At 40.1% G+C, this 55,566-nt stretch carries 48 protein-coding genes and 4 pseudogenes (1 of these 52 running past the window's edge); 24 read left to right on the forward strand and 28 right to left on the reverse strand.

Annotated features, from left to right (window positions below; genetic code table 11):
* Positions 1–248, reverse strand: the 5' end (the start) of a protein-coding gene (gene tviB / locus B9T23_RS09640) for a Vi polysaccharide biosynthesis UDP-N-acetylglucosamine C-6 dehydrogenase TviB (RefSeq protein WP_067725749.1). It extends 1,051 nt beyond the left edge of the window; the window shows 248 of its 1,299 coding nt (coding positions 1–248); it begins with the start codon at positions 246–248; its stop codon lies beyond the left edge, outside the window.
* A gap of 303 nt (positions 249–551) precedes the next feature.
* Here tviB and B9T23_RS09645 point away from each other — a divergent pair, with 303 nt between their 5' ends.
* The 3 genes from B9T23_RS09645 to B9T23_RS09655 are packed head-to-tail and all read left to right on the forward strand — an operon-like array spanning position 552 to position 4,299.
* A complete protein-coding gene (locus tag B9T23_RS09645; protein WP_067725747.1) occupies positions 552–1,655 on the forward strand; it encodes a polysaccharide biosynthesis/export family protein in 1,104 nt (367 codons plus the stop codon).
* A 1-nt stretch (position 1,656) separates the two neighbouring features.
* A complete protein-coding gene (locus B9T23_RS09650; protein WP_067725745.1) occupies positions 1,657–2,085 on the forward strand; it encodes a low molecular weight protein-tyrosine-phosphatase in 429 nt (142 codons plus the stop codon).
* A gap of 18 nt (positions 2,086–2,103) precedes the next feature.
* Positions 2,104–4,299, forward strand: coding sequence for a polysaccharide biosynthesis tyrosine autokinase (locus tag B9T23_RS09655; RefSeq protein WP_086193959.1), 2,196 nt, complete (start codon positions 2,104–2,106; stop codon positions 4,297–4,299).
* Between the two features lie 284 nt (positions 4,300–4,583).
* On the opposite strand, the pseudogene B9T23_RS09660 reads toward B9T23_RS09655, so the two are convergent.
* The 14 genes and pseudogenes from B9T23_RS09660 to B9T23_RS09725 all read right to left on the reverse strand — a co-directional run.
* A pseudogene (locus B9T23_RS09660) lies at positions 4,584–4,792 on the reverse strand (NAD-dependent epimerase/dehydratase family protein); the annotation flags it as partial.
* Between the two features lie 223 nt (positions 4,793–5,015).
* Positions 5,016–5,679: pseudogene (locus B9T23_RS09665) on the reverse strand (UTP--glucose-1-phosphate uridylyltransferase).
* 51 nt (positions 5,680–5,730) lie between these two features.
* Entirely contained in the window at positions 5,731–6,351 is a 621-nt protein-coding gene (locus B9T23_RS09670; protein ID WP_067725742.1) for a sugar transferase, read from the reverse strand.
* An 87-nt stretch (positions 6,352–6,438) separates the two neighbouring features.
* Positions 6,439–7,581: a glycosyltransferase family 4 protein gene (locus tag B9T23_RS09675; RefSeq protein WP_067725740.1), complete on the reverse strand. Its 1,143-nt coding sequence runs from the start codon at positions 7,579–7,581 to the stop codon at positions 6,439–6,441.
* A gap of 16 nt (positions 7,582–7,597) precedes the next feature.
* Positions 7,598–8,665 (reverse strand): EpsG family protein, encoded by a 1,068-nt coding sequence (locus B9T23_RS09680; protein ID WP_067725738.1) that lies wholly within the window; start codon positions 8,663–8,665, stop codon positions 7,598–7,600.
* Between the two features lie 17 nt (positions 8,666–8,682).
* A complete protein-coding gene (locus B9T23_RS09685) occupies positions 8,683–9,834 on the reverse strand; it encodes a glycosyltransferase (protein WP_067725736.1) in 1,152 nt (383 codons plus the stop codon).
* Positions 9,831–11,087 (reverse strand): O-antigen translocase, encoded by a 1,257-nt coding sequence (locus B9T23_RS09690; protein ID WP_067725952.1) that lies wholly within the window; start codon positions 11,085–11,087, stop codon positions 9,831–9,833. Before B9T23_RS09690 ends, B9T23_RS09685 begins: the two co-directional genes overlap by 4 nt.
* Before the next feature lies 1 nt (position 11,088).
* Entirely contained in the window at positions 11,089–12,204 is a 1,116-nt protein-coding gene (locus tag B9T23_RS09695) for a DegT/DnrJ/EryC1/StrS family aminotransferase (RefSeq protein ID WP_067725734.1), read from the reverse strand.
* A gap of 408 nt (positions 12,205–12,612) precedes the next feature.
* The gene (locus tag B9T23_RS09700) at positions 12,613–13,335 is read right to left on the reverse strand and encodes an N-acetyltransferase (RefSeq protein WP_067725732.1); all 723 of its coding nucleotides are present in this window, start codon (positions 13,333–13,335) and stop codon (positions 12,613–12,615) included.
* Positions 13,332–13,733, reverse strand: a complete 402-nt coding sequence (locus B9T23_RS09705; protein ID WP_067725730.1) for a sugar 3,4-ketoisomerase — start codon at positions 13,731–13,733, stop codon at positions 13,332–13,334. The genes B9T23_RS09700 and B9T23_RS09705 overlap by 4 nt, the downstream gene beginning before the upstream one ends.
* A complete protein-coding gene (rfbA, locus tag B9T23_RS09710; RefSeq protein WP_067725728.1) occupies positions 13,730–14,608 on the reverse strand; it encodes a glucose-1-phosphate thymidylyltransferase RfbA in 879 nt (292 codons plus the stop codon). The genes B9T23_RS09705 and rfbA overlap by 4 nt, the downstream gene beginning before the upstream one ends.
* On the reverse strand, positions 14,608–15,666 hold the full coding sequence (gene rfbB / locus B9T23_RS09715; RefSeq protein ID WP_067725727.1) for a dTDP-glucose 4,6-dehydratase: 1,059 nt from the start codon (positions 15,664–15,666) through the stop codon (positions 14,608–14,610). Before rfbB ends, rfbA begins: the two co-directional genes overlap by 1 nt.
* Positions 15,667–15,793: 127 nt before the next feature.
* Positions 15,794–17,662: a polysaccharide biosynthesis protein gene (locus B9T23_RS09720; protein ID WP_086193960.1), complete on the reverse strand. Its 1,869-nt coding sequence runs from the start codon at positions 17,660–17,662 to the stop codon at positions 15,794–15,796.
* Positions 17,663–17,719: 57 nt separating this feature from the next.
* Positions 17,720–18,530 (reverse strand): annotated as a pseudogene (locus tag B9T23_RS09725) (DegT/DnrJ/EryC1/StrS family aminotransferase); the annotation flags it as partial.
* Positions 18,531–18,828: 298 nt separating this feature from the next.
* Here B9T23_RS09725 and B9T23_RS09730 point away from each other — a divergent pair.
* From B9T23_RS09730 to ahr, 12 genes are all read left to right on the forward strand, one after another.
* The gene (locus B9T23_RS09730) at positions 18,829–19,896 is read left to right on the forward strand and encodes a polysaccharide biosynthesis/export family protein (RefSeq protein ID WP_213033038.1); all 1,068 of its coding nucleotides are present in this window, start codon (positions 18,829–18,831) and stop codon (positions 19,894–19,896) included.
* A 1-nt stretch (position 19,897) separates the two neighbouring features.
* The gene (locus tag B9T23_RS09735; protein WP_067725723.1) at positions 19,898–20,326 is read left to right on the forward strand and encodes a low molecular weight protein-tyrosine-phosphatase; all 429 of its coding nucleotides are present in this window, start codon (positions 19,898–19,900) and stop codon (positions 20,324–20,326) included.
* A gap of 17 nt (positions 20,327–20,343) precedes the next feature.
* Positions 20,344–22,554 (forward strand): polysaccharide biosynthesis tyrosine autokinase, encoded by a 2,211-nt coding sequence (locus B9T23_RS09740; RefSeq protein WP_086193961.1) that lies wholly within the window; start codon positions 20,344–20,346, stop codon positions 22,552–22,554.
* Positions 22,555–22,866: 312 nt separating this feature from the next.
* Positions 22,867–23,571: an FKBP-type peptidyl-prolyl cis-trans isomerase gene (locus B9T23_RS09745; RefSeq protein WP_067725948.1), complete on the forward strand. Its 705-nt coding sequence runs from the start codon at positions 22,867–22,869 to the stop codon at positions 23,569–23,571.
* Positions 23,572–23,620: 49 nt separating this feature from the next.
* Positions 23,621–24,322, forward strand: a complete 702-nt coding sequence (locus tag B9T23_RS09750; RefSeq protein WP_086193962.1) for an FKBP-type peptidyl-prolyl cis-trans isomerase — start codon at positions 23,621–23,623, stop codon at positions 24,320–24,322.
* 360 nt (positions 24,323–24,682) lie between these two features.
* Positions 24,683–25,423, forward strand: coding sequence for a dienelactone hydrolase family protein (locus B9T23_RS09755; protein WP_086193963.1), 741 nt, complete (start codon positions 24,683–24,685; stop codon positions 25,421–25,423).
* An 86-nt stretch (positions 25,424–25,509) separates the two neighbouring features.
* Positions 25,510–25,872, forward strand: a complete 363-nt coding sequence (locus B9T23_RS09760) for an HIT family protein (RefSeq protein WP_067725715.1) — start codon at positions 25,510–25,512, stop codon at positions 25,870–25,872.
* Between the two features lie 117 nt (positions 25,873–25,989).
* Positions 25,990–27,024, forward strand: a complete 1,035-nt coding sequence (gene mutY / locus B9T23_RS09765; protein WP_086193964.1) for an A/G-specific adenine glycosylase — start codon at positions 25,990–25,992, stop codon at positions 27,022–27,024.
* 62 nt (positions 27,025–27,086) lie between these two features.
* On the forward strand, positions 27,087–27,629 hold the full coding sequence (locus tag B9T23_RS09770; protein WP_086193965.1) for a M23 family metallopeptidase: 543 nt from the start codon (positions 27,087–27,089) through the stop codon (positions 27,627–27,629).
* A 17-nt stretch (positions 27,630–27,646) separates the two neighbouring features.
* Positions 27,647–27,892: a hypothetical protein gene (locus B9T23_RS09775; protein ID WP_067725709.1), complete on the forward strand. Its 246-nt coding sequence runs from the start codon at positions 27,647–27,649 to the stop codon at positions 27,890–27,892.
* A 21-nt stretch (positions 27,893–27,913) separates the two neighbouring features.
* On the forward strand, positions 27,914–28,486 hold the full coding sequence (locus tag B9T23_RS09780) for a DNA-3-methyladenine glycosylase I (RefSeq protein ID WP_086193966.1): 573 nt from the start codon (positions 27,914–27,916) through the stop codon (positions 28,484–28,486).
* Positions 28,487–28,517: 31 nt separating this feature from the next.
* Entirely contained in the window at positions 28,518–29,540 is a 1,023-nt protein-coding gene (gene ahr / locus B9T23_RS09785; RefSeq protein WP_067725705.1) for an NADPH-dependent aldehyde reductase Ahr, read from the forward strand.
* A 100-nt stretch (positions 29,541–29,640) separates the two neighbouring features.
* Here the strand turns inward: ahr and B9T23_RS09790 are convergent, their stop codons facing one another.
* From B9T23_RS09790 to dapB, 3 genes are all read right to left on the reverse strand, one after another.
* Entirely contained in the window at positions 29,641–30,531 is an 891-nt protein-coding gene (locus tag B9T23_RS09790) for a LysR family transcriptional regulator (RefSeq protein WP_067725703.1), read from the reverse strand.
* 369 nt (positions 30,532–30,900) lie between these two features.
* The gene (locus tag B9T23_RS09795; RefSeq protein ID WP_086193967.1) at positions 30,901–31,545 is read right to left on the reverse strand and encodes an START domain-containing protein; all 645 of its coding nucleotides are present in this window, start codon (positions 31,543–31,545) and stop codon (positions 30,901–30,903) included.
* Between the two features lie 58 nt (positions 31,546–31,603).
* Positions 31,604–32,425, reverse strand: a complete 822-nt coding sequence (gene dapB, locus B9T23_RS09800; RefSeq protein ID WP_086193968.1) for a 4-hydroxy-tetrahydrodipicolinate reductase — start codon at positions 32,423–32,425, stop codon at positions 31,604–31,606.
* A 105-nt stretch (positions 32,426–32,530) separates the two neighbouring features.
* Between dapB and B9T23_RS16795 the strand changes: the two genes are divergently transcribed.
* Positions 32,531–32,677 (forward strand): hypothetical protein, encoded by a 147-nt coding sequence (locus B9T23_RS16795; protein ID WP_171263082.1) that lies wholly within the window; start codon positions 32,531–32,533, stop codon positions 32,675–32,677.
* A 28-nt stretch (positions 32,678–32,705) separates the two neighbouring features.
* Positions 32,706–32,954, forward strand: coding sequence for a hypothetical protein (locus B9T23_RS09805; protein ID WP_086193969.1), 249 nt, complete (start codon positions 32,706–32,708; stop codon positions 32,952–32,954).
* A 69-nt stretch (positions 32,955–33,023) separates the two neighbouring features.
* On the opposite strand, the gene dnaJ is transcribed toward B9T23_RS09805, so the two are convergent.
* The 4 genes from dnaJ to B9T23_RS09825 form a co-directional block, all read right to left on the reverse strand.
* Positions 33,024–34,136: a molecular chaperone DnaJ gene (gene dnaJ / locus B9T23_RS09810; RefSeq protein ID WP_067725695.1), complete on the reverse strand. Its 1,113-nt coding sequence runs from the start codon at positions 34,134–34,136 to the stop codon at positions 33,024–33,026.
* Between the two features lie 107 nt (positions 34,137–34,243).
* On the reverse strand, positions 34,244–34,621 hold the full coding sequence (locus B9T23_RS09815) for a hypothetical protein (protein ID WP_067725693.1): 378 nt from the start codon (positions 34,619–34,621) through the stop codon (positions 34,244–34,246).
* A 133-nt stretch (positions 34,622–34,754) separates the two neighbouring features.
* On the reverse strand, positions 34,755–37,901 hold the full coding sequence (locus tag B9T23_RS09820) for an efflux RND transporter permease subunit (protein WP_086193982.1): 3,147 nt from the start codon (positions 37,899–37,901) through the stop codon (positions 34,755–34,757).
* A gap of 8 nt (positions 37,902–37,909) precedes the next feature.
* Positions 37,910–39,016, reverse strand: coding sequence for an efflux RND transporter periplasmic adaptor subunit (locus B9T23_RS09825; RefSeq protein WP_086193970.1), 1,107 nt, complete (start codon positions 39,014–39,016; stop codon positions 37,910–37,912).
* A gap of 146 nt (positions 39,017–39,162) precedes the next feature.
* Between B9T23_RS09825 and B9T23_RS09830 the strand changes: the two genes are divergently transcribed.
* The 4 genes from B9T23_RS09830 (at position 39,163) to B9T23_RS09845 (ending at position 45,242) form a co-directional block, all read left to right on the forward strand.
* Complete coding sequence (locus B9T23_RS09830) at positions 39,163–39,786, forward strand: TetR/AcrR family transcriptional regulator (protein ID WP_086193983.1); 624 nt, start codon at positions 39,163–39,165, stop codon at positions 39,784–39,786.
* Positions 39,787–39,947: 161 nt separating this feature from the next.
* Positions 39,948–42,632, forward strand: a complete 2,685-nt coding sequence (gene ppc / locus B9T23_RS09835) for a phosphoenolpyruvate carboxylase (protein WP_086193984.1) — start codon at positions 39,948–39,950, stop codon at positions 42,630–42,632.
* Positions 42,633–42,933: 301 nt separating this feature from the next.
* Positions 42,934–44,235 (forward strand): solute carrier family 23 protein, encoded by a 1,302-nt coding sequence (locus tag B9T23_RS09840; protein ID WP_086193971.1) that lies wholly within the window; start codon positions 42,934–42,936, stop codon positions 44,233–44,235.
* Between the two features lie 104 nt (positions 44,236–44,339).
* On the forward strand, positions 44,340–45,242 hold the full coding sequence (locus B9T23_RS09845) for a LysR family transcriptional regulator (protein WP_086193972.1): 903 nt from the start codon (positions 44,340–44,342) through the stop codon (positions 45,240–45,242).
* A gap of 35 nt (positions 45,243–45,277) precedes the next feature.
* Here the strand turns inward: B9T23_RS09845 and B9T23_RS09850 are convergent, their stop codons facing one another.
* On the reverse strand, positions 45,278–46,015 hold the full coding sequence (locus B9T23_RS09850) for a sulfite exporter TauE/SafE family protein (RefSeq protein WP_086193973.1): 738 nt from the start codon (positions 46,013–46,015) through the stop codon (positions 45,278–45,280).
* 501 nt (positions 46,016–46,516) lie between these two features.
* On the opposite strand from B9T23_RS09850, the gene B9T23_RS09855 reads away from it, so the two are divergent.
* Positions 46,517–47,008, forward strand: coding sequence for a peptidoglycan amidohydrolase family protein (locus B9T23_RS09855; RefSeq protein ID WP_086193974.1), 492 nt, complete (start codon positions 46,517–46,519; stop codon positions 47,006–47,008).
* Positions 47,009–47,086: 78 nt separating this feature from the next.
* Here the strand turns inward: B9T23_RS09855 and B9T23_RS09860 are convergent, their stop codons facing one another.
* The 4 genes from B9T23_RS09860 to ilvD (B9T23_RS09875) all read right to left on the reverse strand — a co-directional run bounded on the left by B9T23_RS09860 (position 47,087) and on the right by ilvD (B9T23_RS09875) (position 52,639).
* A complete protein-coding gene (locus tag B9T23_RS09860; RefSeq protein ID WP_067725683.1) occupies positions 47,087–47,374 on the reverse strand; it encodes a chorismate mutase in 288 nt (95 codons plus the stop codon).
* Complete coding sequence (locus tag B9T23_RS09865; RefSeq protein WP_086193975.1) at positions 47,355–48,665, reverse strand: hypothetical protein; 1,311 nt, start codon at positions 48,663–48,665, stop codon at positions 47,355–47,357. Before B9T23_RS09865 ends, B9T23_RS09860 begins: the two co-directional genes overlap by 20 nt.
* Before the next feature lie 70 nt (positions 48,666–48,735).
* Positions 48,736–50,421, reverse strand: a complete 1,686-nt coding sequence (gene ilvD / locus B9T23_RS09870) for a dihydroxy-acid dehydratase (protein ID WP_086193976.1) — start codon at positions 50,419–50,421, stop codon at positions 48,736–48,738.
* Positions 50,422–50,809: 388 nt separating this feature from the next.
* A complete protein-coding gene (gene ilvD / locus B9T23_RS09875; RefSeq protein WP_086193977.1) occupies positions 50,810–52,639 on the reverse strand; it encodes a dihydroxy-acid dehydratase in 1,830 nt (609 codons plus the stop codon).
* 428 nt (positions 52,640–53,067) lie between these two features.
* Here ilvD (B9T23_RS09875) and fmt point away from each other — a divergent pair, with 428 nt between their 5' ends.
* Positions 53,068–54,027, forward strand: a complete 960-nt coding sequence (gene fmt, locus B9T23_RS09880) for a methionyl-tRNA formyltransferase (protein WP_086193985.1) — start codon at positions 53,068–53,070, stop codon at positions 54,025–54,027.
* On the forward strand, positions 54,027–55,334 hold the full coding sequence (gene rsmB / locus B9T23_RS09885; RefSeq protein WP_086193978.1) for a 16S rRNA (cytosine(967)-C(5))-methyltransferase RsmB: 1,308 nt from the start codon (positions 54,027–54,029) through the stop codon (positions 55,332–55,334). The genes fmt and rsmB overlap by 1 nt, the downstream gene beginning before the upstream one ends.
* 51 nt (positions 55,335–55,385) lie before the next feature.
* On the opposite strand, the pseudogene B9T23_RS09890 reads toward rsmB, so the two are convergent.
* Positions 55,386–55,566, reverse strand: a pseudogene (locus B9T23_RS09890) (IS4 family transposase); the annotation flags it as partial.

Here is a 55,566-nt window from a genome sequence, read left to right on the forward strand (position 1 = left end):
GTCACAATAAAAAAATTACAGTCTTTTAAGTCTTCTAAATTAGCTGAATAGGTTAAATGAGCTGATTGTGCTAATTCTTCTGGTGAAACTTCTAAAGTATGGTCTTGACCACTCTTTAGTTCATCAATGCGTTTTTGATAAATATCAAAACCCACGACTGGTACTTTTTTCCCAAATTCAACCGCCAAAGGTAAACCGACATATCCTAAACCAATCACGGCAATCTTGAGTTCTGACAAAGTGAGCATTTTTGAGCCTTGCTTATTTATATAATCTAAGAAGTAAATAAAAACGAGTGAAATCATAACAGAAAATCAAGTATTTTCTGTTGCTAATTTATATAAAAATCAATTAAAAACCGGACTAAATATTCTTTAAAAGCTGAGATTTTATTGTATTTAAAATAGATTTTTCTTTTTTACTCCAACACCTTTCATCTTTTTACCACCTATAAACAACTTACAATTTGCTATATTTTTTTCGTAATTAGGAAGGTAGAATAGTTTAAGTTTAAGTTTAAGTTTTTAATAATTTTTACAACAGGATTTAGAGTGAGAAAAATTCAATATACTGCTTTATTGGTTTTAAGTTGTTCCATGACGGGTTGCGCAGTCACTTCTGGCTTACAAACTTATGATTTACCGAATGAAGGAGTTTACCAAACGGATTTAGGCACTCAGGTGAATGTAATTAAACTCACTCAAGAATCTTTATTTGCGGTACAACCTGCCGAAATTAATCTTCGTCAAGATTATGTTCATTTATTTAATACTTCCCATAAAAATTATAAACTCAGTGCGGGTGATGTTCTTTCTATTTATTTATGGGCATATCCAGATATAACACCTCCAACCACAACTATTAATAATGAACAATCAGTACAAGCCAACGGTTATCAAATTGACCAAAATGGCTATATCCAGTTTCCCATGATTGGTCGTTATAAAGCTGCAGGAAAGCCATTAACTCAGGTCAATCAGGAATTACGTGGCCAGCTTTCCCGTTATTTAAAAACACCCGATGTGATTGCACGGGTGTTGTCTTATCAAGGACAACGTTTTTCTGTGCAAGGCAATGTAATGAAAGGTGGACAATTTGCTCTGAGTGATCAGCCTGTCAGTGTGTATACTGCTTTAGGTATGGCAGGTGGTGTCAACTCTCAACAGGGCGATAACGCCTCTATTACTCTAATCAGACAAGGCCGTACTTATCAACTCAATACGATTGAGCTAGAAAAAGCCGGACTTTCTTTACATAACTTATTAATACAACCCAATGATACGCTGTATGTCAATTCACGTGAAAACCAGAAAATTTATGTGATGGGTGAATCAGGTAAAAATCAGTCCTTGCCTATGCGTGACCAAGGCATGAGTTTAAGTGATGTGTTAGGTGAAAGTTTAGGCTTAAATCCGCTATCTGCCAGTCGAAGTAAAATTTATGTAGTGCGTAGCAATACTGTTGATACCTCTACAGAAGTTTATCAATTAGATTTAACCAGCATTGCAGATTTTGGTTTAGCCAATAAATTTAAAATGCGCAGTAATGATATTGTCTATGTCGATGCTTCAGGCTTGGCTCGTTGGCAACGTGTGATTAATCAAATGGTTCCTTTTTCTAGTCTTGTTAATACAGCCAATAATTTGGGCAATTAACATGAATATTCGCAATATTCTTGTGGTGTGCGTGGGCAATATCTGCCGTAGCCCGATGGCGGAATACTTTTTAAAACAGCAGTATCCGCAAGTTCATATTGAGTCGGCCGGTATTTCCGGCTTAATCGGCCATGCTGCAGATGAAAAAGCACAATTATGTATGCAGCATTTAGGCATCGATATGCAGCCACATATTGCCAAGAAACTGAATAGCGACTTGATTAAAAAGGCGGACTTGATTTTGGTCATGAGCCAAAATCAGCAAAAACATTTAGAGCAGACTTGGCCTTTTGCGAAAGGAAAAACGTTCCGATTAGGACATTGGCGAGGCAGAAATGTTCCTGATCCCTACCAGCATGAGCAATTGGTCTTCAATGAAACCTGTCAATTAATACAAGAGTGTATTAGCGACTGGACACAACATATTTAACTTTTTGATAGCAAAATTATGAGCCAAAACACCAATACTGAAGATACAATTGATTTAAAAGAGCTGTTTTTTTCCCTCATTGCCCAATGGAAACTCATCGCACTGTGTGTGATTTTAAGCTTGGTCTGTGCATTATTGTATTTAAGAGCCACACCCGATACTTATTCGGTCGATGCCTTGGTACAGGTTGAAGAAAGTAAAGGTACCTCTGCCGCCTTATTGGGTGATCTGTCCAGCATGATTGAGCAAAAACAGCCGGCTCAAGCTGAAATAGAACTGCTGAAATCACGGTTAGTGCTGGGTTCGGTGATTAAAAACCTAAACCTGGATGTAAAAATTTCCGGAACAGAAAACCGCTTTTTTGACCGTTTACTCAACCCGCATGATTATCAAACCAACTATCAGGCCAAATCCGTTATATTCCAGGATGATGCCAAGTCTTTTGAGGTTCGAAAATTTGAAGTTCCAGCGTATTACCTGGACAAGGATCTGCTGCTGAATTTTAATGCCAGTAAATTCACCTTAACCGATAAAAAAACCAAGCAAATCCTGTTTAGTGCCCCGACCAACCAGGAAAGCCAGCATGCTTCAGCCCATGGCACCTGGAAAGTGGCGATCTATACGCAAGATCAATTCAAAGATACCTATAATATTCAAAAAATGTCTTTGCCTGCAGCCATGGGTTCAATTACAAAGAATTATTCTGTGGCTGAAAAAGGCAAATTGACCGGTATTTTAGGTCTGAATTATCAAGGTCAGGATAAAGAACATATCACCAAAGTCTTAAATTCCATTCTGGTGGCGTATAGCCAACAAAATATTGAACGCCGTTCTGCTGAAACCGCTCAAACGCTTAAATTCCTCGATGAACAGTTACCTGAATTAAAACAGCAGCTGGATCTTGCAGAACGTGAATTTAATACATTCCGTCAGCAATATAATACCGTGGATGTGACCAAAGAATCTGAACTGTATTTAACCCAAAGTATTACCCTAGAGACGCAAAAATCGCAACTCCAACAGCAACAGGCTGAAATGGCGGCCAAATATACCAACGAACATCCAATGATGCAGCAAATGAATGCCCAGCTGGGAGCAATTAATAAAAAAATTGGTGAGTTGAATGACACCTTAAAACAACTGCCTGATTTACAACGTCGCTATTTACAGTTGTACCGTGAGGTTGAGGTTAAAACCCAGCTCTATACCGCATTGCTCAATTCTTACCAGCAACTCCGTATTGCCAAAGCAGGGGAAATTGGTAATGTCCGTGTTGTCGATACCGCGGTTGAGCCAATTAAACCAATTGCGCCGAAGAAATTACAGATTCTGATTTTATCCATCTTCCTTGGTGGTTTCCTCGGAACCTTACTGGCTCTACTGCGCAATATGATGCGTTTGGGCATTAAGGATTCCAGCCAGATTGAAAATGAGCTGGATTTACCGGTATATGCCACGGTTCCTCGTTCACCGATCCAAGAAAGCCGTATTAAACTGCTGAAAAAGAAAAAGCATATTCCTATTTTAGCGATTAAAAATGGGGACGATATTGCGATTGAAAGCTTACGCAGCATACGTACCGCGATTCACTTTGCCATGAGTCAAGCGAAAAACAATATCATTATGATTTCAGGTCCTGCGCCCGAAGTGGGAAAATCCTTTATTTCTACCAACCTGGCTACGATTTTAGCGCAAAGTAATAAACGCGTCCTGATCATTGATGGCGATATGCGCCGTGGTTATTTGCATCGATATTTCAACCATGACAACCAACCGGGTCTGGCTGAATATTTAAATAATACCCAGCAAAGTCTTGAAAATATTATTAAGCCCACTGAAGTTCACAATCTAGAGGTGATGACACGTGGCAAGAGTCCGGTGAATCCTTCCGAACTTTTAAGCTCGGCAAAATTTGCAGCCATGCTAGAACAGCTTTCACCCAACTATGACCATATTATTATTGATACTCCCCCGGTACTGGCCGTGACCGACGGAATTATCATTTCACAATATGCCGGCGTGAATTTGGTGATTGCACGTTATGCAAAATCACAGATGAAAGAACTGGAATTAACCTTGAATCGTTTTGAACAGGTCAATGTTAAGGTCAATGGCTTTATTCTGAATGATATTCAACGCGGTACTGGCAGTTATGGTTATGGTTATGGTTATAACTATGCCTATGGCTATAAAGCCTCGAAAGACAATGATTAAAACAGATTTGATTCATCTCAATTGAATTTTTTCATTCTAAGAGCGAGTTATTTTGATCTGCCCCCAAGAAAGTTGAACGGTTGATTAAGCGACTTTTTGGAGCCAGTCAACTTTTCTGGATATATAGTTAAGAGAATAAGCTAAGGCTATAAGGCTTCAAACTGATTTGGACTCATCGAGTTAAAATCAGTTTGAAGCCTTTTCTTATTGTAGTATTTTTCTATAAAACAAAAAATACTTAATTTTGCTTGGTAGTGAATTACTGCATCAATTGCATATTGCTAAAAAATTTGATCGAAAACTTTTGCATCACGAATATCACCCTCAACAAAGTCTAAGGTTTTCCTGTGAGTACTTACACACGATTTAAAGATTGTTCTGAACTATTGTAAAGATTATCCAGAACAACAACCTCATGTCCCGAATCCAACAGTTCCACACAGTTATGCGAGCCAATATAGCCGGCTCCACTGGTCACTAAAATTTTAGCCATGTCTTTTTCCCAGTAAGATTTGGATTAGCCCTTGAGTAGAGACATCTAAACCAGAAATGTCTTGCACATCACCATTTAAAATCGGTAACAGCTGGTTGGCAATTTCCTCAATGATGCTTTTTTAATACATCGTACCAATATCCACACTCTGCCAATAAAGCCACCATTACACCTGAATAAAGGGTTTGACCAAATACCGTAACTTTCATAGAAGCTCCTAATTTTATAATTCGAGTTCTTTAATTAAGGCTTTAAAATCTTCACCCAATTTTGGATGATCTACACCATTATGCAATACTGCTTTTAAATAACCTAATTTGCTACCGCAATCGAAGGTTTGACCTTTCATACGATAGGCTTCAACAGTTTCTTTTTCCTGAAGCAGGGCAATAGCCATCGGTCAGTTGAATTTTACTCCCTGTACCTTTCTTTTTATTTTCAAGTAATTGCATGATTTTAGCAGGTAAAATATAATGCCCAACAACAGGCTAAGTTTGATGGTACTGTTCCTACTCCAGGCTTCTCTACAATACCTTGCATCACGATACTTTCACCTTCATTCGATGAATGCTTAACATCAACAATTCCATATTGATCCACCAGATGATCGGAACCGCTTCCACCATAATTTTGGAGGCTTTAACTTCATCAAAACATGCAATCATTTTCGCTAGATTATTTTCAACTTGATCATCTTTAAGCAATACATCTGGAAATAATACAGCAAAATCATCATCCCAATCACTGCTTTGCTCAATTCCCGCTGCAACTGCCTCGCATACCACATATTCAATCGCAGGACGATCTACTACAGTGACCATTTCTTTGGGAATCGACTTACTTGCAGGTAAGAACCAAGTACCTAAACCTGCAACAAGGAGAATCACTTTTTGATAATTCTATTTAAATATTTGAAAATTAAAAGAAAATATATTTACCTATTTTTTAAATAACTTGGTGTTCGTAATACTTTTACTTGAAAACCGTGCAGCACCAACTTCCTGATCAGGAGCATTAATTCCCTCTTGAGTTAACATTACTTTAGCGGTTTTAAACATAATTTTAAAATCAAGCCAAACTGTATGCTGTTCAACATATTGCACGTCTAATTCAAATTTTTCTTCCCAAGATAAATTGTTGCGTCCACTCACCTGAGCAAGCCCTGTCATACCAGGTTTTACTTCGTGTCGTCGCATTTGTTCAGCTGTATAATGTTCTAGAAATTCTTTCATTTGAGGACGAGGTCCAACAACGCTCATATCCCCTTTTAAAACATTAATAAGCTGAGGCATTTCATCTAAGCTCGTAGAACGCAACTTTTGTCCAAATGACGTGATACGAAATTTATCAGGTAAAGGATTGCCATCTTTATCTACTGCATCCCTCATAGAACGGAACTTAATCATTTTAAAAAGTGTACCGTTTTTACCAGGACGTTCTTGGTAAAAGAAAATTGGCGAACCTAAGTTTTTCCGTACTTTAAATGCAACTAGAATAAATACAGGCGATAAGATCAGCAATGCCGTTAGCGCAACAATTATATCAATTAAACGTTTCATATCAATAATTTACACCTATAATTTTTATTTATTTTTATTCACTTTATCAACATCAAACTGTGCACAAGCAATTTTATAACTTTCTTTTCAATCATTGATGCCCATAATTTTAGATAATTTTTTATTCACTTTATCAACATCAAACTGCGCACAAGCAATTTTATAACTTTCTTTACCCATAATGTTAATTTGTTCAGGATTTCCGATAAAAAAGCACATTCTATCAACAAGTGCTTTTACATCCCATTTGGGAACCAGAAAACCATTAACTCCGTCCAACACTGTATCGCGACAACCAGGTACATCAGTAGTAATAATGGGGCGTCCTATAGCCATTGCTTCTTGTGTACTCCTTGGCACACCCTCTCTATATGAGGGGAGAACAAAAACTGTGCTATTTTTAATCTCTTCAGCTACCTTATTACTAAAACCTATATAATGAATAATATCAGTAGCAATAATTTTATCTAATTCCTGCTTAGTAAGTCCGGATGGGTTTTTTGAATCAATTCCACCAACAACTTTAAATATAATATTCGGATATTTTTCTTTTACTATTTTAGCTGCCTCTAAATATTCGTAAATACCTTTCTCAACAAGTAATCTCGCAACAAAAATAAAAGAAACTTCTTGTGATTCATCCCAAAGCTTGTACGGATAATCGTCCAAATTTAAACCTATTGGACCTAAAACTTCTACGGCATTTGGTTTATGATAAATTTTATTATTATTAATTAAGTCAATAGGATCATCTTTATTTAAGAAAATAATTTTATCTAAAAATGGAAAGGCAATTCTATAAAGTGAAACTTGGAAAAATCTTACCAATTTCATTTTAAAATTATAACCATTTTTATGTTCAGTAAAAGGAGATCCTAAACCTTCAATCATACCAATAATTTTTGGAGTCTTTGCTAGTTTAGCAGCCAATGAACCATAAACTACAGGCTTTGTAAAAAATGAAAAAACAATATCTGGCTTTATTTTATTAACACTTGATTTCAATTGAAATAATGAAAAAAGATCCGAAAATGGATTCAAACCTCCTCGATTCATTTGATACTTAATCAAAATTGCACCAGTTTTTTCAATTTTATCATCCCAATAATCATGCGGTTCAGATACAAAAGTATGTACTATCATCCCCTTATTTAAACATGACACTATAAAGTCTTTCCTAAATAGATACAGGTTTGATGAGGTTGTACCAATTATAACAATACTTTTCATTATTAATTCTACCCTATTAAAATACACTTTCAGATATAAAATTTATAAGATAATTAGAGTATGGTATCCAAGATGAAGACCATGTTCCAAAACTAAACCACACATACATATATAAACTATAAAATATAGAAACAAAAATTATTAAAGAATATCGAATATCTGCCTTACCATAATTCAGTGTTTTACCAATTACATAAAAATTAAAAAACATAAGATACAAGCTAAACCTGTCAGCAAGAGTAGAAAATACCCATCCCAATATTAATAAAAATAAAAATAAAAATAAAAATAAATCAAATATCATTCTCATATAATTATCAAATATTTTTCTAATATAAAACCAATACAAAATAGCAGGTATGAAGTAAAACAACATCCTAAAATAAAAACCACTGGATTGCATTTCACCATCAACCGATAAATATTGATTACCATAGTCAATAAAATAATATATTAAAAAATTTAAAATAATAAAGATAAAAAAGTAGTAAAAATAAACAAAAAACCTAAACCCACTATATTTATATAAAAAAAGTAAAGGAAAAAATAGAGATAAAAACATTGTACTTTTATGAAAAGAAATTGCAAATAAAAATAAAATCGAAGATTTTATTATCTTTTTATCTATTATACTTTTAAAAAATAAAAAAGATATTGCTACAGCTACGGCTTGTCTCGTATACCCCATACTTACAACGATAATAAAATATGGAAACAGCACCAAAAGCAATACCCATCGATTCTTAAAATCAAGTGATGAAAAAAGTATACATACAATAATAATTAGCGCACATATCGAATTTACAAAAATAGTATCATCAAAACCTAAAAAAACACTTATATAATTTATTAATCCATATGATATATCAGTCAAAAAAATTGACTCATAGCTATAACTACTCTTAAAAAGCTCGTACATTTCTATATAGTTGAACCAATCCCCCCCAACTTCAAATCTGAAACCAATAAATAAAAACAAGACAAAATTAAATAAAAAAAATAATATTTTTAATTCGTAGTATTTAGAAGTACCAATAAATGAAAAAAATACTATAAACAGCCAAAGAACCCAATAAATAGCCATTATAATTCCTCAAAAAATTACTTCGACCAAACATTTAAATACATGTCCGCTACTTTCTCCATATTGTGTTTATTTTTTATAAACTCTATTGCGTTAAATGAATAACTTTCTAATTTATTAGGATTAAGAACAAAATCTTCGAGCTTTTTATATAGATAATCTACATCTGGTATAGAATTAACTACTGGAAGTTCATTTTCACTTAAATTATAATAATCTTTTAATTGATCACATAATCCAGAGAAAACAACTTTACCTTTAGACATCGCAACTAAAGCATTAACACCTTGATCCATACTCATACATTGATCTAAGAAAATATGAGCATCATTAAAAGTCTTAATATATTCTTCATAAGGTAGCCCGCCTACCACATTGTAAATAACTTTATCTGGATATTTTCTTAACAGCTTCCTTACAGCTTCATCAAAAATAAAGTTTCCTTTTCTATATTCTTTGTTTGGTTGCCAACCATGAAAAATATTAATAGGATATTTTGTAAACTTTAATGCTAATATATTATTATCAACTTCAATTGGGACTGGATGTATTTCAGTACACTTTTCAAAATCTTTATAATGGTGATAATAATCATATAAACCAGGTATTAAATTCTTACTTTCATTTATTAAAAGAAAATTTAATTTTTTATATAAAAACCCATGAGTATATTTTAAGGATGGTACATATTGTTCAAAATTTTTCAAACTCATCAAGTGGAACATAGACTTAAATTTTTTATTTTTTATACTCCCCTTAACCCACACATAATCATCACCTAAACAACATAAAAAAACTTTTTTATTATTTTTTATAATAAATTTCATAAAAAATAGATTCACTATTGAACCAAAACCAGACAATGCAATAGGATTTATTACTTGTACAACATCATAATTTTTTAATGATTTTATCTTTTCCACATATTTTAAAATTTGAAAAACACCTAATAAACCTGTGTAAATCAATATCAAATAATAAAATTTAAATATATAATTTAAATGCCTATTTTTTAGCTCTTTTCTATCATACTTTATAAATATATCTGCAGGAAATTTTTTATATGCATCACCATCACTTACTGTAGTAAGTTCTATTTTTTTATTTTTCAATGCTTTTGCTAAATTAGTATGTACACCAGAATATTCACCAATCAACAATATTTTCATAATTTTTTTTCACCCATCTTTGCAAATATAAAATAACTTAGACTTCCCCAATACAGCGCATAATTTACTAAATGTGCAATAGAAACACCTTTAAAACCAAAATATTGGGTACATAAATAAGTTAAAACAATAGAACTGCAGGTAAAGGTTATTTCCGTAACTATAAACAACTTTGTCATAGCCTTACCCAACATCAGATAAGCTAAAATCCAACTACCAATTTTAAGTGAGTCACCCATCATCTGCCATAGAAACAGCTCGCGCATAGGTAAAAATGCAGCACTAAAAAGCAATTGAATAATCCAATCTTTTATTGCATATATAATGATTCCACCAAATACAGCCAAAGGAAATATTAGTTTATAACCCAAATAAATTTCTTTTTTAATATCTTGCACATTTGTCAGCTCTGATAACCTTGGCAAGTAATAAACACCTAATGTTGTAGTGGCCAACATGAGATACCCAGTACTTAAACGTATCATCGCTTCCCAATAACCTGCATACGCAGCACTGTATTCATGGATGAGATAACCGCGAATCACCATTTGAGATAATGGTACACAAATGGCACTAATTAATGCCATTGCAGCAAAAGCAATAATTTTTTTTGCAATATTACGATCAATTTTCCCAAAAAAATATGAAAAATCAAACCATTCCGACCTATAGCTTAAATATAAAGTCACAATAAAATTCAGTGATTGATAAATAGACAGTGCAACCAGTGCACCATACAATCCAAACATTACTGCAAGCACCCCAGTGATCACCAAAGAAAATAAACTGCCAGAAATATTTGCCACAACCAGCTTTATTATTTCTTTTTTACCATTTAAGATCGCCAGTAAAAGTGCGTTTAAATTAAAAAAAATCAGAAATACTGAAAACCATATTAAAACAGAACCATAAGCTTCTGTTTTAAATATCAACAATGATAATTTTTGGTGAAAAATTAATACCAGAAAAGTAAAAATAAAACTAAAGATTGAGACAAAACTGCCTGCTGTTTTCCAGACTGCCCTTTGCCTTGTTTCATCTTCATGATATTCAGCAGTGTACTTAACCACTGCTGTATTCACTGCACTTCCAGCAAAAGTCGTGATCATTTGAATAAAGTTTTGAAATTGACCTATCGCTGCATAACCTGAAGGACCAACATATACAGCTAATATTTTATTCAATATAAACATGGTTGCTGTTTTAATTAATACAGCAATCCCGTTTAATATACTGGTCTTGAATAAAGTCATTTCAGACTTTAAAACCATTACAAAGCTGAATCACTTTTTCAGCCTCTTTCAAACTTAAAGTTGGGCTAATAGGTAAGCTAATCACCTCTTCATGAATTTGTTCAGAGATTGGATAACTTAAATTATTCCATTCTTTATAAGCTTGCTGCTTGTGCGGAGGAAGCGGGTAATGGATTAAGGTTTGTACACCATGATCTGCTAAATATTTTTGCAACGCTATACGATTTTTTGAACGAATTACAAACAAATGCCAAACATGCTGATGATATTGAGTTGCATCTACATTGGACAGAGGCAATATAATTTCAGGATTTTTAATTTGTGTTAAATATAAATTGGCAATCTCACGGCGATGATTCACTTCTCTATCCAAAAAATTTAACTTAATATCCAGCATCGCTGCCTGAATGTCATCTAGCCGGCTGTTCATGCCAGGCACTAAATTTTTATACTTTTCATGAGAGCCGTAATTGCGCAATGCATATAACATTTGTGCAAGTTCTTGATCATTCGTTGTTACAGCACCGGCATCGCCTAAAGCCCCTAAATTCTTACCAGGATAAAAACTGAAACCTGAAGCATCGCCCCAATTTCCTGCTTTTTTTCCATCTATTTCAGCACCATGTGATTGTGCTGAATCTTCTAAAACAAGTAAATTATACTTATCTGCAATCTCCATAATTTCTGGCATTTGAGCCAATTGACCATATAAATGAACGGGTAAAATTACTTTAGTTTTAGAAGTTATTGCTTCTTCAATTTTTATAGGATCAATATTGTAAGTTTGATTATCTGGTTCAACTAAAACTGGAGTTAAGTTATTTGCCGTAATCGCTAAAATACTTGCAATATAAGTATTCGATGGAACGATAACTTCATCACCATCCTTTAACTTTCCTAATTCTTTCCAAGCGTTAAGTGTCAGAATTAATGCATCCAAACCATTTGCAACACCAATCGCAAATTGTGTTCCACAATAGTTTGCAAATTTATGCTCAAATTGTTCCAGCTCTTTTCCACCAATATACCAGCCCGAGTCAATCACTCGTGTACATGCTTCGATCAATTCAGCTCTATACTGTTTATTAATACTTTGTAAATCTAAAAATGGGATCATTTTTCAATATACCCTTTAATAATTGATTTTATGGGGTTAAACCGACATTTATACGATCTAAACAGTTATTTTTTAATTCAAAATCTTTGTTTTTTCGACCTTATAGTGAATAGAAATTTCAGCATCGATAAATTTTAAAAATTACGTTAGTTTTATTTAATAGATTTTTCACTTACTTTTTATAAAGTTTCTATCTGGTTTAACGCCTGCTAGATGCTGACAACAATTGCAAAGTCTGGGCAATCTTTGGTAACTAAAACACCAGCTCCGATTAAAGCTTTTTTATCAATTGTAATATTAGACAATATGGTGGTATTTTCACCAATACTTGCACTTTTTTTATTAAGTTGAACATCAGAGTTCAGATGTATAAATACTTTGTAAGTTATTTTCCTTTAATTATTCAAATTACCAGTTCTTAATCACATCCTCTGGATAACCTCTTTTAAAATGCTTTGTCCAAGGATATGCATCAGATCCATCCTCTAATTTAATCCTAGATGTAGGACCTACGCTTTTAGCTGGGCTACCCACATATATACTATGCTTTTCAGTTTTCCCTTTCACTGAACTATGCGCTCCAATCAAGCAACCTTCAGCAATTACCGCTCCTGGTAAAATTACACTCATAGTTGCAATTAATGCATAATCTTCAACTGTAACACCCAACATAGTATTACTTGGTGGATGGGGGTCATTCGTTAAAACAACATAAGGAAAAATCCAAACAAAATTACCGATTTTACTATGTTGCCCAATATGAACATTGCTATGAAATCTCACATAATCCCCAATTTCACAGTGTCCTTGTAAATCCGACAAAGTACCAATTTGTAAATTTTTTCCTGCTTTTACCAACTCTCGCACGGTCACTCGATGACCAGTCATCAACCCTTCTTCAAAAGTTGAACCTTCGTAAAAAATACTATGGGAGCGTATATTCGAATTTTTACCAATAATCAAAGGCACCCCTTTCGAGAGACAATTTGCAACACCCATCTCACAAAATGCTCCAATAATCGTATTATCACCAATCTCTACATTGTCATAAATAATAGTGTTCGGCCCTATTTCAACATTTGCACCAATTTTAGCTTTTGGAGATATAATAGCTGTATGATGAATTGTCATTTTGCCCCCCTCATCTTAAAGTCTTCATAATTACGAATATAGTCAAATTCATCGTAATGCTCATTTGCGAGCACAAGTAAAATACAGTCCTGTGAAAAGTCATGCATTTCATGCCAAACCATTGGGGGAATTTTTAACCCCTTGTTAGATTGGTTCAACAAAACTTCTTCCTTTTTTATACCGTTATCCATCAACATCTTACAATTGCCTTGAATACAAAAAGCAACTTGCTGAAGTTCTTTATGAGCATGAAAGCCGCGTGGAAGATCAGGTTGAATACCAAAAATATAATAGAGTCTTTTAATCTCGAAAGGGATATGTTTATCAGCCTCAGCAACGACTAAAGCCCCTCTATGATCTCCCAAGTTAGGAAGTTGAATCCATTCTACGAGACTCATAAATCTTCACCTATCAATGAAATCAAATATTGCCCATAATCATTTTTACTCATGTTTTGACCAATTTCTAAAACTTTTTCTTTAGATAGCCATCCATTATTCAAAGCAATCTCTTCTAAACATGCAACTTTATAACCTTGGCGCTTTTCAAGGGTCTCTACAAATTGTGCAGCTTCTAACAAACTTGCATGTGTTCCTGTATCTAACCAAGCAAAACCACGACCAAGTAACTCTACATTTAAGTCGCCGCGCTCTAAGTACATTTGATTTACTGTTGTAATTTCTAGTTCACCACGATCGGATGGTTTGACCTGTTTAGCAATTTGAATCACATCATTATCATAAAAATACAAACCCGTTACAGCATAGTTCGATTTTGGATGTTTCGGTTTTTCTTCGATGGAAACTGCGCGTTTTTCACTATCAAATTCAACCACCCCAAAACGTTCCGGATCTTTGACTTGATAACCAAATACTGTTGCACCTTTTTGGCGAGAAACAGCTTGACGTAACATCGGTGTAAAACCTTGACCATAGAAAATATTATCACCTAAGACTAAGCAAACATTACTGTCGCCAATAAACTCTTCTCCAAGAATAAAGGCTTGAGCCAAACCATCTGGACTAGGTTGAACCGCATAAGTTAATTCAACGCCTAATTGAGAACCATCCCCTAACAACCGTTTAAAGTCGTCAATATCTTCTGGTGTACTAATAACGAGAACTTCTCGAATACCAGCAAGCATCAATACTGACAAAGGGTAATAAACCATTGGTTTATCATAGATTGGTAATAATTGTTTAGATACACCCTTAGTAATTGGATATAAACGTGTACCTGAACCGCCTGCTAAAATAATACCCTTTGTATTCATTATGCACTTCTACCCAATTTTTCACGTTGGTAACTACCATCTTGAACTCGACGGCACCAATCTAAATTATTCAAATACCATTCAACAGTTTTACGAATACCTGTTTCAAACGTTTCTTTTGGTTTCCATCCCAATTCATTGCCAATTTTTGTAGCATCAATTGCATAACGCAAATCATGCCCAGGACGGTCTTTAACAAATGTAATCAGTGATTCATATTGCTGACCATTTGACTGTGGCTTTAACTCATTCAATATTTTACAAATGGTTTTAACCACTTCTATATTTTGCTTTTCATTGTGACCACCAATATTGTAAGTTTCTCCTACAACACCCTCAGTCACGACTTTATATAAAGCTTGAGCATGGTCTTCAACAAACAGCCAATCACGAATTTGATCTCCTTTACCATAAATAGGCAAAGATTTACCCTCTAAAGCATTTAGAATAACTAAAGGAATGAGCTTTTCAGGAAAATGATAAGAACCATAATTATTTGAACAATTGGTCACTATAGTCGGTAAGCCATAAGTTCTATGCCATGCTCGCACTAAATGATCTGAGCTTGCTTTACTTGCAGAATAAGGAGAGCTTGGGGCATAAGATGTTGTTTCAGTAAACAGATCTGTTGTTCCTTCCAAATCACCATAAACTTCATCTGTTGAAATGTGATGAAACTTAAACTCAGCCTGACGCTTTTCATCCAACTGTAACCAATACTTTCTCGCTACTTCAAGTAAAGTATAGGTTCCAATGATATTAGTTTTAATGAATGTATAAGGACCTGAAATTGAACGATCCACGTGAGACTCTGCTGCCAGGTGCATCACTGCATCAGGCTGAAAAATTTCAAATAATTTATCTAATTCAACACGGTCACAAATATCCGTTTGGCTAAAATGATATCTAGGGTTTTGATCTACCAAACTAAGTGATTCAAGATTACCCGCATACGTTAACTTGTCTACATTTAATACTTCATGGTTTGTAGTCTGAATGATATGACGGATTACTGCAGATCCTATAAAACCTGCGCCTCCAGTAATTATTATTTTCATAAATTCAACCTTATTTTTCTTGTATTGAATAAAAAACAATCAATAATGCAATTTTTTTATACTTAACTTGAATTTTTTTAATCAATTTTTTTAATTTTTAATACTTATAAAGATTGTATGTGAAAATCTAATGAATGTGTACACTTTTTCGACAATTATATCCATCTACAAAATATTCTAATTGATTCAGCAACCATTCAAGATTTTTTTGATCCTCTTTAATATTATCAAGTTGTCTAAAAATCGGCTGGAGCATATCTAGTGAAGCATGTTTTTCAAAAGACTTTAAAATCCGCTCGTGGCCTGTGGTTTGAACCTCTTCATGATCAATCAGCAGTTCTTCATACAGCTTTTCGCCGGGTCTCAAGCCTGTAAACTGAATTGCAATATCTCCAGTACCATTTTCATCCATTGGTCTAAAGCCACTAAGACGAATCATTTGTTTAGCCAAGTCTACAATCTTAACTGGCTCACCCATATCCAATAAAAACACATCACCGCCTGTACCCATAGCACCTGCTTGAATCACGAGCTGCGCAGCTTCAGGAATGGTCATAAAGTAACGCGTCACTTCAGGATGAGTAACAGTAACGGGTCCACCTTGCGCAATCTGCTTTTTAAACAACGGCACAACAGAACCAGAAGAACCTAAGACATTACCAAAACGTACAATGCTGATCTGTGTTTTAGGGCTAGTTGCAGCTAAACCTTGGCAATATAATTCCGCCATCCTTTTAGAGGCACCCATCACATTCGTTGGACGCACAGCCTTATCTGTGGAAATTAAGACAAAGGTTTCTACACCTTGATTCACCGCTGCATCAACACTGCGTGCAGTACCAATAGAGGTATTGTAAATACCTTCAAAAGGATTTGCCTCTACCAAAGGCACATGCTTATACGCGGCCGCATGATAAACAGTTTGTACTTGATATTGATCAATAATTCTTTCAAGTTTGGCTTGATTGGTGACAGAACCTAATATTGGAATCACTTGAATACCCGAGCTCTGTAATTCACGATCAATGGAATACAGTGCAAACTCCGACATCTCAAACAACACTAAAAGTTTCGGCTGATGTTTCACGATTTGACGGCAAAGTTCGGAGCCAATTGATCCCCCCGCCCCTGTGACCATCACTACCTTATCTTTAATATTTTTCTCGAGCAGCTCTGGCTTTGGCGGTACAGGATCACGACCAAGCAAGTCAATAATATCAACCTCATGGATATCTGAAACTTGTACCTGACCATCAATCAATTGGGTCACACCCGGTAATTCCATGATTTTGACATCAGCCAGCTCAAAGGATTCTATGATTTCTTTTTTTCGTGCTCGACCTACCGAGGGCATCGCCAATAAAATTTCTTCAATCGCAAATTTACCTAATTTATTTGAAGCTCGCTTTGGTGAATAAATTTTTAAACCACTTAAAGACTGACCTTGGAGTGAGGATTTATCATCAATAAAACACACTGGTAAATAATCATCTGAACGAAATAAAGCTGCGGCAATTTGTTGACCTGCAAGACCCGCACCATAAATCGCGACGCGTTTACGATTTTGTTTTTTTGCAAAGGTTTTCAGTGTGGCATAACGAATGACTGCCCGACTCCACCACATCCATGAAAACAGCATAAAGCCGTACATGAGTGGAATACTCATTGGAATAAAAGCCCAATCTAATTTTTTAATGGTATATAGAGCTACAATTTGAATAAATGTACCGATGGAGATCTGCAGCAAATAATCTTCATTAAATGAACGGACAATCGCACTATAAATGCCGAGCAAGGCAAAAATCAGAATACCCAAAATCCCAACATAAGAATACCAAAATTCAAGTCCTTGCATCACTTCAACATTCGGGCGCGCCAGACGAATAGCATAGGCTAACCACATCATGAATGGAAAAACACAGATATCCATCGCCATTAACACGATCTGTTTTTGACGACGCGGCAAAGATGCTAAATATCCAATAATGTCTTTCACAAAGGACTCGAAGAAAGAAATAAATACATTATGGCGTAGAGTATACGCCCCGTTATTTTAAATTTGACTGATCACTTTTTGAATGATATCAACCGTTTTTTTTTGCAGGCTTTGTTCAAACAGAGTTAAGATGCACCAAAAATATTAAACTTGTTCCACCCAACTGCTGTGCATTGGTAAGGCTCTACTCAGGATGCCACGGTGCCCCATCAAAGGCTTTTTCCAAATACACTTCTAACATGACCTATTAAAATACGATACCCTTAGCACATTGATTTCTGCCACGATACGGTCACGTGACCAGCCTTTTAGGAAGGCATTAATATTCACCTATACATAACATTTATAGGCTGCATGCAAATAATCTGATGGTGGTTTTGCTACATTAAAATAAGGACTGTTTTTCAAAAGCCGCTTGAATCAATGCCATGCTGGCATTATGTTTCCCAGTCCATTCCGGTATCTTTTTCAACTGAAGACGACCAATCACGGCTTGCATTTCCATCATGCGCCAGTTGCTGCCAAATGAATCATGCAGCTAACGGAATCCTGACGGATGCTGTTTGTGATACACGCTGTCAAAATTTTATCATGATCTTTATAGAACCACATTTTTTCCAAAGCGTTTCGTCATTGGTGGTGACCATACCGCTTTCACCGTCAGTGGTCGTGATCTTGGCAGAATGACCATGCACCGATATGACCAATTGAACCGGCAGATTTGCCTTTATACATCGCGCCAAGCACTTGGGCAAATCTTCACTCACGAATAAGCTTTTTTCTCAGCCAATTGCATGATTGGATCCATCTCACACATCCAGTCCATCAAATGCACACAAATAATCGCTTTCGTATTCGATGTGATTAGATAAAACTTACCCTACAAGCTTCACTAAATATAAAATAAAATTTATTATTAAAAATCAATAAAATAAGATAAAAACCATATATCCACATAATTCTGAGAAAATTTCTTACAATTTGCCCCATATTTTTTAAATTAAAAAGCTTATAATTTAATCGTAATTTTGATATATTCAAGAAAATAAAGCTATAAAAAATACAAATTTAAATTAGCAAAATAAACAAATTACAACCACATAATAATTTTTATAAATGGGATTTTATATAGAGTGAACTTATATCATTATAGTTTAATTGCAGCAATGACATTGGGAATGACCGGCTGCGCAATTACTTCTGGTCTGCAAACCTATGATTTACCTTTACAAGGCGTTTATCAAACCGATTTAGGCACTCAAGTCAATGTCGTCCGCTTATCTCAGGAAACACTTACTGCAATTCAACTAGTCCAATATAATCAGCAAAACTTTGCGCATTTATTTAATGTTCAGCCTCGCCACTACTATTTAAGTCCTGGCGATATTCTTTCTATTTATCTTTGGGCTTATCCAGATATAACTCCTTCTACAAGTTCAGTGAGTAGTGAGCAATCAGCTCAAGCCAATGGTTATCAAATTGACCAGAATGGCTATATCCAGTTTCCTATGATTGGTCGTTATAAGGCTGCCGGAAAATCATTAACCCAGGTCAATCAGGAATTACGTAGCCAGCTTTCCCGTTATTTAAAAACACCCGATGTGATTGCACGCGTACTGTCCTATCAAGGTCAGCGCTTTTCTGTGCAAGGCAATGTTATGCGTGGTGGACAGTTTTACTTAAGTGACCAGCCTGTAAGTCTCTATACTGCATTAGGCTTAGCCGGAGGTGTAAACACACAATTGGGTGACAATACTTCGATCACGCTGGTACGCCAGGGTCAAACCTTTACATTAAATAGCATTGAATTGGAAAAATCAGGCTACTCTTTACATAACCTGTTGATTCAACCCAATGACACCATTTATGTAAACTCTAAAGAAAATCAAAAAATTTATGTCATGGGGGAATCCGGGCAAAATCAACCTGTTCCACTTCGTGATCAAGGCATGAGCTTAAGTGATGTTTTGGGTGAAAGTTTAGGCTTGAATCCGCTCTCTGCCAGCCGCAGTAAAATCTATGTGGTCCGCAGCAGTCCAAGCAACCCGATGACAGAAATTTATCACTTGGATTTAACCAGCATTGCTGATTTTGGTTTAGCCAATAAATTCAAAATGCGCAGCAATGATATTGTCTATGTCGATGCTTCAGGCTTGGCTCGTTGGCAACGTGTGATTAATCAAATCGTTCCTTTTTCCAGTCTTGTTAATACTGCCTATTATTTGGGCAATTAACATGAATATTCGCAATATTCTTGTGGTGTGCGTGGGCAATATCTGCCGCAGCCCGATGGCGGAATACTTTTTAAAACAGCAGTATCCGCAGCTTCATATTGAGTCCGCTGGTATTTCCGGTTTGATCGGCCATGCTGCAGATAAAAAAGCACAATTATGTATGCAGCATTTAGGCATCGATATGCAGCCGCATATTGCCCAAAAGTTGAATACCGAGCTTATTAAAAAAGCGGACTTGATTTTGGTGATGAGCCAAAATCAGCAAAAGCATTTAGAACAAATCTGGCCTTTTGCTAAAGGCAAGACTTTCCGTCTGGGGTATTGGCAAAGCAAGAATGTACCTGACCCGTACAAACACGATCAGGCTGTGTTTGATGAGACGTGTCAGCTCATACAAAATTGTATTGCTGATTGGAAACAACATATTTAACTTTTTGAATAATAATTATGAACGAAAAAAATAGTTTAACCGAAGATCCCATTGATTTAAAAGAGCTGTTTTTTTCACTCATTGCTCAATGGAAACTCATCGCACTGTGTGTGATTTTAAGTTTATTGTGTGCATTATTATATTTAAGAGCCACACCCGACACTTATTCAGTCGATGCATTGGTACAAGTCGAAGAAAACAAAGGCACCTCTGCCGCGTTATTGGGTGATCTGTCCAGCATGATTGAGCAGAAACAGCCGGCTCAAGCTGAAATAGAACTGCTGAAATCACGGTTAGTGCTGGGTTCGGTGATTAAAAACCTAAACCTGGATGTAAAAATTTCCGGAACAGAAAACCGCTTTTTTGACCGGTTACTCAGCCCGCATGATTATCAAACCAACTATCAGGCCAAATCCGTTATATTCCAGGATGATGCCAAGTCTTTTGAGGTTCGAAAATTTGAAGTTCCAGCGTATTACCTGGACAAGGATCTTCTGCTGGATTTTAATGCCAGTAAATTTACCTTAACCGATAAAAAAACCAAGCAAATCCTGTTTAGTTCCCCGACCAATCAGGAAAGCCAGTATGCTTCAGCCCATGGCACCTGGAAAGTGGCGATCTATACCCCAGACCCACTTAAAGGCACTTATAATATCCAAAAAATGTCTTTGCCTGGGGCGATGCTTGCTATTACAAAGAATTATTCAGTGGCTGAAAAAGGCAAATTGACCGGTATTTTAGGTCTGAATTATCAAGGTCAGGACAAGGAACATATCACCAAAGTTCTGAACTCCATTCTGGTGGCGTATAGCCAACAAAATATTGAACGTCGTTCTGCTGAAACCGCCCAAACGCTTAAATTTCTCGATGAACAGTTGCCTGAATTAAAACAGCAGCTGGATCTTGCAGAACGTGAATTTAATACATTCCGTCAGCAATATAATACCGTGGATGTGACCAAAGAATCTGAACTGTATTTAACCCAAAGTATTACCCTGGAGACGCAAAAATCGCAACTCCAACAGCAACAGGCTGAAATGGCGGCCAAATATACCAACGAACATCCCGCGATGCAGCAAATGAATGCCCAGCTGGGAGCGATTAATAAAAAAATTGGCGAGTTGAATGAGACCTTAAAACAACTGCCTGATTTACAACGTCGCTATTTACAGTTGTACCGTGAGGTTGAGGTTAAAACCCAGCTCTATACCGCATTGCTCAATTCTTACCAGCAACTCCGTATTGCCAAAGCAGGGGAAATTGGTAATGTGCGTGTTGTGGATACTGCGGTCCTTCCTATTGAACCTATTAAACCTAAAGAACTCATAGTATTAGCTCTTTCTCTTTTTGCGGGTGGTTTCTTGGGTACCTTGGTAGCTCTAGTGCGCAATATGATGCGTTCGGGCATTAAGGATTCCAGTCAGATTGAAAATGAGCTGGATTTACCGGTATATGCCACGGTTCCTCATTCACCGATCCAAGAAAGCCGTATTAAACTGCTGAAAAAGAAAAAACATGTGCCTATTTTAGCGATTAAAAATGGGGACGATATTGCGATTGAAAGCTTACGCAGCATGCGTACCGCGATTCACTTTGCCATGAGTCAGGCGAAAAACAATATCATTATGATTTCAGGTCCTGCGCCCGAAGTAGGCAAATCCTTTATTTCTACCAACCTGGCCACGATTTTAGCGCAAAGTAATAAACGCGTCCTGATCATTGATGGCGATATGCGCCGGGGTTATTTGCATCGATATTTCAACAATGACAACCAACCGGGTCTGGCTGAATATTTAAATAATACCCAGCAAAGTCTTGAAAATATTATTAAGCCCACTGAAGTTCACAATCTAGAGGTGATGACGCGTGGCAAGAGTCCGGTGAATCCTTCCGAACTTTTAAGCTCGGCAAAATTTGCAGCCATGCTAGAACAACTTTCACCCAACTATGACCATATTATTATTGATACTCCCCCGGTACTGGCCGTGACCGATGGGATTATCATTTCACAATATGCCGGCGTTAATTTAGTCATTGCGCGTTATGCAAAATCACAGATGAAAGAACTGGAATTAACCTTGAATCGTTTTGAACAGGCCAATGTTAAAGTGAATGGCTTTATTCTGAATAATATTCAACGTGGTACTCGCGGTTATGGTTATAACTATGCCTATGGCTATAAAGCCTCGAAAGACAAGGATAAAACAGATTTGGTTCATCTCAATTGAAATTATTTATTGTGAAAGCCAGTGATTTTCACTGGCTTTTTCTTTTTAAGATGATCTTAATCTAAAAATAATTTGGTTTATAAACAAATCAGGATCAAAGCAAAAAATTTATAATTCACTCTCTAAAGTAGATAAAAAATTGATATTTAATTGTATTAAAAATGTTTTATATATTCAGTCTGTTATAGAATAACTGGCTTGATAAGAATATATTGGATTTCTGTACAATACGGCTTCCTCTAAACGTGTTGGATAGAAAAGTCTGCTAAAATTAATGCAACTTTTGAATATAAAATGAATTTGGGAAAACCTATGAGTAAAGCCTTACCCATCGCTGTCGCTGTTCTTTTAGGCGGTGCTGCACTTATACCTGTTTATTATGCAACTCAAAACCCAGCTTCTGTAACATCAAAAGCATCAAAGAATGCTTCTGCTGTTGAGAAAATTAGTTATGCTTTAGGCTACGAAGTTGCACATCAAACACCACCTGAATTAAATATCAATAGCTTTGTTACCGGTGTACGTGAAGGTCACGCTCGAAATAAACCAGCTTATACAGAACAAGAACTTCAACAAGCTTATGAGCAATTCCAAAAGGAAATGCAACAGAAGCAAGTTCAGCAAGCACAGCAAGTACAAACAGCTAGCGATTCTTTTTTAACTGAAAATGCGAAAAAACCAGGTGTAAAAACCACGGCTTCAGGCTTACAGTACAAAATCACCAAAGAAGGTACAGGTAAACAACCTGCTGCTAACTCTATGGTGACCGTACATTACAAAGGCCAATTGGTTGACGGTAAAGTATTTGATAGCTCAATTGAACGCGGTGAACCGATTGAATTCCCATTAAATCAAGTCATTCCGGGTTGGACTGAAGGTCTTCAATTGATGAAAGAAGGCGGTAAAGCGACTCTTTATATCCCTTCAAAATTGGGCTATGGTGAACAAGGTGTGCCGGGAATGATTCCTGCCAACAGTACCCTAATTTTTGATGTTGAACTGATTAAAGTAAAATAAAAAATTCAAGGAGAGCTTTTGCTCTCCTTATTTATCTTGGGATAAGAGAATGAAAACACTTATAACATTGCTTTGTTTCTGCCTTTTTACCACGGCTAGCTTTGCAAAACCCGTGACCAATACCAGTAGCTTAAATGAACAAGTCGGCTACAGCTTTGGTTACTTAATGGGGCGCAGCAATGCTGAATCTGTAAAAGATTTAGACTTAGATGCTTTCATGCTCGGTTTAAAGACCGCAGCTCAAGGCGGTAAATCTGCTCTCACCGATGAGGAAATGGCGCGCGTTCTGACCCAACATAAAAAGCTCAGTGATGCAAAACAGCTTATTGAGCTGAAACAAAAAGCAGATGCCAATGCCAAAATCGAGGCAGAATTTTTAAAAGCCAATGCTAAAAAACAAGGCGTGCAAACCACTAAGTCTGGTTTGCAATATCAAATATTAAAACAAGGCACAGGGAAATCGCCTCAAGCCAATTCCGTTGTCAAAGTCAATTATGAAGGTCGTTTAATAGACGGTACAGTTTTTGACAGCTCAATTGCCCGGAATCAACCGGCTGAATTTCAAGTCAGTCAAGTCATTCAAGGCTGGACTGAAGGCTTACAACTGATGAAAGAAGGTGCTCAGTATCGCTTTTTCATTCCAGCACAACTTGGCTATGGTCAAATTGGCTCTGGTGATGTAATCGAACCGAATAGCACTTTAATTTTTGATGTAGAACTTCTTGAAGTCTTACCTAAATCGACTAAATAACCCTTATTTAACCCATATTAAAAAGTAGCGGGCAGGTCAATTTGAGCAAAAAATAATGCTCATTCCCTCCTCGCTATTTTTCATGATTTAATCAATCTATTTCCCAATATTGGCTTTCAATATAAAAGCATTTCTTCTTTTTTAAGCGATGTATACTCCCCCTGCCAAACTGCATAATATAATAAAAAATATATACTTATCAAATTTTTATATTTTAAAGTTATCTTAGCTAATAGCATGTTGCAATTTATTGATAATAGTATGCAGTCAAAATAAATCGATCTTGTACAATCTTCAAAGATGCTTTATTTCTATGTTTTCATCAATACACTTTCTTCACCAATAACAAGGATTGAATCAATGGCTCTAACAATCAAAACTCGCGAAATTCAGTACACTGCTGCAGATGGAACTAATTTGATTGGATACTTTACAGCGCCTGAATCGGAAATACCAGTCGCGGGCGTGATTGTAGCGCCTGAATGGTGGGGACGAAATGAATACACCGAACAGCGTGCACGTGAGCTCGCTGAACATGGCTATGCAGCGCTTGCTATTGATATGTATGGTGATAAAAAAGTAACCACTGCAGTACCACAAGCCAGTAAATGGATGATGCAAACCTTTGAAGATCCTGAAACAATTGTGACTCGTGCGTCTGCAGGTTTAGCGACATTAGCAGCGCAAGAAGAAGTAAATGCAGATAAACTGGCTGCTGTAGGCTTCTGCTATGGTGGCAAAGTTGTGCTTGATCTGGCACGCTCTGGTGCACCTTTACAAGCGGTGGTCACGTTCCACGGCACATTGATTCCGAAAGCACCAGCACAGCCCGGAAAAGTAAAAGCTGAAATTTTAGTTCTCCACGGAGAACTCGACAGCATGGTCAGTTTAGATGATGTTGCACGCTTTAAAGAAGAAATGCAGGCGGCTCAAGTCGAGCATGAAGTGATGATCTTTGAAGGTGCCAAACATGGCTTTAGTAACCCACTTGCAGATGAACGTGCCAAAGCCAATGGTGTTGATCTTGGCTATAATGCAGCCGCAGAACAACAAGGCTTATCTGCCATGTACGAATTATTAAACAAGCGACTTGGTGAATAGCAATGAAGGTAAATATGGCTGTGCCATCTTTACCCATCCAGTGAGCTGGATATTTTAAAAATTGTATTTTTAAAGAGGATAGAATAATGACTGAAAACAACTGCCCATATTGCAACTTTGATGAATATGACATCATTGATAAAAATGACTTTGGTGTGATTTTTCCTGAGCCGAATGCATTATCTAAAGGTCACTCTGTCATTGTTCCTCTACGCCATGTCAGCTCTTTTTTCGACGTTACCGACAAAGAACGTAAAAGCTTAATGTCTTTACTTGAGCTTGCACGTAATGAGCTTCAGTTGCGCCACCACCCTTCTGGCTTTCATATTGGTTTCAATGATGGCAGTGTGTTTGGTGAAGCATCTGAACATTTACATATTCATATTATTCCACGCTATGAAGGTCAAACCTTAAAACTGGATGAGCGTTGGGGCATGACCAGTAAATAAAAATAGATCCTACTGATTCAAAAATGATGCTGTGGCATCATTTTTTATGTCTGTTCGCAACCGCAATGCTGCACAGTTTTCGCTATACTATTCATCTATTCCAAATACGCGGTTCGCATGTCACAGTTTTCTTTTTCCGATGCTCTTCTTTCCTGGTTCGATGTCCATGGTCGTCATGATTTGCCGTGGCAAGTGGTAGATGATCCATATAAGGTTTGGGTATCTGAAATTATGTTACAGCAGACCCAAGTCAAAACCGTGCTGCAATATTTTGATCGCTTTATCGCACGCTTTCCAACAGTTAAAGATTTAGGCCTAGCCAGTTGGGATGATGTTGCACCCTATTGGGCAGGGCTGGGTTACTACGCGCGCGCACGGAATTTACATAAAGCTGCGGGAATTGTGGCACGTCAGGGTCATTTTCCAGCCACATTAGAACAATGGATTGAACTTCCCGGAATTGGTCCTTCGACTGCCGGTGCACTCATGTCGCTGGGTTTACGTCAATACGGCGTCATTATGGATGGCAATGTAAAGCGGGTATTGGCGCGTTTCTTTGCCATTGAAGATGATCTGTCTAAACCTGTACATGAACGCGCGATGTGGCAACTAGCACAACAGCTTTGCCCTGTTGAGCGAAATCACGACTATACCCAAGCAATTATGGACTTGGGCGCAACCGTATGTACGCCGAAAAAACCGCTGTGTTTATATTGTCCGATGCAGCCTCACTGCAAAGCACATCAACAAGGTTTAGAAACCGAACTGCCGTTTAAAAAGCCAAAAAAAGCCGTGCCTATCAAATCGGCACAGGTCTTGGTGATTCAGTCGAATGATCAATGGTTATGGCAACAACGTCCGAATAGCGGCTTATGGGGTGGTTTATGGTGCTTGCCAATTATTGAAAATCCAGTTGAGTTTGAAACTCTGTGCCAAACATTGGGACTCAAAAAAGTCATCCAACGAGCTGAAATCACACATAGCTTTACTCATTTCACCTGGCAGCTTGAAGCCATCTGCTTTGAGGCTGATGCGGATCAACAAGAACATCTTTCCATTGAATTAGGGGGTAGCTGGTTAGCTGCACCAATTGCAACCGAAATGGGCATTCCCACGGCGATGAAAAAATTGATCTCTGCCATAAATTTATGACATAGTCAGGCACTGTTATTCAAAGAATTTTCACATAGATTAGAATGAAAAAAGGATGAACAGTGCTTCGTTTTATTTATGCATTATTACTTGGTTTTAGTGTGCTATGGATTGCTGCATGTACCTCAAGTCCAAAAAAAACCTCAACAATACCGCTTCCGCCTGCTCAAGTACAAAAGCTGAAAAGTATGCAGCTGAAATCGTCATTGCCTATTCCGGTAAAAAACATCAAAGCCAGACAGTTAAAGGATACCTGGGGGGCTTCCCGTAGTAGTGGCCGCACCCATGAAGGCATTGATATTATGGCTCCACGTGGAACAAAAGTGCTGAGTGCCACAGAAGGTTTAATTGCTGACTTACGCAATAACAATTTGGGTGGTAAAGTGGTTTGGATTATGGGGCCTGGCGGAACCTGGCATTACTATGCCCATCTGGATGAGCATAAACGTGGCTTAAATGTCGGTGATTATGTCAAAAAAGGTGAGCTGATTGGCTATGTCGGCAATACGGGCAACGCACGTCATACGGCACCGCATTTGCACTATGGGATTTACCTCGAGGGTAAAGGTCGTGGTGTGGTCAACCCCTATCCTTATTTACGTTAATTTTTTAGGAACTATTCATGTCAGAAGCGCTGATCAATCGTTTGGTCGAATTTGCTGAATCAGGCAATCAACAGAAAATTGTTTTGGCTGGACAAAGCCATCAAGGTTGGGTGATGGAAATCACTGAGGAAGCGCTTTTGATTAGCACTGGTTTTGCCGAAAAAACTGGACAAGACATGTGGATTCAATTCACCGACTTGCCCCAGGCAGAGCTTTATTACTGGGATAATCAACAAGATCAATGGGCTGAATTTAAGCTTTAAGCCGCTTCAGGAGCATCAAAAATGTCGATTCAACGCTGTGGTTGGTGCTCGAATGATCCTCTTTACATCGCTTATCATGATCATGAGTGGGGCAAAGCCAGTCATAATGAAGCGCATTTATTTGAAATGCTGTGTCTGGAAGGACAACAAGCGGGTTTGTCCTGGATTACGGTACTAAGAAAACGCGAAAGCTATCGTCAGCATTTCTTTCAATACACTATTGCCAAGATCGCCCAGTTCAGTGATACCGAATTGGAAGATAAACTCCAAGATGCAGGATTGATTCGCCATATCGGCAAGCTCAAAGCCATTCGTGACAATGCCATTGCCTGGCAACATTTAACCCAAGAATTAAAACAGCAACAGATCAATGTCAGCGACTGGTTATGGAGTTTTGTTGCAGATCAAACCCTACACAATGATGTTCCAGATTATCGTCAGGCACCCGCCCAAACAGAAATCAGTGTTGCCCTTTCCAAAGCTTTAAAAAAGAAAGGCTTTAAATTCGTCGGACCGACCACCTGTTATTCATTTATGCAGGCGGTCGGTATGGTCGATGATCATGAAAATCACTGCTCTTTTAAATCATTTTAAAGCACAAACAAGATAATAAAAGGATTCACTTATGAATGACAACATCATCCATGCCTATGCAGCCATGCAGGCTGGCGCAGAACTTGAACCCTATCAATTTGATGCCGGCGAATTACAAGCGCATCAGGTTGAAGTCAAAGTTGAATATTGCGGTTTATGCCATTCCGATATTTCAGTGATTAATAATGACTGGAAATCTTCGGTTTATCCTGTAGTCGCAGGGCATGAAATTATTGGCATCATTACTCAGCTTGGTTCAGAAGCCAAAGGCTTGAAAGTGGGTCAACGCGTTGGTATCGGCTGGACAGCAGAAAGTTGTCAGCACTGTGACCCGTGTGTATCCGGTCAACAAGTCATGTGTACTGGTGGACAAACGGCGACCATTGTTGGACATGCCGGTGGTTTTGCTGACAAGGTTCGTGCTGGATGGCAATGGGTGATCCCGCTGCCGGAAGATTTAGATCCTGAAAGTGCCGGCCCGCTGCTGTGTGGTGGGATTACCGTATTTGATCCTATTCTTAAACACCAGATTCAAGCCATTCATCATGTTGGAGTGATTGGGATTGGCGGTTTGGGTCATATGGCAATTAAACTGCTGAAAGCCTGGGGCTGTGAAATTACTGCATTCACATCAAATTTAGACAAGAGCGAAGAACTGAAAGCCATGGGTGCAGACCATGTGGTAAATAGTCGCGATACAGCCGCATTAAAAGATCAACGCGGAAAATTTGATTTATTACTCTGCACGGTGAATGTCACTTTAGATTGGCCTGCTTACTTAAACAGTCTGGCACCGCATGGCACAATCCATATGTTGGGCCTAGTTTTGGAGCCAATGCAAATTCCAGCTGGCATGCTGATTGGCGGTGCAAAATCAGTCACAGGTTCGCCTACCGGCTCCCCTGCTGCACTCCGTCAACTCCTCAAGTTTGCAGCGCGTAAAAATATTGCGCCACAAATTGAAGTTTTCCCAATGTCGCAGCTCAATGAAGCGATTGAACATCTACATTCAGGAAACGCACGTTACCGGATTGTGTTAAAAGCTGATTTTTAATTCATTTTCGCTTTAATTCACTTGTAACTTAATCTGCCAAGCACTGTGAGTGCTTGGCAGATTTTTATTATTCATTCTTACTGAATTACCTCTTAATATCTTATAAATATACAGCAAGCTTTTGCGCCAAGAAGTCAATAAATAAACGTACGCGTTTGGGTAGATGCTCTTGTCGATAATAAACTGCATGAATTTTTTGATAATGCAGATGAATTTGATCTTCAAATAAAGCTTTCAGGCGACCAGTTTGTAAATCATCTTCAATCAAAAACCGTGATAAACAAGTAATCCCGACACCTTGTATAGCCAGCTGCCGTACCGTTTCGCCATTGGATGCTTTTATTTTCGGATGAGCTATAAAGTCATCCCCATTAAACTGAATCGGCCAGGTATTTAAATGGGTCGGCTGGCTAAAACCCAGTAAAGCATGTTGCGATAAATCTTCTGGAGATTGTGGTACTCCATTTTGTTCCAAGTAGGCAGGACTGGCCACAATATATAAGCGACTGCGACACAATAATTTGGCGTGTAAACTTGAATCGTGTAGTTCACCAAAACGGATCGCAACATCGGTTTTATGTTCCAGTAAATCAATCACCTGATCATGATTACTCAGTTCAATTTCGATATTGGGATATTGCTGCATAAACTCCTGAATTAAAGGTACGATTACATGCAAGACAAAAGGCGTTGCAGAATCGACCCGAATCAGCCCAGAGGTATCGATATCTGACTTGAGTAAAGCATCTTCTGCTTCGGCTAAATCATTTAAAATTTTACGGGATTTTTCCAGAAAAAGTTGCCCTTCTTGGGTCAATTTCAGCTTACGCGTGGTACGTTCCAATAGCGTCACATTCAGTTTATTCTCAAGCCGTTGTAAGGCACGGCTCACACCGGAGGTAGTCTGGCCTAAACGCTCTGCTGCCATCACAATCGAGCCACTATCCACGATGGTCACAAAAGTGTGTAGTTCTTCGATGGTCGATTTCATCTGCCACTCATTTATTGATTTTCAGTCAATAATATTTTGCAAATTACTGCGTTTTTTAGCAACAATAAAAGCATCAAAATCATGCTTATCTTGAAAACTTAAAGATTGAATTAACCCAGTAATCCATCGACTGCATTGGCATTCATTATTTGGAATGCAGTGGCTTTTGTCGTGGTTTCGACAATTCGATACTACAAATACCTGCAATGTTTGTGACTCATGATGCTCCAGACTGGGTTTCTTCAGTAAATATGGATGCTTATTCAGATGAAACTTGCAGCTGACAAAGCACTGGATGATTATCAGACCTGTTCATAAAATACTGTGAAGAAAAAAGTCCGCATCATGCGGACTTTTTAATGGTTTGAATTAACGCAAAGCTTCAGGCAAGGCAGGAATACTGGATGGCTTGCCGAGTTCCATCTTCATTTTTTGCAGCATCTGATACGGTTGCTGCTGTACAAACATATTCACAAAGGTCAAAGGAATAGAGCCTTCGGGATTGGCATAACCATAAGTCGAAACTTTGATTTTATTATTGGCGAGTTTCTGAAAAGTCCAATCGCCTTCATAATGAGTTAAACGTACATAATCCGGATTTTTGGCATAGCCTTTATCGACGGCTTTATTTTTAATCGTGATAATGCCTTGGGCATCTTTGATCATTTTACCTTGCACCACCAAATCACGATCTTTCAGCGGAAAAGGAAAATCCAGCACCATATACAATAAAAATTCGCCTTTTTTGTCATCCCGCGAAAGGACTTTGATACTGCCCATATACGGCACCCATTTCACCGCATGGTCGACATCTAAAATCAGACTGACTGCTTTTTCGAGCGCAGTATCGTAGGTGGTTTCAGCTTTGTATAAAAATACCGGGTTTTGACTATTTTGAAAGGTCCAAACTTTAATATTATTTTTATTAATGCTGAGCTTAGCATTATCAACAGGTTTAGCCTGTACTGTAGCCAACATTGCTACAGTACAAGCCATCAATATCACTTTTTTCATTCCGTTGAACATCTTATTTTAATTTTGTTGTATTGTTATAAATGATTTTGATGATTTTTTATACTTGAATATCATTAAATCCAAGTACATCTTTCATGTCATATTTACGTGCTTCGCGACCCACGACCCATGCAGCAGCACGTACAGCACCTGAAGCAAAGTTCATGCGATTGGTTGCTTTATGCGTGATTTCAACACGTTCGCCATCCGCAATAAACATTGCAGTATGTTCACCTACGATATCTCCACCACGGATAGTTTGGAAACCAATACTTTTACGTTCACGCGGACCTGTATGCCCTTCACGGCAATACACAGCATCTTCTTTTAAGTTACGACCCAAAGCACCCGCAATCGCTTCACCCATCATCAATGCTGTACCCGATGGTGCATCCACTTTATGACGGTGATGTGCTTCGATCACTTCAATATCTACCGTGTCACCAAAAACCTTAGACGCAAGTTCTAACAGTTTGATTGATACATTTACCCCAACCGAATAATTCGCTGCATAGACCACAGGGGTTTGAGTCGCGCTGTCATCTAAAAATGCTTTTTGTTGGTCATTCATGCCTGTGGTACCAATCACAATGGCAACCCCTGCTTCACGGCACAATTTTAAATGCTGTTCAGTCGCGACAGGCGCTGTGAAATCAATGACCACGTCACAGTCTTTTAATACGTCTTGTAGATTGCCAACAACCTTAACCCCCACAGCACCAATACCGGCAAGCTCGCCTGCATCTGCACCAATCAAGCTGCTTTCAGGGCGTTCAACTGCCGCTGCAAGCTGGTAACCCGCTTCTTTTACGGCTTGAATGAGGATGCGTCCCATACGACCGCCTGCACCCAATACACCAATGCGTGGAGCTGCTGACATAACATATTCCTAATGTTGCTTCTAAATTGTTCTTACTATATCAAAACTCTGTACCGAGACTAAGTTTCAGCCTGAAATTTTTTATTTAAAAAAGAGAAACAGGTCATGGCGAATGCTTATGCCAAAGCACAAGGAAATGGCTCAGCCCCAGCCGGTTGCTGTATTGAAAGTTCAGCGTTAAAAATAAATGATTTTGCTGCTGATTTTCATCTCCCTGTAAACATCACTGCGCAGACTACGCGACACGAATGATCAAAAGATGAATTATAAGGAGATCCGCATGCATTCGAAAAAAATCGCGTTAACCATTTTTATGGCAACCATCGTCAGCACAGCGTGGGCAGAACCTGCAATCCAAGCGGGAGATACTTTAGAAAGCTTATCGCAAGTAAAAATAAATATTCGTACCCATAGCGCTACACCGGCTCCAGCTAAAAATAATCAGGCAGCAACCAAGCAGGAATCGACTGGCGAACTCTCAGCGCAAATGGTAGATGTCGATGCGATTGATCAACCCATCATCAAATAACTGATTAAGCGCGCATAAAAAAGGGGGGAATATTGAATATTCCCCCCTTTTTTCAAACTGTGTCTGAAATTAATCAAACAGACCGAAGAACGATTTTTTCTTTGGAGATGATTTACTGTCCTCACCATCCATCGTTTCTTGCAATTCTTTTAACAACTCACGTTGACGAGCAGTCAAATTCACCGGTGTTTCGATCACGACGCGGCAGAGTAAATCGCCTTGCATACTGGTACGCACAGGTTTAACCCCTTTACCACGTAAGCGGAACATTTTACCAGTTTGAGTTCCCTCAGGAATTTTCAAACTTACACGACCATCGAGGGTTGGAATTTGAATTTCTTTACCCAAAGCTGCATCAGCAATGCTGACAGGCACATCCATATACAAGTCTGCACCATCACGTTGGAAGATTTCATGTTCACGAACCACAACTTCAACGTATAAATCGCCTGACTGACCATCACGAATTGCTTCGCCTTTGCCAGTTAAACGTACGCGGTCGCCATTGTCCACGCCCGCAGGAATGGTAACTTCCAGCGTTTGTTGACGATCTGATACACCAGAACCATGACATTTATTACATGGGTTCTTAATGATGGTACCTTGACCACGACAGGTGCTACAGGTTTGCTGAACAGAGAAGAAACCCTGTTGCATGCGCACTTGACCTGCACCATGACAGGTTTTACAGGTTTCTACATCTTTAGGATTTTTTGAACCTTTACCATCACACGCATCACAAGGTGCAGGTGCAGTAAACGTAATGGTTTTTTTCACGCCCTTGACTGCTTCTTCAAGGGTCAATTCCATGACGTAGCGAAGGTCTGATCCACGACGTGCACGTTGTTGTTGACGACCACCGCCACCAAAAGCGCCACCAAAGATATCGCCAAACTGGCTAAAGATATCTTCTGCATTGAAACCGCCACCAAAGCCGCCACCGCCGCCCATACCACCTTCAAAGGCATTATGCCCCATACGGTCATACATGCTGCGTTTTTCGCCGTCGGATAAAATTTCATAAGCTTCAGCAGCTTCTTTAAATTTATCTTCAGCTTCAGGGTTGTCTGGATTGCGGTCCGGATGATATTTCATCGCCAACTTACGGTAGGCTTTTTTAATTTCATCATCACTAGCGGTTTTAGCGACGCCCAAAACCTCATAATAATCACGTTTAGCCATATCTGGCGATGCTCCTCACGGAATTTGATTTAATGCTTAACTGTGGACTGAAATTGGGGGTCAATCCAAATTTTACAAGGGGAATGTTAGGAAAAAATTTAGCCAGATTAGAAAACGGCTTTATTTTTGAAAAATCGAGAGATACCTTTAAGCCAAGCATTGAGCAAAAACAAAAAGGCGATCATCGTAAATACTACACCAGCAACCGTACAACCGGTTACCCAAAGTGCGCTATCCCAATAAAAGAAAATCAGCGGAATAAACCAAAGTGCAGCAAATAACACCAAAATAGAATAAATCACAATATTTCGCATCACCCAAAGCGCTTGAGCTTCAAGCCACACTTCCACTCCATCCACTTGTGTGACTTTGCGCGCATACCAGTAGGCAAATACACCACTAATCACAGTAAATAAAGCAAAAAACATGAAGACATAAGAAGTCGCAATGGAACGGCGAAGTCGGCTTAAGTTATCTTGCTTCATGTGCTTTTTAACCCCATTTACTACACGCTTAGTATTTTAATATGCAGTAAATTGCTTTATAGAAATGTATACAAATATCCAGTGCTACTATATTGAAATTTTCAATATTTCGCACCTGGTTATTGTCAAAAAATTATGTGCTTTGCTTATTTTTTTTAACTTTAAAGCATTGTGCATACAATGCAGGTAAAAAGAACAGCGTCAGCAGGGTTGCAACAATCAATCCGCCCATAATGGCAACCGCCATCGGACCAAAGAAAATACTGCGCGATAAAGGAATCATCGCCAGTACCGCAGCCAATGCCGTCAACACAATCGGACGACAACGGCGCGTGGTTGCATCAACAATCGCAGACCATGGATCATGTCCCTCTTGAATATCCTGTTCAATCTGATCAATCAAAATTAAAGAATTTCGCATGATCATGCCGGAAAGTGCAATCGTGCCTAACATCGCCACAAAACCAAAAGGTTTATTGAACAATAACAGGAATAACACCACCCCGATCAAACCCAACGGTGCCGTTAACAAGACAATGAACGCACGTGACATGCTCTTGAGCTGAATCATCAATAACGTCATCACCACCGCCAAGAAAAATGGCATACCGGCATTCACCGAGTTTTGTCCGCGTGCCGACTCTTCCACGGTTCCGCCCACTTCAACCAGATAACCACTTGGCAATTCAGCACGCAGTTTATCCATTTTTTCAGCCAGTTCACCGACCACAGTTGCCGGCTGTAATTTACTGCGAATATCGGCGCGCACGGTAATAGTCGGTAAACGGTTACGATGCCAAATCAGACCATCTTCAAAGTCATATTCAATTTTTGCAATTTGCGCCAGCGGAACGGAACCCCCATTTGCTGTGGGTACTGCCAGACTGGATAAGGCCTCAACATTAATCCGTTCAGCCTGATCACCACGCAGACGAATTTCAATCAATTCACGTTTTTCACGATATTGATGAATGGTTGCACCACTAATGGAGCTATTTAAGAAATTGGCTAAATCCAAGCTCGACACCCCCATTTGGCGGGCACGGTCCTGGTCGATATTTAAATGAATGACTTTGCTTGGCTCGCCCCAGTCCAAATGCACATTGCTGGTATTGGAATTATCACCGATTACAGCAGCAACTTTATGCGCCCACTGACGGACCAAATGCAAGTCTTCACCTGAAATACGATACTGCAATGGATAGCCAACTGGCGGACCATTTTCTAATAGCGATACGCGGGTACGAACATCCGGCAACAATTTACGAATTTCCTGATCTAAAGATTGACGAATTTCATCACGATCATCTAAGGATGAAGCCAAAACCACAAACTGGGCAAAACTGGCCTGTGGCAATTGCTGATCCAGTGGCAAATAAAAACGGGTTGAACCTGTGCCGACATAGGCCACATAGTTATCAATGCCCTCTTTGGTCGATAAGAGTTTTTCGACTTTTTTCACCGCATTTTCAGTTGAAGTGAGCGATGCCCCTTCTTCCAGTTTCAAATCCACCAAAATTTCGGCACGGTTGGAGGGTGGGAAAAACTGTTGCGGCACCAGTTTAAACATCAATACCGACAACACAAAAATCCCCACCGTGGCTGCAATCACCGTTTTACGATAGGTCAGGCAAGTATCCACCCAATTTCTAAATTTTTGATAAAATTTGGTCTGGTACGGATCATGATGTTCACCGGCATGATGCTGTATTGGTTGAGGTTCAGGTTGCTTACGCAAACGTGCCCAAAGACGCTGATACCATGGCGCTTTTTGTGGCAGATTTTCAAAGTCCGGCAGCAGTTTATCGCCCAAATACGGCACAAAAAGAACTGCCGCAAACCATGACACAATCAGCGCAATGGTTACCACCTGAAAAATGGAACGCGTATATTCACCGGTACTGGATGCTGCGGTTGCAATCGGCAAGAAACCTGCTGCGGTAATTAAAGTCCCTGTCAGCATGGGGAAAGCGGTGGTCTTCCAGGTAAAGCCCGCAGCCTCAAGCCGGCTATAGCCCTGCTCCATTTTGATCGCCATCATCTCGACGGCAATAATGGCATCATCGACCAATAAACCCAGTGCTAAAATAAGTGCACCCAATGAAATTTTATGCAGCCCAACATCGAATAAATTCATCCCGGCAAAAGTCATCGCCAATACTAAGGGAATCGAAAATGCCACCACCAGTCCGGTACGGAAGCCGAGTGAGAAGAAGCTAACCAGTAAAACGATAATCACCGCTTCAGCCAACACTTTCATGAATTCATTAACGCTGTGTTTCACCGCCACCGGTTGATCGGAAACCTTTTGCAGCTGCATGCCTAAAGGCAAAGACTTTTGTAAACGGGAAAACTCGGTTTCGAGGTTTTTACCTAAAGCCAGAATATCTCCACCTTTACGCATCGAGACCGCAATGCCAATCCCGTTTTCACCCATAAAGCGCATACGCGGTTGAGCCGGCTCGCTAAAGCCACGATAGACTTCTGCGACATCGCCCAGTTGAATGGTCTTGCCTGCCACCAAGAGTGGTATTTGTTTTAATTCTTCAACATTTTGCAGCTGACCGCTGACCCGCATCTGAATACGGTCAGTGCCCGTTTCAAAGAACCCGGCACTGGCCACGGTATTTTGTTGTTGCAGGGCTTGCTGAATAGCCGTGACCGGAATACCGAGTTGAGTTGCTTTGGTATTGGAGAGTTCAATCCAGATTTTCTGGTCTTGCAAGCCCACCAGATTGACCTTGCCGACATCTTTCACCCGTTGCAATTGCAGTTGTAAGCGGTCGGCATATTCTTTCAACACCCCATAGTCAAAATCGTTGCCGGTCAGGACATAAATATTGCCGAAGGTATCGCCAAACTCATCGTTAAAGAACGGCCCTTGTACACCACTGGGTAATTGCTGTTTGATATCCCCAACTTTTTTGCGGACCTGATACCACACATCGGGAATTTGACTTGAGCGTAACGAATCTTTAGCCACAAAAGTCACCATCGATTCACCCGGACGTGAAAACGCCATGATGCGTTCATAGTTGCCGGTGCTCATCAGTTCTTTTTCAATACGATCGGTGACCTGTAAGGAAACCTCTTCAGCAGTTGCACCCGGCCAATAGGTTTGAATCACCATCACCTTAAAGGTAAACGGTGGATCTTCACTTTGTGCCAGTTTGGAGTATGAGACGATTCCGACAATGCCTAACAGCAGCATAAAATAAAGGATTAAGCCTTTATTTTTCAGTGCCCATTCCGACAGGTTATAACGTGATTCAGACTTCATGTCTTGTTTCATGAGGGTGCTCCTGCCTGAATTTTCACGGCACGGTTTTCACGGTCAATCGGCTGGATTTTTTGTTTTTCACGCAATAAATGCACACCGCCAATCACCACATAATCTTGCGGATTCAAGCCGGACAATACCGGTACGCTGTCACGACCATAAGCACCTAAGGTCACAAAGACTTTCTGAATGGTCTGATCCGGTTTCACCACCCAAACATAGGCATGTTGATCATTGGCAGAGACACTGGATAAAGGCACGCTTAATACATTGTTTTGGGTGTTGTTAAAAAATACCCGCGCACTTTGCCCCAGTTGAATCGCAGCATTGCCTTCACGTAATGCAACCTTCACGCTAAAAGTACGGGACTGATCGGCTGCGGGTGAAATTTCACGAACATAGGCTGCAAATTTATCTTCTGGTTTAGACCACAAGGTTACCCATGCGGTTTGACCGACTTTAATCTCGGAAATCGCTTGTTCAGGAACCCCAATCACCACTTCACGATCACCGGCAATCGCCATTTGATAGGCTGCTTGTCCTGCAGCAACCACCTGCCCCACTTCAATATTACGCGCAGTAATCACGCCATTTTTATTCGCCACCAACTGGTTATAACCGGTTTGGTTACGGCTGACGTCATAATTGGATTGCGCCTGTTTTAAGTTCGAGAGCGCTGCTTTATATTGGTTTTCAACCGCATCATATTGCGAGCGGCTGACCGCATTCATGGGGAGTAACTGCTTAAAGCGTTTCAGTTCATCTTCGGCATTTTTTGCTGCAGATTGCGCACTTTCCAGTTGAGCATTGGCCGCATTCAGTTGTAGCTGTGCATCTTTCACATCCAGTTTGGCCAGCACTTGACCGACTTTGACCTGATCACCGACATCGACATAACGTTCGATAATTTGCCCCCCAACCCGGAATGCCAAAGCCGTCTGCTGACGTGCCTGTACATCACCGGCATAACTTTTCTGCTCGTTATGGGTGCTATTCGGTTGAGTCACCATGACAAAGGGGACTTGTTCTGTTTCGGTTGCATCCGTGCTGCATCCCCATAAGGTCACACTGCAAACGATGATCATGCTGACAACTGCGGTCTTAATTATGCTCATGAAATTCGCTCTTATTTAAAAATGTTTTTTAGGGCAAAATAACGAGTATCTTAAATTGTCTATTTTTTAATTAATATACTCACTGGTACATTAATTAGAACTCATCGGTCAAAGCAATGACCTTTTTGATTTTTTTGGAAAAAATTGTGCAAATAAATGTCGGTCGCCCGAAGGACTTGGAAAAACGTCAGCAAATTTTAAATGCGGCAAGAAATCTATTTTTAAAATGTGGTTATCATGGTTCCAGCATGAATCAGATTGCGCAAGAAGCAGGCGTGACCAAACTGACGGTCTATAATCACTTTCAGGATAAAGCCAATTTATTTGTCTGTGCCATTGCGGTGACCTGCGAGGAACTGATCAGCGCGCGTCCATTGAATTTGCAGCCCGACAGTGATTTTCATCATGCATTCGTGCATGCCTGCGAGCTGGCGCTCAATATCACCAACTTGCCTGAAGCCATTAAACTGGAACGGTTATTGGTGGAACTGGCGGCTGCACAAAATCCATTGGCACAAAAGTTTTATGAGGCTTCGCACCTGCGCATGAATGCTGTGTGGGAAAACTTCTTTCAACAAGCGATTGATCTGGGTTTTATTCAAGCTGAAGAATTAAGAACGCTGACGATGCTGATCGTGTCTTTGCTGTTTGGCATGCGCCATCATGAAGTCCTGCTCGGCGTTCGGGATGTTCCTACTGCTGAAGAAAAACAGCAAATTATCTTGAGTAGCATCGAATTGTTTATGCTGAAATATCAAAAAACTACTTAAAACGATCATTTAAAAAATCGCCCTTCATTTTCCGAAAAGCTCAACTGGCAGATCAATTGCTATTTTTAGCAGCAACAGATTACATACTTTTGTCTGCCCCCTACTTGGAATGTCATCGAATCGGGGTATATTCAAAAGAGAAGCCTAGGAGAATGAAAAAAATGATTCAACAAATTGATGCTCCACTGCGTGAGGACGTACGCTTACTTGGGAACTTACTGGGAGAGACCCTCAAGGAACATGCAGGACAAGATTTGTTTAATCAGGTCGAACAAATTCGTGCCCTGTCTAAAGGTGCACGTGATGGTCAGGTTGAAGCAGAAAAACAACTCGAACAACTTTTTTTAAGTCTGGAAGATGAGGAAATTCTCCCCCTGACACGTGCATTTACCCATTTTCTGAATTTTGCCAATATTGCCGAACAATACAATGTGGTTCGTAGCCGTCGTAAGAGTGAATTTGATGAAAATGCCCCTTCACCGAATCCGCTCGATCATCTGTTCCAAAAATTTAAAGAGCATGAAATTTCATCAGACACCTTATTCAAGCAAATCTGTGAACTGAAAATTGAATTGGTGCTCACGGCACATCCGACAGAAGTCAGCCGGCGTACCCTGATTCAAAAATATGACGATATTAATGATTGCCTATTTAAGGCAGATCAACAAAAACTGACGCCACGTGAACGTAAAGCGGTACTCGAAGAACTCAAACAATTGATTTGTTCAGCCTGGCAAACCGATGAAATTCGTCAGCACCGCCCAACCCCGGTCGATGAAGCGAAATGGGGCTTTACCACCATTGAACAAACCCTATGGAATGCAGTACCGAAGTTCGTTCGTGAACTGGATGAAATGGTGGAAGAGCACTGCGGTCAGCGTTTACCTTTAAGTATTGCACCAGTTCGTTTTGCTTCATGGATGGGCGGTGACCGCGACGGTAACCCGAATGTTACGCATAACATTACCCAAGAAGTGCTTTGGCTCTCACGCTGGAAAGCGGCTGATTTGTACCTGCGTGATATTGAAGACTTGCGTTGGGAATTGTCGATTCAGAACGCAAGTAATGAATTGATGCAGGCGCTGGGACATTCACATCCCGAACCATACCGTGAATATCTGCGTGATACTCGTGAGCGTCTAAAAGCAACCCGTCACTGGCTGGCTCAAAAATTACAAGGACAAGAGGCCGACGACAGTCTGGTGATTAAAAGCAAAGATGAATTATTACAGCCGTTGTTACTTTGCTACCGTTCACTGATTGCCTGCAACTTGCCTGAAATTGCCAATGGCAAACTGCTCGACTTTATTCATCGCGTGAACTGTTTTGGCATTGAATTGCTAAAACTGGATATTCGTCAGGAATCAGGTCGTCATCGCCAAGCCATTTCAGCCATTACTGAATATTTAGGTTTGGGCAATTTTGAAACCTGGACCGAACAAGCACGTCAAAACTTCCTGTTGCAAGAATTACAAAGCAAACGTCCATTGCTGCCGAAGCATTTAAATGAGCCTAAACAAAGCCTGATTGAACATCCCGATGTACAAGAAGTGTTTGCCACTATGCGCACCTTGGCAGAACAGCCTGAAGAAAGCTTGGGTGCTTATATTATCTCGATGGCTGAATATCCAAGCGATGTATTGGCGGTGTTATTACTACAAAAAGAAGCCGGTATTAAACATCCTTTACGTGTGGTTCCATTATTTGAAACGCTGAAAGATCTGGATGGCGCAGCCGACACCATGAATACCCTGTTCAATATGCATTGGTACAAACAGCATATTCAGGGCAAACATGAAGTGATGATCGGCTATTCGGATTCTGCCAAAGATGCCGGCTTTATGTCTGCCAACTGGGCGCAATACCGGGCGCAAGAAGAACTCACGGCAGTTGCGCAAAAGCATGCTGTGCAACTTACCCTGTTCCATGGTCGTGGTGGTTCGATCAGCCGTGGTGGTGCACCCACTCAGCAAGCTTTATTTTCACAACCACCGGGTTCTATTTCAGGTGCAATTCGTGTCACTGAACAAGGTGAAATGATTCGCTTTAAGTTTGGTCTGGAAGGTATCGCACTTCAAAATTTAGAGATTTATACCGCAGCTACTTTGGAAGCAACCTTGTTGCCACCGCCAGTGCCTAAAGATGAATGGCGTCAGTTGATGCATACCATGACCGATTTATCGGTACAGGTCTATCGTGAAACGGTGCGCGAGAATCCGCATTTTGTAAAATACTTACGTACTGTCACTCCAGAACTTGAATTGCAGATGTTGCCACTCGGTTCACGCCCAGCGAAACGTAAAGTCAGCGGGGGCATTGAATCCTTACGTGCCATTCCGTGGGTGTTTGCATGGACCCAAATTCGCTTGATGCTTCCGGCTTGGCTTGGTACAGGTGCTGCGATTAATCAAGTGATTGATCAAGGTCAAAAAGCCTTGCTCGATGAAATGTTGCAGCAATGGCCTTATTTCCAGACCCTGATTGATATGCTGGAAATGGTGTTGTCTAAAGCAGACAGTCATGTGGCTTTATATTATGAATCGCATTTAACCGATGATGAAGATTTAAAAATCTTGGGTGAACAACTGCGCCAACGCTTAAAAGATGCGGTACAAACGCTACTGGCTTTAAAAGGTGAATCGCAACTGCTCAGCAGTAACGAGGTACTGGATCAGTCCATGAAAGTGCGTAAACCGTATTTACTGCCACTGCATTTATTACAGGCCGAGCTGATGAAACGTCGTCGTCGCTATTTAGCGGAATGTCAGGCCGAACATACCCCAGTCGATCACGCCTTGATGGTCAGTATTGCCGGAATTGCCGCAGGTTTACGTAATACTGGTTAAGCATTTCATCTGCACCGCAAAGCACATCTTCAGGATGTGCTTTTTTATTGCTCACCTATTAGCAGAAAATATCATATTGTTTATAAGTAAAATAAGTATCAGTTATGAATAATGGGCTGGCTCAATTACTCTATTAATGCGCTGATTTAACGCTAATTTTACAATAATAAAACTTTTACCATCCGGTAAAAAAACAAGAAAAGTCAGTACATTAATTTGAACAAAAATATTGTTAAAGAGATTAAATCTTCTAAAAAACAAGAGTATGATGTGCACAATTTATCTTTTGAGCGCTCATTTTATGTCCAGCTGGTTTCCCAAATGGCGTCCTTATTCAGGTCAAATCGATGCACGTCCAGTCGGTACCAATGAGTATCTCCCTCCTGCTCAAAGTGTGGTCTTAGGTGTACAACATGCTTTTGCCATGTTTGGGGCAACGGTTCTTGCACCTTTTTTAATGGGTTTTGATCCGAATCTGGCCATTTTAATGTCGGGTATTTGTACCATTCTGTTTTTTCTAATCACAGGTGGTCGCGTACCGAGTTATTTAGGTTCAAGTTTTGCTTTTATTGGGGTGGTGATTGCCGCTACCGGTTATGCCGCGTCTGGTACAGGTGCACCAAATGCCAATTTAGCCGTAGCTGCTGGCGGCATCATGGCCTGTGGTGTGCTGTATGCCATTTTTGGCTTTATTGTCATGGCGACCGGCACCAATTGGATTGAAAAACTGATGCCTCCAGTCGTCACCGGTGCTGTGGTGATGATTATCGGTTTAAATCTTGCACCCGTTACGGTGAAAGGTGTGGCAGGCAATGACTTTAACATGTGGATGTCACTGGTGACCGTGCTGTGTATGGGCTCGATTGCCGTATTCACCAAAGGTTTATTGCAACGTCTCTTGTTATTGGTGGGTTTATTACTGGCTTACCTGACGTATTACATTGTTTCCAATGTGATGGGTTACGGCACAGCAATTAACTTTACCCCGATTCAACAGGCAGACTGGTTTGGTGTCCCAACTTTCCATTCGCCTGTATTTGATATCAATGCCATGCTCATCATTGCCCCGATTGCTTTGATTCTGGTGGCAGAAAACCTGGGTCATATTAAAGCTGTGGGCGCAATGACCGGTGAAAACCTCGACCCGCATATTGGTAAAGCCTTTATTGCAGATGGTATTGCCACCACATTATCTGGTGGTGTCGGAGGGCCGGGGATGACCACATATGGCGAAAACATTGGCGTGATGGCAGTGACCCGTGTCTATTCCACCATCATCTTTGTATTTGCCGGTGTATTTGCCGTGTTCTTAGGTTTATCTCCTAAGTTTGGTGCAATTATTCACACCATTCCGACTGCAATTTTAACTGGTGCGTCTATTGTTGTATTCGGTTTGATCACCATTGCCGGTGCGAAAATCTGGATTGAAAACAAAGTTGATTTCTCTAAAAACAAAAACCTGATGGTGGCTGCGGTGACCATTATTTTAGGAACGGGTGACTTTGCGCTGCAATTCGGTAACTTTAACCTCGGTGGTATTGGTACCGCTACATTTGCAGCACTGATTCTCAACTGGTTCTTTAGCTTAGGCGATAAATCATAAATATAAATACACATTTTTAGGCAGCCGCAAGGCTGCTTTTTTTATGTCAGATATTTAAAAAATTTTAGTATGATGAGGTGAATTACACTTAGATGACACCCTCTATGCGACTGGACTTTTTTGATCTACAGCTGTTCTTAAATATTGTGGACACAGGCAGTTTAACCAAAGGTGCAGAACGCTCTTCTATTTCCCTGCAAGCCGCCAGTGAACGGATTAAAAAAATAGAACAACAGTTTGCAGTACCTCTATTTACCCGGCATGCTGTTGGGGTCAAACTGACCATCGCGGGGCAAGCTTTTGCAGAGCAGGCACAGTTGCTCATCCAGCAAAGCAGGCAATTGCAGCAGGTCATGGCACCTTTTTCCGAAGGCTTAAATTCGCAAATGACGCTCTGGTGTAACTCGTCGGCACAAAGTGAATATCTCCCCCTACTCCTTCCGCAATATCTGGTCGAAAACCCCAATATACAGATTGATTTAAAAGAAGCTGAAACGAACGATATTATTCAGGCACTGGAAAAAGGCACGGCACAATTGGGCTTAATTTCGAGCTTTTTTAATTCTGATCATTTACAAACGCTGGAATTTTCCGATGATCCTTTAGTGCTGATTTGCCCGATGAATCACGAACTAAAAGACAAATCCGAACTAAAATTAGTGGATATCCTGAATTATCCCTTTGTCGGTTTAATGCAATATCATTCCCTGCAACAATCCATTGAAACGCAGGCAAAATTACTCGGCTGTGCAATTCAATACCGTTTACGCTTACCCAATTTTGCAGCGATTGCACAAGTGGTTGCCAATGGGGTCGGTATTGCGATTATGCCGAAACGCGCTGCCATTCGTTTAAAGACAGTTTATGCATTTCATCACATTGAATTAACAGGAGACTGGGCGAACCGTAAACTGTTATTGGCCGCTAAAAACTTTGATCAATTACCCGTATCCTATCAACATTTCAGTCAGTTTTTACTTTCAAAAACGTCCAAATTATTAATTTAATGTAAGTTATTACTTATCGCTGTTTAAGCACGAATTTAGATGATTCCAAACTGATGCAACAGCATATAGCCACCAAAAACCACCAAGCTACAAAAGAACACTTTACGGAATTTTTGTTCTGGAATGCGATAGCGAATTTTTGTGCCCAACCACATACCAACCAATGCCGGTAGCAACGCAATCAACGACATTTTATAGTCGATGGGAATATCCTCGACTGGATTCTGATGCAAAAAAACTGCAAGGCAAATGGTCGAAGTAGTAAAAGCCAAACCTAATGATTGCACCAGATCATCACGTTTTAAATGTAGCGATTGCAAGTAAGGGACCACCGGGATCACCACCACACCGGTTGCCACCGTCAGCGCACCACCTAGATAGCCAATGATCGGAGATAGCCATTTTTCATGCGGTGCAAGGTTCGGCATATTTTTAGAAAATAGACCGTACACCCCATACAATGCCAGCATTCCACCGAGCAAAGCTTCACTTTGAAATTCACCATGTCCGAGTGTAGGGAAAATGCTCCAGATCGAACCGACAATAATACCGAGCAATAAGGGCCAAAAGCGGCGAACCAATTTGAGTACATGACCTTCTGCAAACAGTTGCCAAAAGTTGGTGACCATCGAGGGAACAATAAGCAAAGTTGCAGCTTGAAATGGGCTGATAAAAATCGTCAACAAGCCCATGGAAACAGCGGGTAAACCTAGGCCAATAGTGCCTTTAATCATGCCGGCAATAGCAAATACTGCAATGACAAACCCAACCATGCTCAGCACTCTCCAAATCGTAGCGCTATGCTAAATGAATCGGGAAAGTTGAAAAATCATTGTTTTTTGGAGTTAGCCTCAAGGAAAAATTGAGGCTTTTTGATACTTGAATGTTAAAAACATGGACTATAAATATGACAAAATGTTAAGTTTTGATTGTTAATTGATCAATTAATTGCATGTTTACATAAAAATTACATCAATTAATAACATATTGTTAAGTTTATCTTAACTGTATGATTTATGAGCTATCTTGTGTTTGTTTTCTGGCCTGCTCGTAGCAATTTTAGCGCTTTTTTCGCCCCATATTTTCTTTTTTGAAGAGCAAAACGGGTGGATTTTCGAACAAAATCACTTTAAAGTACGCACTCCTGATGAGTAGACGCTATGTAATAACATATCGTTTAAATAACTTTAAGGAAAAAATATTGGTATTTCAGTTCTGAAAAATGCTGTCTATTTTTTTCTAAAAGCAATTGAAGATAAGGTAGAGATTTAAGAATGATTTATGATGCACATCATAGCAATATGATTAATGCTGCAAACCAGAACACTGCAGTGATCTCCCAGAAATATCAAGATAATCAAGCAGGTTTAAGAGCCAAGAATCCACAGAAGAATAAAGGTATCCCTTATCTTGATGTGCGTAAATTCACGCAAAAGTTACATAGTATGTCGTCAGCTTCCAGTACTAAAAAATGTGCACGAAGTATTCGTATTGCACTACAGTCAGCAGGTGCCAGAATTGTGAACCATCCAGTGGCAGCTGCAGATTGGGGAAATACGCTTCAGACGATTGGCTATAAAAAAATCAATCCCTCTTTTAATAATCCGAAAGAAGGCGATATTTATATTATTCATAGAACCCAAAAGCATGTTTATGGTCATATTGCTGCCTATACAGGTCGCCAATGGGTTTCTGATTTCCGCCAAAACAGTCATGCGGTTTATAAGAATGATCAGGTGAACTATACCTATTACCGACTTGTGTAATAGATAGACAGCGCAGTTCGAATAGACACCTTTTAAGGTGTCTTTTTTATAGTATGTTGGGCATTAGACTCAATCAAATTAGGGTCTAATCTCTTTCAACTCGCGTTGAATAAAACGCTGAATCATTTCTCTATATAAGTGTTCAACCAAATCCGGATCGGTTCCCAATTCAACCGCTTGTGCGCGCACTTTGCTAATCACCTGCTCAACACGTTCCGGTGACTGTACATCCTGCACAGTACGTTTAAAGCGTACCGATTGATCAACATAAAATTGACGCGTTGCAATCATTTCGATCAGTGCAGTATCAATGGCATCAATCTTTTCACGGACTTGTTCTAAAGACTCACATTTTTCTTTCTTCATCTTTTCTATCATCATTTTCACTTTTATATTGGTCTTCTAAAACATTACTAAAAATACTTTCAATCATCCAGACCCGATACAAGCTATTAAACACATAACTTTGACCATCGATGCGCAGTTCAAGCACAGGGAAATCAGGCTGTGATTTCATTTCACAGAGTATGTCATTTTCTTTCAGTTTGGCAGTAATATCTTCATGGGTTAATTCATCGATCTCTAAATCACGCTGCATCTGATCGAAATGTGATTTAAACGACATGTCCTTGCCTTTGGTCCATACCGCCTGCAAAATGCTATACATCGCTTCAACACGCTGCTCTTCAGGCACACTATAAAACAATTGTGCCATCTCAAAAGTGGCTTGCTGTGTGGGACGGCAAAACGGGGTAAATGTCACTTCTGTTCGTTTTGAAAGACGAGTCGCCAAACTCCAGTCAAATAGATCGCGTCCATGATAAGAAAGCGGATAGACATTCAGGTGAATATTATAATAGTTCGCCAGTTCTTCTTTAATATAGGCCAACAATAACCAAGAGATTGGATCTTCAAGCGCAATATACAAATCCAGTTCAGGGTCTAGCGCCTGAATTTCATTCAGTTCTTCAGCATCACTAATTAAATGTTCACACCAATCAATATGATTAATCAGGAAGATTGGATTTCCGGTCAGCAATTTTTGTTGTTTTAAACGACGCATCAGGCGAAGCAAATCATCGACCGCATGGTATTTACGCTCGCCAAATTCGAAATAGCTGGCAAGAACTTCATCATCGTTAAAAATACGTTCTGGAAAGTCTTGAGCACTATGATGTCGGCTGGCCATGGCATGTAATGTACGTAATTTTCCATACTGTTTTTGCCACAGCATGTGAAATACATCTTCGAGTAAATAGAGAAAATCTTGGCCGCGTAATGGGGTATTGCGAAGGATGGTTTCTGCTTGTTTTAATGCCTCAGTGGGCGGTTGTTCTGGGGTTTCATGGAAACTAAAGCGATGCTGTTTAGATAGAATTTTGGCATCGTTTAAGCAGTAATTTTGCCACTCAATTGCAGACATATAATTGGGGGGTTCTGCCGTTCGGCTGGAAATAATGACTTTTAAAGGTTTGAGTTCATCACTCAAAATTTCTTCAAGTTCAGGTAACTGCTGCACAGCCAAATAACTGTACACATCATCCAGACGTAAATGGATACTTAAACCCTGTTCCGTAGATAACACCACTTTACGAGTCGGCTTTTGGTAAAACCAACGCGATCGAAGTGGATCAAACCAACGGCGCAACAGTGACATGAGATAAGCCTCGAAAAAAAACCCTTGTAGTGCTACAAGGGTTTATAACAATTTGTTAGGGAATGATCAATTATACATCTAAATTTAGATCCGTAACTGCCCCTTTTTCAGCCCCTGTGGTCAATTTGGCAAACTTCGCCAAAGCTCCATAGGTGTAATTGGGTTTTGGCTTCACCCAAGCGGCTTTACGTGCTGCCATTTCTTCATCGGAAATATGCAATGTCATTTCTCGGGTTTCAGCATTAATGGAAATTTTATCGCCATTTTTGACCAAACCGATGGGACCGCCTTCATAGGCTTCAGGGGTCACATGACCAATCACAAAACCATGACTCCCCCCTGAGAAACGACCATCTGTCAGCAGTGCAACTGATTTACCCAAGCCTTTACCAATAATGGCAGAGGTGGGTTTGAGCATTTCTGGCATACCGGGACCACCTTTCGGTCCTTCGCCACGAATCACCACCACTTCGCCTTCTTGCACTTCACCGTCCAAGATCCCGCGCATCGCACCAATTTCACCTTCGAATACACGTGCCGGCCCTTCAAAATACAGACCTTCCTTACCGGTGATTTTTGCTACTGCACCGGTTGGTGACAAGTTGCCTTTCAATACCACAAGGTGCGAGTCTTTTTTGATCGGCGCATCAAATGGCAGGATGATTTGCTGACCTTCAGGATAATCTTCAACATCCGCCAAATTTTCCGCCAGAGTTTTACCAGTCACAGTTAGGCAAGAACCATCCAGCATACCGGCATCGAGCATACGTTTCATTAAAGGCTGAATACCGCCAATCGCAATCAGTTCAGACATCAGATATTTACCTGATGGACGCACGTCTGCCACCACAGGAATGTCTTGCCCAATACGCACGAAGTCATCCAGTGACAATTCAACGCCTGCAGTATGTGCCATGGCCAATAAATGCAGCACACCATTGGTCGAGCCACCCAGTGCAATCAGCACTTTAATGGAGTTTTCAAATGCCGCCTTGGTCATGATGTCACGCGGTTTAATGTCCAGACGTAACAGGTTCATCACCGCTTCGCCCGCACGCAGACAGTCAATTTTTTTCTCTTCTGAAACCGCTTCTTGTGCAGATGAACCAGGCAAGCTCATGCCGAGTGCTTCAATGGCAGATGCCATCGAGTTTGCAGTGTACATTCCACCACATGAACCTGGACCAGGCAGTGACACTTCTTCAATCTGTTTCACTTGAATTTCGTTGATCTCACCTTTGGCATACTGACCCACGGCTTCAAATACAGAGATCATGTCGGTATGACCCGCGCCCGGTTTAATCGTTCCACCATAAATGAACAGACCCGGACGATTTAAACGCGCAAGTCCCATGATGCAACCCGGCATGTTTTTGTCACAACCCCCAATCGCAATCACGCCATCATAAGCCTGACAGCCGACTACTGCTTCAATCGAATCTGCAATAATTTCACGAGAGACCAGTGAGTATTTCATGCCTTCGGTACCATTGGAAATACCGTCAGAAATAGTAATGGTATTGAAGATAATCCCTTTACCGTTAGCAGCATTGACGCCTTTTTCCACTTCACGTGCCAAACCATCAATGTGCATATTACATGGCGTGACATTGGCCCAAGTCGAAGCAATACCGATAAATGGACGGGTAAAGTCTGCATCTTTAAAACCTGTGGCACGCATCATGGAACGTGCCGGTGCATTTTCAATCCCTTCATAAACCGGTGCGGAATGCTCGCGGATATTATCTTTACTCATTATTTTATTCCTTGACGATGACCGATTTTACGCTTCAGTCTGTAGCAATTTATTCTAAGATCATTGTATAGAATTAAAACTGCGCAATACAGCTTTCAGCTGTTTCTCTAGCATTTGATACATGCCAAAGTTATCTGCAACTGTCCGAGGCAGGACTACAATTAATATTTACTGTTTCTGCGATATAAGTGAAAAATGCTAGTTTCGGACGAGTTTTGCAGATGAAAATGGTTTTGCCTACTTTTGCCAAAACAAAAGTAGGTCGAACCGAAGGTTATAAACTGCAATTAAACAATTTCCTTTAAGACTCCGTCGTGCTGAACGTATAAATCTCAAATAAAAAAAGCACCCCATTTAGAGTGCTTTTTTAATCTGTAAAAATTACAGCTTAGATTTCACGTACCGCGCCTTTCGCCGCACTTGTGGTGTGCATAGCATATGCTTTCAATGCTTTCGAAATTTTACGTGGACGTTCTTCCACTGGATGCCAGCCTTTTTGCTCTTGCACTTCACGGCGCGCAGCCATGGTTGCTTCATCCACAGCCAAGTGAATAGTACGATTTGGAATATCAATTTCGATGATGTCGCCATCTTCAACCAAACCAATTGCACCGCCTTCAGCAGCTTCTGGTGATACGTGACCAATAGAAAGACCTGATGAACCGCCAGAGAAACGACCATCAGTCAATAAGGCACATTCTTTACCTAAACCTTTCGATTTGAGGTAACTGGTTGGATACAGCATTTCCTGCATACCCGGGCCACCACGTGGACCTTCGTAGCGGATCACCACTACATCACCGGCTTTAATGACACCACCTAATACTGCATCTACAGCAGCATCCTGACTTTCAAAGACACGTGCTGTGCCGTTGAATTTCAAAATAGATTCATCGACACCGGCAGTTTTTACGATACAGCCATCCAGCGCGATGTTGCCGTAAAGTACAGCCAAACCACCGTCTTTCGAGAAGGCGTGTTCTGCATTACGGATTACACCGGTTTCACGGTTACCATCTAAAGTTTGATAGTAGCGATCTTGCGAGAATGCTGTTTGCGTTGGTACACCGCCTGGTGCTGAACGGAAGAATTGATACACTTCAGGATCTTCAGTACGAATGATGTCCCATTTATCCAAAGCATCTTTTAAGGTTTTTTCATGAACCGTTGGAACATCAGTGATTAACAGACCTGCGCGATCAAGCTCGCCAAGAATCGACATAATGCCCCCGGCACGATGTACGTCTTCCATATGCACGTCTTGTTTTGCAGGCGCCACTTTGCACAGTACAGGGACTTTACGCGATAAACGATCGATGTCGTCCATAGTAAAGTCAACGCCCGCTTCATTTGCAGCAGCCAGCAAATGCAGAACCGTATTGGTTGAACCACCCATCGCAATATCCAAAGTCATGGCATTTTCATACGATGCTTTGGTGGCAATTGAACGAGGAAGAACGCTGTAATCGTCTTGTTCGTAATGACGTTTAGTAATCTCAACAATCAGTTGACCGGCACGCTCAAACAGCTTTTTACGGTTGGCATGAGTTGCAAGCGTAGAACCGTTACCCGGTAAAGATAAACCTAAGGCTTCAGTCAAACAGTTCATTGAGTTGGCAGTAAACATGCCTGAACATGAACCACAAGTTGGACACGCCGAACGTTCGTATTCAGCAACTTCTTCATCGCTATAGCTATCATCTGCAGCAACAATCATTGCGTCGATCAAATCGATGGCTTTTTCATTGCCACGGATTTTGACTTTACCGGCTTCCATTGGACCGCCAGAAACAAACACCACTGGAATGTTCAGGCGCATTGCCGCCATCAACATTCCCGGGGTAATTTTGTCACAGTTGGAAATACACACCATGGCATCCGCACAGTGCGCGCTGACCATATATTCCACCGAGTCCGCAATCAGGTCACGTGAAGGCAATGAATACAGCATGCCGTCATGACCCATGGCGATCCCATCATCCACGGCAATGGTATTGAATTCTTTGGCTACACCGCCTGACGCTTCAATTTGACGTGCCACAAGCTGACCTAGGTCTTTCAAATGGACGTGACCCGGTACAAACTGAGTGAAAGAGTTGACCACCGCAATAATCGGTTTACCAAAATCTTCATCTTTCATGCCGGTTGCGCGCCATAAGCCACGTGCGCCAGCCATATTTCTTCCATGTGTCGATGTTTTTGAACGATAGTCAGGCATTGTGTATTTCCAACAAAGTTTGTGCTCGAAATGAATTCTAGGATTCACTCTAGCTGATGATACTGATATATAACGCTAAATCAGTCGAAATATAGACCTATCTTACTACAGCTTGTGGTTAAGCAAAGTCCCATAAGCATGCTCTTTTACGAGAGAAATCTATTGATCTTTCGACGATTCATATAAAATAAACTGATACTGAAAGCTAATATAACGCCATAACACTGAATTAAATACAAAACTTTCATGAATAATTTTTTAATTTTGCATTACTTTATTTTATTATTAACCCCTCTTAAATAAAGATCCATCTTCGAAAACTTTAGATAAGTATCTTAGTTTCAGTAGCTTGTGAGTTCATGTACACGACCTTAGGTCTCGCTCTGGTTTTGCCTTATAATAAGTTAAGTTTATTTGGAATTTCATGTGTGAAAATCATCTTTGCGGGTACCCCTGAATTTGCAGCTGTCGCTTTAGACGCGCTGTTAAAAACCGACCATGAAATTGTGGCTGTTTATACCCAACCTGACCGCAAAGCAGGTCGCGGGCAAAAACTTCACGCATCCGCAGTCAAACAATTGGCTTTAGAACACAACATTCCGGTTTATCAACCGCTACATTTCAAGTCTTCTACTGATGAAGGTCTGGCAGCGCAACAAGAATTGGCTGCGTTGGGTGCTGATATTATGGTGGTAGCCGCCTATGGCTTGATCTTGCCACAAGTGGTTTTAGACACGCCTAAATATGGCTGTCTCAATATTCATGGCTCTTTATTGCCACGCTGGCGCGGTGCAGCACCGATTCAACGCGCCATTGCCACAGGCGATCGTGAAACCGGCGTCACCATTATGAAAATGGCGGCTGGTCTGGACACCGGTGACATGATGTATAAAACCATCTGCCCAATTGAAGCCACAGATACTTCTGCAACTTTGCATGATAAATTAGCTGAACAAGGTGCAACAGCCATTGCCGCTGTTTTAGAATCAGAACAAACATTACAGCACTATTTAGAAACACGTGAAGTTCAAGATGAAGCTTTGACTGTCTATGCGCACAAATTGTCAAAAGCTGAAGCTCAAATTGACTGGTCAATCGATGCGGTACAAATCGACCGTAATATTCGTGCTTTTAACCCGTGGCCAGTGGCATTTATCGTACTCGATGAAACAAATAACTTACGGGTATGGAATTCCAAGTTATCTGATGCAACTGCGGAAAATGCCCAGGTGGGTGAAATCATTGCGATTGATAAACACGGCGTCCATGTTGCCTGTGCAAATAACACTGTAATCACGCTAACTGCTTTACAATGGCCGGGTGGCAAACCGCTGAATGCCGTACAAATTTTACAAACTCAAAAACTGAATATCGGACAAATTTTATAATGAGACAATCTCCCCACGCCTCTGGTAAGACTTTAAACTTACGTGCTCAGGTTGTTAAAACGTTATTGGCTGTCCAAAATGGTCAATCACTGGCATCTGTGTTAAATCAGCACATGAATATCGTGTCAGATAAAGACCGCGCGTTGTATCACGAATTGGTTCTTGGCTGTCTACGCCAGTGGCACGCACTGAAACAGGTGACTTTACCGCTGCTTTCTGTACCGCTTGAAAATGCCGTGGTTGAAACCTGTTTATATGTCGGTTTATATCAATTGCTGTGTACCCGTGTGGCTGCACATGCTGCAATTTCTGAAACGGTAGAAGCCAGTAAACAACTGGGCATGGAAAGTTTAAGTGGCGTGGTGAATGCCATTTTACGCCGTGCAACACGTGAAACCGAACAGTTCTACGATGTATTGGAAAATGCGTCGAACCTCCCAAGCTGGTTGGCCAAGCGTTTAAAGAAAGATTGGGGCGAGCAATTTGCAGAACTCAGTTACGAGCTTAAACAGGTTGCACCCCTAACTTTACGCGTCAATACCCGCCAAGTCAGCCGTGAAGAATACCTTGACATTCTAGAAGATGAAGGCATCGATGCACATCGTTGTGAACTCTCGGATGTCGGTATTGTACTGGATGAAAGTATTCATGTGCCGAGCCTGCCTGGTTTTGAAGCCGGCGGTTTTTCGGTACAAGATGAACATGCTCAGCTTTGCGCAACTTTAGTGCCTAATCTAGACGGTAAATTTGTCATTGATGCCTGTGCAGCACCTGGTGGTAAAACGGCGCATCTTTTAGAGAAATATCAGCCGAAAAAACTGATTGCACTCGACCAAGATGAAAAACGCTTAAAACGTGTATCTGAAAACCTAGAACGTCTGATTCTCGACGGCAAACACGTAGAAATTATCACAGCAGATGCAGCGAAATGGACTGCGCCTGAACTTGCGGATTGTATCGTACTGGATGCACCATGTTCAGCGATTGGTGTAATCCGTCGCCATCCAGACATTCGTTTACTGCGTCAGTCAGGTGATATTGCCAAAACTGTTGAGTTGCAAAAACAGATTCTTGAAAATATGTGGCAACAGCTGAAAGTCGGTGGCACCTTGCTGTACATCACCTGCTCGATTTTAAAAGCTGAAAATGAACAGCAAATGGTGGATTTTTTCGCCACTCACTCCGATGCACAAGAACAAAAAATTGATGCGAACTGGGGAATTGAACAAATTCACGGTCGCCAATTACTGCCACAAGTGGGTCATGGCGATGGTTTCTTCTATTGCCGTATCCAGAAAACTGCATAACTGATTCAGTTCAAAAAGGTGGCTTTAAGCCCACTGCTGTCCCACAATTTTTCATAAAAGGAGGCTCAATTGAGCTTCCTTTTGTTTTATCGGTATTTTATCGGGCATGAATAAAGCTTTTAAGGTTTTTCTCTCAAACAGATTTACTTGGATCATTCTTAGTAACCGTTGAACCGTCCAGCCTTCTTGTCCTAAATGCCGGGCAAAACTCACCAGTAAATAGGCAATCAGG

The sequence above is a fragment of the Acinetobacter terrae genome (assembly GCF_002135195.1).
GTDB lineage: Bacteria > Pseudomonadota > Gammaproteobacteria > Pseudomonadales > Moraxellaceae > Acinetobacter > Acinetobacter terrae.

What these genes read in the sequence shown, in the direction of transcription:
- dapB (WP_086193968.1), bottom strand. Translation starts at nt 32,425, where the DNA reads ATGTCAGCAGCTCCACGCATTGGTGTATTGGGTGCAGGCGGTCGTATG.
- B9T23_RS09855 (WP_086193974.1), top strand. Translation starts at nt 46,517, where the DNA reads ATGATTTATGATGCACATCATAGCAATATGATTAATGCTGCAAACCAG.
- B9T23_RS09670 (WP_067725742.1), bottom strand. Translation starts at nt 6,351, where the DNA reads ATGAAACGTTTAATTGATATAATTGTTGCGCTAACGGCATTGCTGATC.
- B9T23_RS09815 (WP_067725693.1), bottom strand. Translation starts at nt 34,621, where the DNA reads ATGAAGCAAGATAACTTAAGCCGACTTCGCCGTTCCATTGCGACTTCT.
- B9T23_RS09650 (WP_067725745.1), top strand. Translation starts at nt 1,657, where the DNA reads ATGAATATTCGCAATATTCTTGTGGTGTGCGTGGGCAATATCTGCCGT.
- ppc (WP_086193984.1), top strand. Translation starts at nt 39,948, where the DNA reads ATGATTCAACAAATTGATGCTCCACTGCGTGAGGACGTACGCTTACTT.
- B9T23_RS09755 (WP_086193963.1), top strand. Translation starts at nt 24,683, where the DNA reads ATGGCTCTAACAATCAAAACTCGCGAAATTCAGTACACTGCTGCAGAT.
- B9T23_RS09775 (WP_067725709.1), top strand. Translation starts at nt 27,647, where the DNA reads ATGTCAGAAGCGCTGATCAATCGTTTGGTCGAATTTGCTGAATCAGGC.
- B9T23_RS09705 (WP_067725730.1), bottom strand. Translation starts at nt 13,733, where the DNA reads ATGAGTCTCGTAGAATGGATTCAACTTCCTAACTTGGGAGATCATAGA.
- B9T23_RS09790 (WP_067725703.1), bottom strand. Translation starts at nt 30,531, where the DNA reads ATGAAATCGACCATCGAAGAACTACACACTTTTGTGACCATCGTGGAT.
- B9T23_RS09735 (WP_067725723.1), top strand. Translation starts at nt 19,898, where the DNA reads ATGAATATTCGCAATATTCTTGTGGTGTGCGTGGGCAATATCTGCCGC.
- mutY (WP_086193964.1), top strand. Translation starts at nt 25,990, where the DNA reads ATGTCACAGTTTTCTTTTTCCGATGCTCTTCTTTCCTGGTTCGATGTC.
- B9T23_RS09840 (WP_086193971.1), top strand. Translation starts at nt 42,934, where the DNA reads ATGTCCAGCTGGTTTCCCAAATGGCGTCCTTATTCAGGTCAAATCGAT.
- B9T23_RS09760 (WP_067725715.1), top strand. Translation starts at nt 25,510, where the DNA reads ATGACTGAAAACAACTGCCCATATTGCAACTTTGATGAATATGACATC.
- B9T23_RS09780 (WP_086193966.1), top strand. Translation starts at nt 27,914, where the DNA reads ATGTCGATTCAACGCTGTGGTTGGTGCTCGAATGATCCTCTTTACATC.
- B9T23_RS09860 (WP_067725683.1), bottom strand. Translation starts at nt 47,374, where the DNA reads ATGAAGAAAGAAAAATGTGAGTCTTTAGAACAAGTCCGTGAAAAGATT.
- ilvD (WP_086193976.1), bottom strand. Translation starts at nt 50,421, where the DNA reads ATGAGTAAAGATAATATCCGCGAGCATTCCGCACCGGTTTATGAAGGG.
- ahr (WP_067725705.1), top strand. Translation starts at nt 28,518, where the DNA reads ATGAATGACAACATCATCCATGCCTATGCAGCCATGCAGGCTGGCGCA.
- B9T23_RS09680 (WP_067725738.1), bottom strand. Translation starts at nt 8,665, where the DNA reads ATGGCTATTTATTGGGTTCTTTGGCTGTTTATAGTATTTTTTTCATTT.
- B9T23_RS09865 (WP_086193975.1), bottom strand. Translation starts at nt 48,665, where the DNA reads ATGTCACTGTTGCGCCGTTGGTTTGATCCACTTCGATCGCGTTGGTTT.
- B9T23_RS09740 (WP_086193961.1), top strand. Translation starts at nt 20,344, where the DNA reads ATGAACGAAAAAAATAGTTTAACCGAAGATCCCATTGATTTAAAAGAG.
- B9T23_RS09685 (WP_067725736.1), bottom strand. Translation starts at nt 9,834, where the DNA reads ATGAAAATATTGTTGATTGGTGAATATTCTGGTGTACATACTAATTTA.
- ilvD (WP_086193977.1), bottom strand. Translation starts at nt 52,639, where the DNA reads ATGCCTGACTATCGTTCAAAAACATCGACACATGGAAGAAATATGGCT.
- B9T23_RS09845 (WP_086193972.1), top strand. Translation starts at nt 44,340, where the DNA reads ATGCGACTGGACTTTTTTGATCTACAGCTGTTCTTAAATATTGTGGAC.
- B9T23_RS09805 (WP_086193969.1), top strand. Translation starts at nt 32,706, where the DNA reads ATGCATTCGAAAAAAATCGCGTTAACCATTTTTATGGCAACCATCGTC.
- dnaJ (WP_067725695.1), bottom strand. Translation starts at nt 34,136, where the DNA reads ATGGCTAAACGTGATTATTATGAGGTTTTGGGCGTCGCTAAAACCGCT.
- B9T23_RS16795 (WP_171263082.1), top strand. Translation starts at nt 32,531, where the DNA reads ATGGCGAATGCTTATGCCAAAGCACAAGGAAATGGCTCAGCCCCAGCC.
- B9T23_RS09690 (WP_067725952.1), bottom strand. Translation starts at nt 11,087, where the DNA reads ATGACTTTATTCAAGACCAGTATATTAAACGGGATTGCTGTATTAATT.
- rfbA (WP_067725728.1), bottom strand. Translation starts at nt 14,608, where the DNA reads ATGAATACAAAGGGTATTATTTTAGCAGGCGGTTCAGGTACACGTTTA.
- B9T23_RS09745 (WP_067725948.1), top strand. Translation starts at nt 22,867, where the DNA reads ATGAGTAAAGCCTTACCCATCGCTGTCGCTGTTCTTTTAGGCGGTGCT.
- B9T23_RS09850 (WP_086193973.1), bottom strand. Translation starts at nt 46,015, where the DNA reads ATGGTTGGGTTTGTCATTGCAGTATTTGCTATTGCCGGCATGATTAAA.
- B9T23_RS09825 (WP_086193970.1), bottom strand. Translation starts at nt 39,016, where the DNA reads ATGAGCATAATTAAGACCGCAGTTGTCAGCATGATCATCGTTTGCAGT.
- B9T23_RS09655 (WP_086193959.1), top strand. Translation starts at nt 2,104, where the DNA reads ATGAGCCAAAACACCAATACTGAAGATACAATTGATTTAAAAGAGCTG.
- rsmB (WP_086193978.1), top strand. Translation starts at nt 54,027, where the DNA reads ATGAGACAATCTCCCCACGCCTCTGGTAAGACTTTAAACTTACGTGCT.
- B9T23_RS09750 (WP_086193962.1), top strand. Translation starts at nt 23,621, where the DNA reads ATGAAAACACTTATAACATTGCTTTGTTTCTGCCTTTTTACCACGGCT.
- B9T23_RS09795 (WP_086193967.1), bottom strand. Translation starts at nt 31,545, where the DNA reads ATGAAAAAAGTGATATTGATGGCTTGTACTGTAGCAATGTTGGCTACA.
- B9T23_RS09700 (WP_067725732.1), bottom strand. Translation starts at nt 13,335, where the DNA reads ATGACAATTCATCATACAGCTATTATATCTCCAAAAGCTAAAATTGGT.
- B9T23_RS09820 (WP_086193982.1), bottom strand. Translation starts at nt 37,901, where the DNA reads ATGAAGTCTGAATCACGTTATAACCTGTCGGAATGGGCACTGAAAAAT.
- rfbB (WP_067725727.1), bottom strand. Translation starts at nt 15,666, where the DNA reads ATGAAAATAATAATTACTGGAGGCGCAGGTTTTATAGGATCTGCAGTA.
- B9T23_RS09695 (WP_067725734.1), bottom strand. Translation starts at nt 12,204, where the DNA reads ATGATCCCATTTTTAGATTTACAAAGTATTAATAAACAGTATAGAGCT.
- B9T23_RS09675 (WP_067725740.1), bottom strand. Translation starts at nt 7,581, where the DNA reads ATGAAAAGTATTGTTATAATTGGTACAACCTCATCAAACCTGTATCTA.
- B9T23_RS09730 (WP_213033038.1), top strand. Translation starts at nt 18,829, where the DNA reads ATGACATTGGGAATGACCGGCTGCGCAATTACTTCTGGTCTGCAAACC.